Source organism: Allobosea vaviloviae, from assembly GCF_001298265.1.
GTDB classification, from domain to species: domain Bacteria; phylum Pseudomonadota; class Alphaproteobacteria; order Rhizobiales; family Beijerinckiaceae; genus Allobosea; species Allobosea vaviloviae_B.
On record NZ_LGSZ01000025.1, the window covers coordinates 57458 to 114887 of the forward strand.

Annotated in this window: 48 protein-coding genes, 1 tRNA gene and 1 pseudogene (2 of these 50 cut by a window edge); 16 read left to right on the plus strand and 34 right to left on the minus strand. The window is 66.6% G+C overall.

The annotated features are described in order from the left end of the window. Positions 1 to 344 carry the final stretch of a citrate synthase family protein gene (locus AE618_RS05720; protein ID WP_054208089.1) on the plus strand. 811 nt of this gene lie to the left of the window's left edge, so only the last 344 of its 1155 coding nucleotides appear in the window; the start codon falls outside the window, past its left edge; its stop codon occupies positions 342 to 344. A gap of 51 nt (positions 345 to 395) precedes the next feature. Here AE618_RS05720 and AE618_RS05725 read toward each other — a convergent pair whose 3' ends face one another. The 3 genes from AE618_RS05725 to AE618_RS05735 all read right to left on the minus strand — a co-directional run bounded on the left by AE618_RS05725 (position 396) and on the right by AE618_RS05735 (position 3104). Continuing rightward, positions 396 to 1175 (minus strand): ABC transporter ATP-binding protein, encoded by a 780-nt coding sequence (locus AE618_RS05725; protein WP_054208090.1) that lies wholly within the window; start codon positions 1173 to 1175, stop codon positions 396 to 398. A 12-nt stretch (positions 1176 to 1187) separates the two neighbouring features. Continuing rightward, positions 1188 to 1961 (minus strand): ABC transporter permease, encoded by a 774-nt coding sequence (locus tag AE618_RS05730; protein WP_054208091.1) that lies wholly within the window; start codon positions 1959 to 1961, stop codon positions 1188 to 1190. Between the two features lie 177 nt (positions 1962 to 2138). Beyond that, a complete protein-coding gene (locus AE618_RS05735) occupies positions 2139 to 3104 on the minus strand; it encodes an ABC transporter substrate-binding protein (RefSeq protein ID WP_054208092.1) in 966 nt (321 codons plus the stop codon). A gap of 245 nt (positions 3105 to 3349) precedes the next feature. On the opposite strand from AE618_RS05735, the gene AE618_RS05740 reads away from it, so the two are divergent. Then, positions 3350 to 4903, plus strand: coding sequence for an acetolactate synthase large subunit (locus tag AE618_RS05740; RefSeq protein ID WP_054208093.1), 1554 nt, complete (start codon positions 3350 to 3352; stop codon positions 4901 to 4903). 129 nt (positions 4904 to 5032) lie between these two features. Here the strand turns inward: AE618_RS05740 and AE618_RS05745 are convergent, their stop codons facing one another. The 3 genes from AE618_RS05745 to AE618_RS05755 form a co-directional block, all read right to left on the minus strand. Continuing rightward, positions 5033 to 6079 (minus strand): histone deacetylase family protein, encoded by a 1047-nt coding sequence (locus AE618_RS05745; protein WP_054208094.1) that lies wholly within the window; start codon positions 6077 to 6079, stop codon positions 5033 to 5035. Between the two features lie 59 nt (positions 6080 to 6138). Continuing rightward, positions 6139 to 6798 carry a TetR/AcrR family transcriptional regulator gene (locus tag AE618_RS29030; protein WP_054208095.1) on the minus strand — a complete coding sequence of 220 codons (660 nt, stop codon included), beginning with the start codon at positions 6796 to 6798 and terminating at the stop codon, positions 6139 to 6141. Positions 6799 to 6918: 120 nt separating this feature from the next. Beyond that, positions 6919 to 8097 carry an acyl-CoA dehydrogenase family protein gene (locus tag AE618_RS05755; protein WP_054208096.1) on the minus strand — a complete coding sequence of 393 codons (1179 nt, stop codon included), beginning with the start codon at positions 8095 to 8097 and terminating at the stop codon, positions 6919 to 6921. Positions 8098 to 8319: 222 nt separating this feature from the next. Here AE618_RS05755 and AE618_RS05760 point away from each other — a divergent pair, with 222 nt between their 5' ends. After that, entirely contained in the window at positions 8320 to 9897 is a 1578-nt protein-coding gene (locus tag AE618_RS05760) for an acyl-CoA carboxylase subunit beta (protein ID WP_054208097.1), read from the plus strand. A gap of 202 nt (positions 9898 to 10099) precedes the next feature. Further along, positions 10100 to 12115 (plus strand): acetyl/propionyl/methylcrotonyl-CoA carboxylase subunit alpha, encoded by a 2016-nt coding sequence (locus tag AE618_RS05765; RefSeq protein WP_054208098.1) that lies wholly within the window; start codon positions 10100 to 10102, stop codon positions 12113 to 12115. A 12-nt stretch (positions 12116 to 12127) separates the two neighbouring features. On the opposite strand, the gene AE618_RS05770 is transcribed toward AE618_RS05765, so the two are convergent. The 11 genes from AE618_RS05770 to AE618_RS05820 all read right to left on the minus strand — a co-directional run bounded on the left by AE618_RS05770 (position 12128) and on the right by AE618_RS05820 (position 24470). Then, positions 12128 to 12622: a peptidoglycan-binding domain-containing protein gene (locus tag AE618_RS05770; RefSeq protein ID WP_054208099.1), complete on the minus strand. Its 495-nt coding sequence runs from the start codon at positions 12620 to 12622 to the stop codon at positions 12128 to 12130. Positions 12623 to 12737: 115 nt separating this feature from the next. After that, positions 12738 to 14174, minus strand: a complete 1437-nt coding sequence (locus AE618_RS05775; protein ID WP_054208100.1) for an amidohydrolase family protein — start codon at positions 14172 to 14174, stop codon at positions 12738 to 12740. 113 nt (positions 14175 to 14287) lie between these two features. Next, entirely contained in the window at positions 14288 to 15877 is a 1590-nt protein-coding gene (locus tag AE618_RS05780; protein ID WP_197280683.1) for an ABC transporter substrate-binding protein, read from the minus strand. 202 nt (positions 15878 to 16079) lie between these two features. Continuing rightward, positions 16080 to 16967 carry an ABC transporter permease gene (locus AE618_RS05785; protein WP_054208101.1) on the minus strand — a complete coding sequence of 296 codons (888 nt, stop codon included), beginning with the start codon at positions 16965 to 16967 and terminating at the stop codon, positions 16080 to 16082. Then, positions 16960 to 17904 carry an ABC transporter permease gene (locus AE618_RS05790; protein WP_054208102.1) on the minus strand — a complete coding sequence of 315 codons (945 nt, stop codon included), beginning with the start codon at positions 17902 to 17904 and terminating at the stop codon, positions 16960 to 16962. Before AE618_RS05790 ends, AE618_RS05785 begins: the two co-directional genes overlap by 8 nt. 184 nt (positions 17905 to 18088) lie before the next feature. Continuing rightward, entirely contained in the window at positions 18089 to 19714 is a 1626-nt protein-coding gene (locus tag AE618_RS05795; protein ID WP_054208103.1) for an amidohydrolase, read from the minus strand. 309 nt (positions 19715 to 20023) lie between these two features. Continuing rightward, on the minus strand, positions 20024 to 20872 hold the full coding sequence (locus AE618_RS05800; protein ID WP_248310762.1) for a GIY-YIG nuclease family protein: 849 nt from the start codon (positions 20870 to 20872) through the stop codon (positions 20024 to 20026). Positions 20873 to 21186: 314 nt separating this feature from the next. Further along, positions 21187 to 21262, minus strand: a tRNA-Thr gene (locus AE618_RS05805). Between the two features lie 146 nt (positions 21263 to 21408). Beyond that, positions 21409 to 22359 carry a prephenate/arogenate dehydrogenase family protein gene (locus AE618_RS05810; RefSeq protein WP_248310763.1) on the minus strand — a complete coding sequence of 317 codons (951 nt, stop codon included), beginning with the start codon at positions 22357 to 22359 and terminating at the stop codon, positions 21409 to 21411. Beyond that, on the minus strand, positions 22356 to 23456 hold the full coding sequence (gene hisC, locus AE618_RS05815; RefSeq protein ID WP_054208105.1) for a histidinol-phosphate transaminase: 1101 nt from the start codon (positions 23454 to 23456) through the stop codon (positions 22356 to 22358). Before hisC ends, AE618_RS05810 begins: the two co-directional genes overlap by 4 nt. 159 nt (positions 23457 to 23615) lie before the next feature. Beyond that, a complete protein-coding gene (locus AE618_RS05820) occupies positions 23616 to 24470 on the minus strand; it encodes a chorismate mutase (RefSeq protein ID WP_054208106.1) in 855 nt (284 codons plus the stop codon). Positions 24471 to 24659: 189 nt separating this feature from the next. Here AE618_RS05820 and metX point away from each other — a divergent pair, with 189 nt between their 5' ends. Both metX and metW read left to right on the plus strand, forming a co-directional pair. Next, on the plus strand, positions 24660 to 25829 hold the full coding sequence (gene metX / locus AE618_RS05825; protein WP_054208107.1) for a homoserine O-acetyltransferase MetX: 1170 nt from the start codon (positions 24660 to 24662) through the stop codon (positions 25827 to 25829). A 163-nt stretch (positions 25830 to 25992) separates the two neighbouring features. Continuing rightward, positions 25993 to 26616 (plus strand): methionine biosynthesis protein MetW, encoded by a 624-nt coding sequence (gene metW / locus AE618_RS05830; RefSeq protein WP_282568490.1) that lies wholly within the window; start codon positions 25993 to 25995, stop codon positions 26614 to 26616. Between the two features lie 111 nt (positions 26617 to 26727). Here metW and clpB read toward each other — a convergent pair whose 3' ends face one another. Beyond that, the gene (gene clpB, locus AE618_RS05835; protein WP_054208108.1) at positions 26728 to 29346 is read right to left on the minus strand and encodes an ATP-dependent chaperone ClpB; all 2619 of its coding nucleotides are present in this window, start codon (positions 29344 to 29346) and stop codon (positions 26728 to 26730) included. 148 nt (positions 29347 to 29494) lie between these two features. Between clpB and AE618_RS05840 the strand changes: the two genes are divergently transcribed. After that, positions 29495 to 29875, plus strand: coding sequence for a DUF2293 domain-containing protein (locus tag AE618_RS05840; RefSeq protein WP_349236424.1), 381 nt, complete (start codon positions 29495 to 29497; stop codon positions 29873 to 29875). 82 nt (positions 29876 to 29957) lie between these two features. Next, entirely contained in the window at positions 29958 to 30743 is a 786-nt protein-coding gene (locus AE618_RS05845) for an MOSC domain-containing protein (protein ID WP_054208109.1), read from the plus strand. Between the two features lie 94 nt (positions 30744 to 30837). On the opposite strand, the gene AE618_RS28410 is transcribed toward AE618_RS05845, so the two are convergent. The 7 genes and pseudogenes from AE618_RS28410 to AE618_RS05870 all read right to left on the minus strand — a co-directional run bounded on the left by AE618_RS28410 (position 30838) and on the right by AE618_RS05870 (position 38694). After that, a complete protein-coding gene (locus AE618_RS28410) occupies positions 30838 to 31185 on the minus strand; it encodes a hypothetical protein (RefSeq protein ID WP_197280690.1) in 348 nt (115 codons plus the stop codon). A gap of 492 nt (positions 31186 to 31677) precedes the next feature. After that, positions 31678 to 31899 (minus strand): annotated as a pseudogene (locus tag AE618_RS27830) (DUF4167 domain-containing protein); the annotation flags it as partial. Between the two features lie 358 nt (positions 31900 to 32257). Further along, positions 32258 to 33160, minus strand: coding sequence for a peptide chain release factor N(5)-glutamine methyltransferase (gene prmC / locus AE618_RS05855; RefSeq protein WP_349236425.1), 903 nt, complete (start codon positions 33158 to 33160; stop codon positions 32258 to 32260). Next, on the minus strand, positions 33130 to 33408 hold the full coding sequence (locus AE618_RS28770; RefSeq protein ID WP_248310765.1) for a hypothetical protein: 279 nt from the start codon (positions 33406 to 33408) through the stop codon (positions 33130 to 33132). The genes prmC and AE618_RS28770 overlap by 31 nt, the downstream gene beginning before the upstream one ends. Positions 33409 to 33476: 68 nt before the next feature. Beyond that, complete coding sequence (gene prfA / locus AE618_RS05860) at positions 33477 to 34562, minus strand: peptide chain release factor 1 (protein WP_054208111.1); 1086 nt, start codon at positions 34560 to 34562, stop codon at positions 33477 to 33479. 54 nt (positions 34563 to 34616) lie between these two features. Next, positions 34617 to 36884: a phosphoenolpyruvate--protein phosphotransferase gene (gene ptsP / locus AE618_RS05865; protein ID WP_054208112.1), complete on the minus strand. Its 2268-nt coding sequence runs from the start codon at positions 36882 to 36884 to the stop codon at positions 34617 to 34619. Positions 36885 to 37125: 241 nt separating this feature from the next. Then, on the minus strand, positions 37126 to 38694 hold the full coding sequence (locus AE618_RS05870) for an alpha,alpha-trehalose-phosphate synthase (UDP-forming) (RefSeq protein ID WP_054208113.1): 1569 nt from the start codon (positions 38692 to 38694) through the stop codon (positions 37126 to 37128). A gap of 314 nt (positions 38695 to 39008) precedes the next feature. Here AE618_RS05870 and otsB point away from each other — a divergent pair, with 314 nt between their 5' ends. Next, positions 39009 to 39821 carry a trehalose-phosphatase gene (otsB, locus tag AE618_RS05875; RefSeq protein WP_248310766.1) on the plus strand — a complete coding sequence of 271 codons (813 nt, stop codon included), beginning with the start codon at positions 39009 to 39011 and terminating at the stop codon, positions 39819 to 39821. A 2-nt stretch (positions 39822 to 39823) separates the two neighbouring features. Continuing rightward, positions 39824 to 41665 carry a glycoside hydrolase family 15 protein gene (locus AE618_RS05880; protein WP_054208115.1) on the plus strand — a complete coding sequence of 614 codons (1842 nt, stop codon included), beginning with the start codon at positions 39824 to 39826 and terminating at the stop codon, positions 41663 to 41665. Positions 41666 to 41778: 113 nt separating this feature from the next. On the opposite strand, the gene AE618_RS05885 is transcribed toward AE618_RS05880, so the two are convergent. Next, positions 41779 to 42978: a M20 family metallopeptidase gene (locus AE618_RS05885; protein WP_054208214.1), complete on the minus strand. Its 1200-nt coding sequence runs from the start codon at positions 42976 to 42978 to the stop codon at positions 41779 to 41781. A gap of 153 nt (positions 42979 to 43131) precedes the next feature. Next, positions 43132 to 44637 carry a catalase gene (locus AE618_RS05890; RefSeq protein WP_054208215.1) on the minus strand — a complete coding sequence of 502 codons (1506 nt, stop codon included), beginning with the start codon at positions 44635 to 44637 and terminating at the stop codon, positions 43132 to 43134. Between the two features lie 130 nt (positions 44638 to 44767). On the opposite strand from AE618_RS05890, the gene AE618_RS05895 reads away from it, so the two are divergent. Next, positions 44768 to 45721, plus strand: a complete 954-nt coding sequence (locus AE618_RS05895) for a hydrogen peroxide-inducible genes activator (RefSeq protein ID WP_054208116.1) — start codon at positions 44768 to 44770, stop codon at positions 45719 to 45721. A 6-nt stretch (positions 45722 to 45727) separates the two neighbouring features. Here AE618_RS05895 and AE618_RS05900 read toward each other — a convergent pair whose 3' ends face one another. The 3 genes from AE618_RS05900 to AE618_RS05910 are packed head-to-tail and all read right to left on the minus strand — an operon-like array spanning position 45728 to position 47483. Further along, complete coding sequence (locus AE618_RS05900; RefSeq protein WP_054208117.1) at positions 45728 to 46267, minus strand: chromate transporter; 540 nt, start codon at positions 46265 to 46267, stop codon at positions 45728 to 45730. Beyond that, entirely contained in the window at positions 46267 to 46836 is a 570-nt protein-coding gene (locus tag AE618_RS05905; protein ID WP_054208118.1) for a chromate transporter, read from the minus strand. Before AE618_RS05905 ends, AE618_RS05900 begins: the two co-directional genes overlap by 1 nt. 14 nt (positions 46837 to 46850) lie before the next feature. Next, entirely contained in the window at positions 46851 to 47483 is a 633-nt protein-coding gene (locus AE618_RS05910; protein WP_054208119.1) for a LysE family translocator, read from the minus strand. 166 nt (positions 47484 to 47649) lie between these two features. Between AE618_RS05910 and AE618_RS05915 the strand changes: the two genes are divergently transcribed. Further along, the gene (locus tag AE618_RS05915; protein WP_054208120.1) at positions 47650 to 48183 is read left to right on the plus strand and encodes a hypothetical protein; all 534 of its coding nucleotides are present in this window, start codon (positions 47650 to 47652) and stop codon (positions 48181 to 48183) included. A 20-nt stretch (positions 48184 to 48203) separates the two neighbouring features. Here the strand turns inward: AE618_RS05915 and AE618_RS05920 are convergent, their stop codons facing one another. From AE618_RS05920 to gcvA, 3 genes are all read right to left on the minus strand, one after another. Continuing rightward, on the minus strand, positions 48204 to 48710 hold the full coding sequence (locus AE618_RS05920) for a DinB family protein (RefSeq protein WP_054208121.1): 507 nt from the start codon (positions 48708 to 48710) through the stop codon (positions 48204 to 48206). A gap of 12 nt (positions 48711 to 48722) precedes the next feature. Next, on the minus strand, positions 48723 to 49946 hold the full coding sequence (locus tag AE618_RS05925) for an NAD(P)/FAD-dependent oxidoreductase (RefSeq protein ID WP_054208122.1): 1224 nt from the start codon (positions 49944 to 49946) through the stop codon (positions 48723 to 48725). Positions 49947 to 50036: 90 nt separating this feature from the next. Next, positions 50037 to 50951 carry a transcriptional regulator GcvA gene (gcvA, locus tag AE618_RS05930; protein WP_054208123.1) on the minus strand — a complete coding sequence of 305 codons (915 nt, stop codon included), beginning with the start codon at positions 50949 to 50951 and terminating at the stop codon, positions 50037 to 50039. 252 nt (positions 50952 to 51203) lie between these two features. On the opposite strand from gcvA, the gene amaB reads away from it, so the two are divergent. The 4 genes from amaB to AE618_RS05950 all read left to right on the plus strand — a co-directional run bounded on the left by amaB (position 51204) and on the right by AE618_RS05950 (position 57065). Next, positions 51204 to 52724 (plus strand): L-piperidine-6-carboxylate dehydrogenase, encoded by a 1521-nt coding sequence (gene amaB, locus AE618_RS05935; protein ID WP_054208216.1) that lies wholly within the window; start codon positions 51204 to 51206, stop codon positions 52722 to 52724. A gap of 127 nt (positions 52725 to 52851) precedes the next feature. Next, entirely contained in the window at positions 52852 to 54069 is a 1218-nt protein-coding gene (locus tag AE618_RS05940; RefSeq protein ID WP_248310768.1) for an acyl-CoA dehydrogenase, read from the plus strand. Positions 54070 to 54211: 142 nt separating this feature from the next. Then, positions 54212 to 55402 carry a CaiB/BaiF CoA transferase family protein gene (locus tag AE618_RS05945; protein WP_054208124.1) on the plus strand — a complete coding sequence of 397 codons (1191 nt, stop codon included), beginning with the start codon at positions 54212 to 54214 and terminating at the stop codon, positions 55400 to 55402. After that, on the plus strand, positions 55395 to 57065 hold the full coding sequence (locus AE618_RS05950) for a thiamine pyrophosphate-binding protein (protein ID WP_054208125.1): 1671 nt from the start codon (positions 55395 to 55397) through the stop codon (positions 57063 to 57065). The genes AE618_RS05945 and AE618_RS05950 overlap by 8 nt, the downstream gene beginning before the upstream one ends. On the opposite strand, the gene AE618_RS05955 is transcribed toward AE618_RS05950, so the two are convergent. After that, a protein-coding gene (locus AE618_RS05955; protein ID WP_054208126.1) for a cytochrome b crosses the window boundary here: on the minus strand, positions 57034 to 57430 show its 3' portion. Its footprint extends 218 nt past the window's final position; 397 of the gene's 615 nt are visible here — the last part of the coding sequence; its start codon lies beyond the right edge, outside the window; it ends in the stop codon at positions 57034 to 57036. The genes AE618_RS05950 and AE618_RS05955 overlap by 32 nt on opposite strands.

Genomic DNA, 57430 nt, shown 5'->3' on the forward strand with positions numbered 1-57430 from the left:
GTCTCGCGGCCGGCACGGCGGTGCCAGGCTTCGGGCACCCGCTCTATCCCGATGGCGATCCGCGCGCGGCGGCGCTGCTCAGGGCATTCCAGCCGCCTCCCCTTTATGCGCAGCTACGCTCCGCAGTCTCGGCGCTCACGGGAGAGGAGCCGAATATCGACTTCGCCCTGACCGCCATGGCGGCGCGACTGCGCCTCACCGAGGAGGCTCCGTTTCTGATCTTCGCAGCGGCGCGCTGCGCGGGGTGGATCGCCCACGCCCTGGAGCAGAACGAGACCGGCAGGCTGATCCGCCCCCGCGCTCGCTACACCGGACCGGAGCCGGGCTCGGCCCCTTTCCCTTGAAGATCGCTGGCGAGACGGAAAGGCCGAGACGTCCAGCGCTGCCTGCGCCTTTCAATGATCGGCCGCCATCACCTCGGCGCGGATCTCCTCGACCAGCCGCTCCTTCAGCGCGACGAATTCCGGGCTCGTCTTGATGGTGTAGGGGCGGGGATGGGGAAGGTCGACGGCGATGTCGGCCTTGATGCGGCCGGGCCGCGCGCTCATCACCACGACGCGCGAGCCGACGAAGATCGCCTCCTCGATGTCATGGGTGACGAAGAGCACGGTCTTGCGCTCGCGCTCCCAGATGCCGAGCAGCATCTCCTGCATCAGAGCGCGGGTCTGGTTATCGAGCGCGCCGAAGGGCTCGTCGAGCAGCAGGATCTTGGGGTCGTTGGCGAGCGCTCGCGCGATCGCGGTGCGCTGCTGCATGCCGCCGGAGAGCTGCTTGGGAAAGTGATCGACGAAGCTCGACAGCCCGACGCGATCGGCCCATTGCCGGGCGATGTCGATGCGCTCGCGCTCCGCGACGCCCTTCTCGCGCAGGCCGAAGGCGATGTTCTGGGCGACCGTCAGCCAAGGGAACAGCGTGTAGCTCTGGAAGACGAAGCCGCGATCGGCGCCCGGCCCGGAGACCGGCACGCCGTCGAGGATGATCTTGCCTTCGCTGGCCGTCTCCAACCCGCCGATGATGCGCAGCAAGGTCGACTTGCCGCAGCCGGAGGGCCCGAGGATGGCGATGAAATCATTATCGCCCACCTTCAGCGAGGTGGGCATCAGGGCGCGGGTCGGCTGACCGCCGCGCTGGGCCGGGAACACTTTCCCGACATTCTCGACGAGGAGCTTGCTCATCTTTGCGACCGACTACCTCTGCGCCCACGGAAACAGGCGCTGGTTGACCGCCTTGAACAGGAAATCCGAGACCAGCCCGATCAGGCCGATGACGATGATGCCGAAGATGATCTGCCCGGTGTTCAGCAGCGCTTGGCTGTCGGTGATCATGTGGCCGATGCCCGAGGACGAGCCGATCAGCTCGGCGACGATGACATAGGTCCAGGCCCAGCCGAGCACGAGCCGGAAGATCTCGGCGATCTCGGGCGCGGCATTGGGCAGGAGCACGCGGCGCACGACGGAGGTGTCGGTCGCGCCCAGCGTATAGGCGGCATCGACCAGATCGCGCCGGATCGAGCCGACGGACACCGCGATCATTAGGATGAGCTGGAAGACCGAGCCGATGAAGATGACGAGCAGTTTCTGCGCCTCGCCGATGCCGGCCCAGAGGATCAGGAGGGGAATGAAGGCCGAGGCCGGCAGGTAGCGGGCAAACGAGACGAACGGCTCCAGGAAGGCCTCGACCGGCTTGTAGGCACCCATCATGATGCCGAGCGGCAGCGCCACGATCACCGCCAGCACGAAGCCGCCGACGACGCGCCAGATCGTCATGCCGATATCGAAGGCGAAGCCATACTGGACCAGGAGGTTATAGCCCTCGCGCACCATCGTGATGGGGTCGGCGAGAAACAGCCTCTGGACATAGCCGCCGAAGGTCGCGACCGACCAGAGCGCCACGAACAGCGCGAAAAAGGCGATGCCGTAGCCGACACGGGCGGGCGCGGAGACCGGCTGGAGGGGTTTCATCAGACGAAAATCCGCAGCGTCATCCCGGGCGACCGAAGGGAGACCCGGGATCCATGCCTGAACGGTTCAGGCATGGATCCCGGATCGGCGCCGCTGACGCGGCTTGTCCGGGATGACGTGGAGTGGTGGGGGACAACATGCCCGGGTCAAGCCCGGGCATGACGCGTGGGAATCAGATCACTTGCCGACGACGTATTTCGTCTCGACGAGAGACGCCAGATCCGGCTTGGCCTTGATCAGGCCGATCTCCAGCAGCAGGTCGGCGGCCTTGGCCGAGAAGGCCTGCCACTCGCCCGAGAAGAAGGCCTTGTTGCCGGCGGCGTCCGACCATTTCAGGAAGGCGGCCGACTTGCCGAACTGCTCGCCCGACTGCTTGACGTCGGCGCCCATGATGCCGAAGGCCTTGTCCTTCTCCTTGGCGATCATCTCGAGCGCCTCGAAGTAGCTCTTGGTCAGAGCGGCGGCCGCCGTGTCGTTGGCGGCGAGAAAGGCCGGCGTGCAGCCGAAGGTGTCCATCACCATCGGGTAGTCGAGCGTGGTGGCGATGATCTTGCCGGCCTCGGGCTTGTCGCGAACGGCGGAGAGGTAAGGCTCATAGGTCAGCGCGGCGTCGTTCTGGCCGGCGATGAAGGCCTGCGCGGCCGGACCGGGCTCCATGTTGACGACGGTCACGTCCTTCACCGACATGCCGTTTTCCTTGAGCATCCAGGCGAGCGCGAAATAAGGCGAGGTGCCGGGCGCGGAAGCCGCGACGGTCTTGCCCTTCAGATCCTTGATCGAGGCGGTGGCGTTGCGCGTGACCATGCCGTCAGCGCCATAGCTCTTGTCGAGCTGGAAGATCTGCTTGGTCTTCACGCCCGCGCCGTCCCAGACGATCCAGGTCTCGACGGTGGTCGCCGCGCACTGGATGTCGCCGGACGCCATGGCGAGGTGGCGGTCCTTCTGCGGAATCTTCTTGACGGTGACGTCGAGGCCGTTCCTGGCGAAGATGCCCGCCTCCTTGGCCAGCACGAGCGGCGCGAAGCCGGTCCAGCCGGAAATGCCGATGGAGACCTTGGTCTGCGCCTGGGCGCTGCCAGCCACCGCACATGCCGCAGCCAGGCCAAGGCCTGCCACCACTCCGAAACGCTTCAAACCTGTCATGTCGGGCCCTTCCCCTCACGTGATGTCCGGCTTCGTGCGAAGATCAAAATCCATCGCATCGCATGGCGAGGCGAGATGCAACCTTCGTTCCAGCAGACGTTAAATGCATATGCAAATCCGTCAAGCAGCCGATCACCATCATTGGGGACGTCCATGACATTCTCTGGTTTGACAGGCGCGGGGACATCCCTTCCCCTGAGCCCTGCTCGCACGACCTGTTTTTGCTTTGCTCAGGACACATCAGAATGAACGGTGCCGACCGCCTCTGCGACACGCTGCTCGTCAACGGCGTGGATGTCTGCTTCGCCAATCCCGGCACCTCCGAGATGCATTTCGTCGCGGCGCTCGACCGCAAGCCGCAGATGCGCTGCGTGCTGGGGCTGTTCGAGGGCGTGGTGACGGGCGCGGCCGACGGCTATGCCCGCATGGCCGACAAGCCGGCGGCGACGCTGCTGCATTGTGGGCCGGGCATGGCGAATGCGCTCGCCAACATGCACAATGCCAGGCGCGCCTGGACGCCGATGCTCAACGTCGTCGGCGACCATGCGACCTATCATCTCCAGCACGACGCGCCGCTGACCAGCGACATCGAGAGCCTGGCCAGGCCGATGTCGCATTATGTCCACCGGATCGCGACGCCGGAGGATGTCGGCCCGGCGATCGGCGAGGCCTATGCCGCCGCGATGTCTCTGCCGGGCGTCGCAACGGTGATCCTGCCGGGCGATTGCGCCTGGGGTAGTGTCGAGCCGGCCGAGGTGACCGCGACCCCCGTGCCGTCGTTCAAGGCCGTGGCGCCCGAGACCATCAGCGAGGTTGCGGCCTTGCTGCGCAAACATGGCGGCCGGGCGGCGCTGATGATGACAGGCTCGTCGCTGCGCGAGGGGCCGCTCGAAACCGCAGCGCGGATCTGCGCCGCGACCGGCTGCAAGATGTATGGGCAGATGTCGAACGGACGGATCGAGCGCGGCGTGGGCCGCGTCGCCATCCCCAAGGTGTTCTACCCCGTCGACATGGCGCTGGAGCAGTTGAAGGACATCGACCTGCTGGTGCTGGTCGGCGCGCAGATTCCGGTCGGCTTCTTCGCCTATCCCGGCAAGCCCGGCCGGCTGATCCATGACGGCTGCATCGTCGCCACGCTCGGCGTCATGGGCGACGATCTCAATGGGGCGCTCGCGGCGCTGGCCGAGGAGACCGGTGCGACCAAGGTCGAGCCCGCCTTCATCGCCCGGGCGCAGACCGAGACGGCGCTGCCATCAGGCGATCTCGACGCCGACAAGGTCTGCACCATCGTGGCGCGGCTTTTGCCGGAGAACGCCATCATCTGCGATGAGTCGGTGTCGTCTGGCCGCGTCTTCTACCAGCAGTGCCACAACGCGCCGCAGCACGACTATCTGCAGCTCACCGGCGGCGCCATCGGCGAGGGCATCCCGATGTGCGTCGGCGCGGCGGTGGCCTGCCCGGACCGCAAGGTCATCGGCATGCAAGCGGACGGCTCGGGCATGTACACCGTGCAGGGGCTGTGGACGCAAGCGCGCGAGAACCTCGACATCGTCACGGTGATCTTCGCCAACCGGACCTATGCGATCCTGCATGGCGAGATGCGCGCCGTCGGCGTCAATGATTTCGGCCGCAACGCCACGCTGATGCTCAACCTCGACGAGCCTGCGCTCGACTGGGTCTCGATGGCGCGGGGCATGGGCGTGGAAGCGGCGCGTGCGACGACAGCCGAGGAGTTCACCAAGCTGTTCAAGGGTGCGCTCGGCCGGAAAGGGCCGTTCCTGATCGAGGCGGTGATCTGAGAAGGCGCGTCATTCTCGGGCGCTCGCAGAGCGACCCGAGAATCTCTTGCCGAATGAGGTCTTCAAAATAAACGGCGGCCATCGGTCACGAGATGGTCGGGTCAAGCCCGACCATGACGCGCGTTGTGGCTACCCCTTAAACCCACCAATGAACGCGTCGAGGCACTCCCCAATCGCCTCGATCGCGTAGCCGCCCTCCTGGACCACCAGCGTCGGCAGGCCAAAGCCCTTCACCTTTTCGGCAATCATGCCGAAATCGGTGGCGTCGAGCTTCAGAACGCCGATGGGATCGTCCTTATGGGCGTCGTAGCCGAGCGCGACGATGACGACATCGGCGCCGAACTCGCGGATCGCGCGCCCGGCCCGGTCGACGGCCGCAGCCATTTCGGCGCCGCCGGCACCGTGGGGCAGCGGCAGGTTGAGGTTGAAGCCCTCGCCCGGGCCATTCCCACGTTCATCCTCATAGCCGGTGTAGAACGGATAGTAGTTCGAGGGATCGGCATGGACCGAAATCGTCAGCACATCGTCGCGGCGGTAGAAGATCTGCTGCGTGCCGTCGCCGTGATGGGCGTCGACATCCAGGATCGCGACCTTGGCGTATTTCGAGCGCAGGCGCTGGGCTGCGATGGCCGTGTTGTTGAGGTAGCAGAAGCCCGTGGCGCGATCAGCGCGGGCATGGTGGCCGGAGGGGCGGCAGAGCGAATAGACGGCGCGCTCGCCGGCGATGATCGCATCGGCGGCCGTGACCGCCGTCTCGGCAGAGAGCAGCGTCGAGTGCCAGCAATGCTCGCCGATCGGCACCGACATATCGCCGAGATACCAGCCGAGTTGGCCGATGAAGCCGGTCGGGCGGCAGGGCGGGCGGACATCCTCGTCGGGACGCCCGCTCCAATAGGGGAAGGTGCTGGGCCAGACCTCGGGGCCGCGCTCGGCAGGCAGGTCCTGCCATTTCGCCCAAGCGGTTTCGAGGAACTTCACGAAGCCGGCATCGTGGATCGCAAGGATCGGCGCGGTGCCGTGCGAGGCCGGCAGCTCAGGCTTGATGCCGTGCTTCTCGAGCGCGCCGAGCAAGCGCGCCGTGCGCTCCGGCAGGTCCTTGGGCGCGACGACGGCGCCGAAGCGCAGATACTGCTTGGGATCGTGAAGCGACTGATCGGGATGATAGAAAGCGCGCATGCCAGCCTGGTGTCCTCTGATCGCGGAGGCGCGCCCATGCGCATCCGCCTGACGACAGGCTAGCGGCTCGCGACCGACGCGTCAGCGCCGAAGAACGCCGCAGCGCCCTGTTCTGCATGCGCGATCAGGGCGGTGAACTCAGCCGCCAGTGCCGCGACGTCGAAGCGGCCGGGGCGATACCAGTCGATCGAACCGTTGAGCGCGCCGAGCAGGAACAGGCGCAACGCATCGGGCGAACGCTCCAGCGACAAGGCGCCGTTGTGCTGCAGCTCCGCGATCAGTTCGCGCCAGACATCCTCATAGGCGCGCCGGACGCCACGCACGCTCTCGGGCGTCGGCGTCTGGCCGAAGGTGAAGACCTTGATGCTGGCCGAGGTATAGTCGCTGTTGCCGTGCAGCGCGGTGAGATGGGCGCCGATCGCTGCCTCCAGCCGCTGCCGTGGCGGCGCGTTCCGCGTGGCGGCAAGGGCGGCGACCACCGCCTCATGGACGAAGCGCACGCCGTCATTGACCACCGCCTCGACGATCTCCTCCTTCGAGGCGAAATGGTAGTAGAGGCTCGCCTTGCGGATGCCGACCGCCTCGGCGATCTCGCGCAGCGTCGTCTGGTGGTATCCGCCCGAGCGCAGGAGGCGGGCGGCGGTGTCAAGGATCAGGCGGCGGGAGCCGGTTTCCGGGTCCTTGCCGACCCGCGCGGCCGCGACCGTCACCGCACGCACCCGGCGTCATTCTCGGGCGAAGCGAAGCGCAGACCCGAGAATCTCATGACCAGCTCCTACTGGTTTCCGAGATGCTCGGGTCAAGCCCGAGCATGACGGAGGAGAGGTGCGCCGGACCGCTCACAGCCGCTTCGCGACCTCTTCCAGCATGACCTCGGTCGCGCCGCCGCCGATGGCCTGGACGCGGGCGTCGCGGGTCATGCGCTCGATCGTGCTTTCGCGCATGTAGCCCATGCCGCCATGGAACTGCAGGCAGGCATACATGACCTCGTTGACCAGTTCGCCGCAATAGGCCTTGACCATCGAGACCTCGCGGGTGGCGTCGAGCCCTTGCGAATCCAGATAAGCCGCATGGTAGACGAGCTGCCGCCCGGCCTCGACCTTCGCCGCCAGCATGGCGAGCTTCTGGCGGATCGCCTGCTTGTCCCAGAGCGGCGCCCCGAAGGCCTTGCGGGTCTTCACATAGTCCAGCGTCAGGTCGATGGCGGCCTGGGCCTCGCCGATCGCCATAGCGCCGATGACGGTGCGCTCGTTCTGGAAATTGCTCATGATGGCGTAGAAGCCGCGCCCCTCCTGCCCGAGCAGGTTTTCGGCCGGGATGCGGCAATCCTCGAAGACGAGTTCCGCCGTGTCCGACGAGCGCCAGCCATGCTTGTCGAGCGCGCGCGAGACGGTGAAGCCGGGCGTGCCCTTCTCGACCAGAAAGATCGAGACCGATTGCGAGGGCTTGGCCGAGAGGTCGGTCTTGGCGGCGACGCAGTAGAGATCGGCATGAACGCCGTTGGTGATGAACATCTTGGCGCCGTTCAGCACGTAGGAATCGCCCTCGCGCCGCGCCGTGGTGCGGATACCCTTCACATCCGAGCCGGCATCGGGCTCGGTGACGGCGACCGCGACGATCTTTTCGCCGGCGATGATGGCGGGCATCAGCGCATCGCGCTGCGCCTGGCTGCCGGCATTGGCGATATGGACCGAGGCCATGTCGGTGTGGACCAGTGCCGTGATCGCCACGCCCGAGAAGGTCGAGCGTCCCAGCTCCTCGGCGAGCACCACGGTCGCCATCGTATCCATTTCGGAACCGCCATACTCGGCGGGGTAACGGATGCCGAGGAAGCCGAGCGCGCCCATCTTGCGGAGCACATCGCGCGGCACGAAGCCGGCCTCTTCCCAGGCCAGCGCATGCGGCTTGATCTCGGCCTCGACGAAACGGCGCACTTGCGTCCGCAGCGCCTCGTGCTCCTCGGTGAAATAAGGCGAGCGGCGAGCGCTTTCGCCCACGAGCTTTTCGACAGCCGACATGGCTTCCTCCCAGCTTGACCGCAGCGTGGCGATCTGACTACCTACCGGACGGTAGGTGAATGAAACATCGAGATCAAGGTGTGTCGCACCTCAACGAGGAAACGCGTCATCCCGAACAAGCCGCGAAGCGGCGCGGATCCGGGATCCATGCCGGAACGGGTCAGGCATGGATCCCGGGTCTACGCTGCGCTTCGCCCGGGATGACGGCAAGCGAGAGCGCACATGTCGGATATTGCGTTGTCACCAACCGCGCCCCCTCCCCCGCTGTCCGCGATGATCGAGACCCTGCGCGAGCGCCACGCCCTCGTCGCGGGGGGCGGCGGCGAGACGATGCGCGCGCGACACGAGGCGCGCGGCAAGATCATGGTCCGCGAGCGGATCGATTTGCTGCTCGATCCGCATGCACCCTTTCTCGAACTCTCGCCGCTCGCCGCCTGGGGGCTCTACGGCAACGAGGTGCCCGGGGCAGGCATCGTCACCGGCATCGGCATCGTCGCGGGCCGCGCCTGCATGCTGATCGCCAATGATGCGACAGTGAAAGGCGGCTCCTTCTTTGCCGAGACCGTGCGCAAGCATCTGCGCGCGCAGGAGATCGCTGGGGAGCATCGCCTGCCCTGTCTTTATCTCGTCGATTGCGGCGGCGCCTTTCTGCCGGAGCAGGACCGAGTCTTTCCCGACCGCGACCATTTCGGCGGCTCCTTCTACAACCAGTGCCGGATGTCGGCCGCTGGCATCCCGCAGATTTCGATCGTCTTCGGGGCCGCGACGGCCGGCGGCGCCTATATCCCGGCGCTCTCGGACGAAGCGATCATGGTCAAGGGCACCGGCCGCATCCATCTCGGCGGCCCGCCGATCGTCAAGGCGGCGATCCAGGAGATCGTCGATGGCGAGACGCTGGGCGGAGCCGAGATGCACACGCAGATCTCGGGCGTCGCCGACCATATCGTTCTCACCGAGATGGAGGGGCTGGCGAAGCTGCGCGAGATCGTCGGCTCGCTCGGCGACACCGGCATGCTGGCCGAACCACCGCATGCGCCGGTGCCACCCAGGCTCGATCCCTCCGAGCTCATCGACCTCGTCCCGACCGATCTGCGTCGGCCCTATGATGTGCGCGAGGTGATCGCCCGGATCGTCGATGACAGCGCCTTCAATGCCTTCAAACCGGACTATGGCGCGACGCTGGTGACGGGGTTCGCGCGCATCCACGGGCACCCGATCGGGATCATCGCCAATAACGGCGTGCTGTTTTCCGAGAGCGCCGTGAAGGGCGCGCATTTCATCGAACTCTGCGACCAGCGGCAGATTCCGCTGCTGTTCCTGCAGAACATCACCGGCTTCATGGTGGGCACGGAGGCCGAGCGCGGCGGCATCGCCAAGCACTCGGCCAAGCTCGTCTATGCCGTCTCGAATGCACGCGTGGCGAAATACACCGTGCTGATCGGCGGATCATACGGCGCCGGCAATTACGGGATGTGCGGGCGGGGCTTCCGGCCGCGCTTCCTGTTCTCCTGGCCCAATGCGCGCATCGCGACGATGAGCCCCGAGGTCGCGGCCAATGTCGTCACCGAACTGCGGCGGCAATCGCTCAAGGGCGCAGCCGACGAGGCTGCCCTCGCCGAACTCGACGCCAGGACGCGCGCCCAGTTCGAGGAGCAGAGCGACCCCTACTACGCCACCGCACGGCTTTGGGACGACGGCATCATCGAGCCCGGCCAGACCCGCGACGTGCTGGGGCTGTGCCTGGCGCTGGCGGCGGGCGAGCCGCGCGATACGAGCCCGCGGCCGGTGTACCGGATGTGATGGCGATGGCGGCGAACCTACGCTGTCATTCCGGGGCGGCCCGGAGGGTCGAACCCGGAACCCACGACGGGGTGAAACCTGTGACAAGCCAAATCTTCCACGCTCGCCCGGTCGTGGGTTCCGGGTTCTTCGCGGAGTTTATCCTTGGGCCGGCCAGAGGCCGGACCCGAGGGCGAAGCCCCGGAATGACAAGGTTGCTTTGATGTTCGACACCATCCTGATCGCCAATCGCGGCGAGATCGCCTGCCGCATCATTCGGACATGCCGGAGGCTCGGCATCCGCAGCGTCGCGGTCCATTCCGATGCCGACCGGGACGCGCTGCATGTTCGCCTCGCCGATACTGCCGTTCGCATCGGCCCCGCGCCGGCCCGTGACAGCTATCTCAGGGCCGACCGCATCATCGAAGCGGCGCTCGCCACCGGCGCGCAGGCAATCCATCCCGGCTACGGTTTCCTCTCAGAGCGGCTCGACCTGATCGCCGCCTGCGAGGCCAACGGCATCAGCTTCATCGGGCCATCGAGCGCGGCGATCGATGCGATGGGCGACAAGATCCGCTCCAAGCAGATCGCGCGGGACGCGGGCGTGCCCGGTGTCCCCGGCTATGACGGAGCCGACCAATCGCCCGAGGTGCTTCGCGCGGAGGCCTTGCGCATCGGCCTGCCGGTCATGGTCAAGGCCTCGGCGGGCGGTGGCGGCAAAGGCATCCGCAAGGTCGAGGATGAATCCGAACTCGACGGCGCCATTCTGGCCGCAGCGCGTGAGGCGCAAGCCGCCTTCGGCGACGGGCGCCTGCTGATCGAGAAGTTCGTGACGCGGCCGCGCCACGTCGAGGTGCAGGTCGCAGGCGATCGGCACGGCCATCTCGTGCATCTGTTCGAGCGCGATTGCTCGGTGCAGCGCGCCAACCAGAAGCTGATCGAGGAAGCGCCGGCGCCCAAAATGGAGCCCGAGACGCGCGCCGCGCTGCATGACTACGCGCTGCGGCTGTCGCGGGCGATCTCCTACGACAATCTCGGCACGGTCGAGTTCCTGGTCGATGCGGAGAGCGAGGCGGTGTTCTTCCTCGAGATGAACACTCGGCTTCAGGTCGAGCATCCCGTCACGGAGGCGATCACGGGGCTCGACCTCGTGGAATGGCAGATCCGCATCGCGGCGGGTGAGACGCTGCCGCTGCGCCAGGACCAGATCACCTGTTCCGGCCACGCCATCGAGGCGCGGCTGACGGCCGAACGCGCGGATGAAGGATTCCGGCCGGATACGGGCAGGATCGCGCTCTGGAGCGAGCCCGAGGGCCTGCGCGTCGACAGCGGCGTCGCGACCGGCAGCATCGTCTCGACGCATTACGATTCCCTGCTGGCCAAGGTCATCGCCCATGCGCCAGACCGCGAAGGGGCCCTGCGCGCACTCGGCGAAGGGCTGCGCCGCATGGTCGTGCTGGGCCTGGGTACGATCAGGCCCTTCCTGATCGACGCGCTGCGGCAGCCCGCCTTCGCAGCCGGGCGGGCGACGACGCTGTTCCTCAAGGAGACCTGGCCCGACGGATGGCAGCAGGCCGGTGCGGATGTCGCAGAGTTGCGCGCCGTCGCTGCTGCGCTGTGTCTCGCGACGGGCGACGGCTGCGGCGCGCCGGCTGCCGGGGCCGGGCCTTGGCGGGCGCTGGCGGGCTTCCGGCTGCTGTCGCCGGCGGGACGCCCTGCCACGACGCATCTGAGCGTCTCACTGGCCGGCGACACGGCGCGGCTTCGTGTCGAGAGTCGTGACGGCGTCCTGCGTGTGCTCGGCCCCGACGGGGCCTGCGACGTCACCGTGGCGCGTGCGCTGGACAACACGGACTGGGCCGTCCAGTGCGGCGGCGTCGGGTCAGCCGCCAAGGCTGTGCGCGACCGCGACGGTTTGCTGCTGCGCTATCGCGACTTCGAAGGGCCTGTCGGCATCGCGCTTGCGGTCGAGGCTGCAGCAGCGACGCGGACCAAGAGCTACGACAGCGGCGGCACCCTGCGGGCCGCGATGCCGGGCACGGTGGTTGCGATCCATGTCGCGGAAGGCGACAGCGTGGTGGAGGGGCAGGTGCTCGCCGTGCTGGAGTCGATGAAGCTGTTCATGGACCTGAAGAGCCCGGCCAGCGGCACGATCTCCCGGGTGGCGATCCGTGCTGGCGTCACCGTCGCAGCGGGCGAGGTCCTCATTGCGATCGAACCCGACGCGCACCAGCCCTGACCACGACGCGCGTCAGGCGCTCCGCGACCACTGCGCCCAGGCCGGCAGGAACCGATTGACGACCGGTAGGAGGCGCGACGGAAAGTCAGAGCGGAAGCGCAGCCACGTGATGTCTTCGTCTTCGAGGTAGAGCGCACAGGCGTAATTGTTCAATTCGAAGATGGTGTAGAGCTGCATGTCGGACCCTGCGACGACCACCTGCTCGTTGCGCAGCTTATCGACGCGCCCATCGCAGATGACGCGGGCATTGTCCGTGGCGCAGATCGCGTTCTGGAACGCCAGGATAGCGGCATTCGTCCTCGGCCCGATGATACCGTCGACGACCAGCTTGCGGCTGGCAGCGGTGCCGCCCAACTGGCGCACGCGGGCCTGGTTGGGATGTTGAAAGTAGAGGTTCAGCAGATACTGGACCAGCGTGACGTCGTCGCGGTTGTTCGCGCGACCCGGGCCGACGCCCATCTCCACCGTCAGCATCGTGCCGTCGCTCGTTTCAATGACCTTGGCCATGTCGCCCTCCCGCCCCGGAGCGGGCCCCGATGGCCCGCTGCTGGATACAGGGATAGGCTTGTGGCCGTGGCTGCGCTGTTCCTGACGGAACAGGCCGCGGCGGCGGTGAGGCCGGCTATCGCCCGGACGGGAAGGTCAGCGGCGAGATCTCGAGATGGTCACGGCCGGCCCAGTCGAGCCCCTTGACCTTCGGCTCGGCGCGGCGCTGTGCCTCCTCGAGTTCGGCAGCGGCGGCGGCGTAATCCATCGTCAGGACCTTGCCGTTGTCGACGACCGTGACGCCATCGACGATGACCGTCGTCACCGCACGCTCGCCCGCCGCGTAGATCAGGCTGCGGATGGGATCGCGCAAGGGGCGCATCATCGGATGCATTACGTCGACGATGACGATGTCGGCCTTGGCGCCCTTGGCGAGGCGGCCGATATCGTCGCGGCCGAGCGCCTTGGCGCTGCCGAGCGTCGCGGCGTTGAAGGCGTCCGAGGTTCTGAGATCGTAGACGTCCTCCGCCATCATGCGCGAGCCGATGCAGACCGCGCGCAACTCCTCCAGCATGTGGTGCGGATAGGTGTCGGTTCCGATGCCGACATTGACGCCGGCGGCGACATATTGCCCGAAGCTCTGCATCGCGATGCCGCGGCGCTGGAACACGATCGGGCAATGGGCGACGTTAGTGCCGGTCTCGACGAGGCAGCCGAGATCGTCCGTCGCCGGCCATTTCACCGAGGAATGATGGTCGAGGAAGATGCCGTGGCCGATGATCGAGAACGGCCCGAGCACATCGAGCGATTCCAGCCATTCGACAGGCGTCATGCCGTGGCGGCGGGTGATCTCGTGGAACTCGACCACGCTCTGGGCGGCGTGGATCTGGAAGGGAACTTTACGCGCCTCGGCCTCGGCATAGCTCGCCTGGATCAGTTCTGGCGTGCAGGTGTCGATCTGCGAGGGCGAGACCATGCCGGAAAGCCGGCCTGAATCATCGGCCGCGACCTGGTCGAGCAGCTTCATGGCGGCGGCCATCGCGGCCTCGCCGGCCTTGGCGTCCCACTCGTATTTCGCGAGATGGCCGTTGTCGGTGTACCAGCGCGCCGAGCGATACATCGGCGAGAAGACGCCGCGCAGGCCCGACGCCTTGAAGGTCTCGAGCCAGCCATCCCAGGCGACGGACATGTCGACGAGCGTGGTGACGCCCGACATCAAGAGCTCGGAATAGGTCACCTGCGCGCAGGATTTGATCCCTTCAGCGTCGCAGCGGAACAGCGGCATGAACTCGTACAGCGCCGTGCCGTACATCTTCGGCGAGCCGAGTTCGTCGTTCCAGCCCTTGGTCATCGCCTCGGAGGAGGGATGGGAATGGATGTTGACGAGGCCGGGCATGACCATCTTGCCGCGCCCGTCGATGGTTGCATCGGCCTTGCCCTTGTAGCTCCCGCCGACATGAACGATCCGGTTGCCGTCATAGGCGACATCGCCATCGCGCAGATAGACATGGCCCTTGGCCTTGGCGTCATAGGCGACGATCCAGCTGGCGTTGGCGATGAGGGTGATGGGCATGGCAGGCTCCGGCGTGGGGGCACAATGAGGGCGTCATGGTCGGCCCTGAGCCGACCATCTCTGGCAAGAGATTCTCGGGTCTGCGCCTCGCCTCGCCCGAGAATGACGAGGCATCAGCGCACGAACTTCAGGTCCAGCCCCTTGTAGAGCCCACAGCCATAGATGTTGTGGGCCTTGAACGGGGCGAGCCGCGCCGAGGCCGCGATCTTCATCGGCTCGTGATAGAGCGGCAGCCAGACGGCGGCCTCATGCACCTTCTTGAGCACCTCGCCATAGGCGGCGGCGCGATCGGCATCGTTCAGGGCCGTCATGCCCTTGCTCAGCAGCGCGTCGGTCTCGGCGTCCTTCCAGTTCATCCGGTTGGGCGTCGGCGCATTGGCCGAGGGGAAGTAGAGGTTCAGCGCGTCGCCGGCGGAGATGTAAGGGAAGCTCATCCCGAACATGTCGAATTCCTGCGTTGCCATCTTGCCCCAGGCGATCGTGGCATCGAAGAGCTGGACCCGCAGATCGACGCCGATCTTGCGCAGATCGCCCTGGATGGCTTCCATCAGCTTCTGCCAGGTCGAGCCGGTGAAGCCATAGACCACAGGCGAGAGCTTCTTGCCGTCCTTGGCGCGGAAACCGTCCGAGCCCTTCACCCAGCCGGCGGCGTCGAGGATTTTGTTGGCCTCGGCGACATTGGTCTTGATCGGGGTGACGGCCTTGTTCCAGTCCAGCGCCTCGCTCGAGATGTAGCTGTAGGCCGGCTCGACCTCGCCGAAATAGAGGTTCTCGGCGATTGCCTTCTGGTCCACCGCCATGACCATGGCCTTGCGCACGGCGGGATCGCTGACGCCCTCCTTGTCGATCTTGAAGCCGACGAAATAGGTCCAGAAGGCTTCCTTGGAGTCGACCAGCTTGAGATTCTTGTTGGCGCGGATCTGCGCCAGGCCGGAATAGGGCACGTATTGCGTGACCTGGCTCTGGCCGGTCATCACAGCGGCGAGGCGGGTGTTCTCCTCCGGCACGATGCGCCAGACAATCTCCTCGATCTGGGCGGCGCCTTTGTTCTCGTAGATCGGCGGGCCCCATTTGTAGGCGGCGTGCTTCTTCAGGCGGAACTCGTTGCGCGGCTTCCAGTCACCCCAGCAATAAGGGCCGGTGCCGTTGAAACCCTTGACGCCGAAATCGGCGCCCAGTGCCTCTACATTGGCCTTGTCCATGATGACGGCGAAGCTCTGGGTGAGCTGGTAGAGCAATTCCGAGAAGGGCGCGGTCAGCTTGTACTCGACGGTCGTGTCGTCGATGGCGACGATGTCGTCGACCTTGCCGGCGCGCCAGCGCACGGGCGAGCGCGTCGCCGGGTCGATCCAGCGTTTCATCGAATAGACGACGTCCTGCGCGGTCAGCTTCTTGCCGTCGCAGAAGGAGACGTCGTTGCGCAGCTTGAAGGTGTAGGTCTTGCCGTCCGGCGACATCGACCAGGAGGTGGCGATGCCGGGCTTGATCGTCGCCATGTCGTGGTCGAGCGAGACCAGCGTGTCGGCCATCATGAAGATGACCTCGGAAGCCGCGCGCGCGGTCGAACGGTGCGGGTCGTAGCGGTCGCTGTCGACCTCGCGGACGATGGTGAGGCTGTTGTTCGAGCCTTGGGCCGCGACCGGCCCGGCAAGCGCCGCCAGCCCCAGCAGGGCGCCGGTGGCGATGGATGTCAGATGCTTCACGATCGTTCTCCCCTTTTTGTGTCACGTACCGTCAGATTTGGATCGACCTCGCTCCATTCGCGCCGTCATCCCGGACAAGCGGCAACGCCGCGCCGATCCGGGATCCATTCCGGAACCTCTCCGGCTGGCGCTCCGGAATGGATCCCGGGTCTTCGCTTCGCTGCGCCCGGGATGACCGCGTGAAATGGGGCGCTTTGCTCATTCACTGGTTGCGCATCCGCGGATCAAGCAGGTCGCGCAGGGCGTCGCCCAGCAGATTGACGCAGAGCACGATGGCGATGATCACAAGGCTTGGCAAAAGCGAGATATGCGGCGCGAAGAACAGCGCGTCGCGGCCGAGCGAAGCCATCATGCCGAGTTCCGCCTCCGGCGGACGCACGCCGAGCCCGAGGAAGGAGAGCGCCGCGCCGATCAAGATGATCTGGCCGAAGCGCAGGGTCATGAAAACGAAGACCGGCGACAGGCAGTTCAGCGCGAGGTAGCGCCAGATCAGCGTCCGGTCCGGCAGGCCCATGGCGCGGCCAGCCTCCATGTAGTCCTGCCCCATGATGACGATGGCGGCGCTGCGGGTGATGCGCGCAACATCGGGGATGGTTGCGATCGAGAGCGCGATCACGATCGCCGTCAGGCCGGGGCCGACGACGGCGGCCAGCGCCAGGCCGAGCAGGATCGCCGGGAAGGACAAGAGGATGTCGGCGGCGCGCATGATGTAGGGGTCGAGCCGGCGGTAATAGACGCCAAGCAGCGCGACCAGAGCGCCCAAGCCCCCGCCGATGACGATCGAGGCCAGGCCCATCACCAGCGTCAGCCGCGTGCCGTAGAGCAGGCGCGAGAGCATGTCGCGGCCCTGCCCATCCGTCCCGAGCCAGTGCTGCGGCAGCGAGCCCGCGCTCCAGACCGGCGGGATGAAGGGGCGGCGGGTGGTGTTGTAGGGGTCGAAGGGGGCGAGCCAGGGAGCAAACAGCGCCGCCAGCACGATCAGCAGCAGCAGGACCGCCGCCAGCAAAGCGAGCTTGTCGCGCAGGATGCGGCGGCCGAAGGCGGCGAGCGGGCGGCTGGCGACGGGGGCGGTGACGGCGATGTCAGCCATGTTTGTCCACCCGCGGATCGAGCACGGCATAGAGCATGTCGACGATGAGATTGATGATGAGGAAGGCCAGCGCCAGCACCAGGATCGCGCCCTGCGCCAGCGGAAAATCACTCGCCAGGATCGCGCCCACGGCGAGCCGGCCGACACCGGGCCAAGAATAGATCGTCTCGGTGACGACGGCGCCGCCGAGGAGATAGCCGGCCTGAAGACCGATCAGCGTCACCACCGGGATCAGCGCGTTGCGCAGGACATGGCGCAGCACCACGGCGCGCTCCGAGAGCCCCTTGGCGCGGGCGGTGCGGACATGGTCGGCGCTCAGCACCTCCAGCGCGGCCGTGCGGGTCATCCGCGCGATCGGGCCGATGAAGACGAGGCCGAGCGTCAGTGCCGGCAGGGCGATGGCCGCGAGCCCCTCAACGCTCCAGAGCGGCCCGCCGCGGCCGATGAACGGCAGCAGCCCCCAGTGGTAGCCGATGTATTGCATCAGGATCAGGCCGATGAAGAACACGGGCGTCGAGACGCCGGCGACCGAGATCGCGATCACGACCCGGTCGAGCAGGCGGCCGCGATAGACCGCCGCGATGGTGCCGAGCGCGATGCCCAGCGGCACGGCCCAGATCAGGCAGGCAAACATCAGTTCGGCGGTGGGGCCGATTGCCTCGCCGAGTTCGGCGATGACACTGGTGTTGGAGATCAGCGAGACGCCGAGATCGCCCTGCAGCACGCGGGCGAGATAGATGCCGAACTGCACGAAGATCGGCCGGTCGAGGCCGAGATCCCGACGGATCTGCTCGACCAGTTCGGGGCTCGCGGTCGGCCCGGCGACGATGGCGGCAGGGTCGGCCGGCACCAGTTGCAGCAGCAGGAAGCCGAACAGCAGCACGCCGAGCAGCACCGGCACCGACATGGCGACGCGCTGGGCGATGTGGTTCAGCATGGGCGAGCGCCGCTCATCGCTTTGTCTCGGAAACGCATCGTCGTCCCGGACGCAGCGAAGCGGAGATCCGGGATCCATGCCTGAGCCGTTCCGGAATGGGTCCCGGATCGGCGCGGCTGCGCCGCTTGTCCGGGATGACGGGGAGGTTCCCTGCCAAACACCAACAACGCCGGGATCACACTCATCACGCTCCCGCCTCGTACACCACCTTGCCCGCGATGATCGTCATGTCGCAGCGGGTTTCGTGCAAGAGCTGTTCCGGCGTCGCCTGAGACAGGTCGCGCGAGAAGATCGCGACGTCGGCGGCCATTCCCGGCAGGAGGCGGCCGCGACTCTCTTCGCAGCGGTTCACATAGGCGCCGAACTCGGTGTAGGCGGAGATGACCTCGTCGATCGTCAGGGTCTGGTCCGGCGAAATCACCGTGCCGCGCGCGGTCTTGCGGGTCAGCATGGTGTAGATGTTGGGCCAGATATTCGCGTCGCAGACCGGCGCATCGGAGGAGGCGGCGGGCTTCAGCCCGGCTTCGATCCAATCCCGCATCGGATAGCAGGCGTCGACGCGCTCGGCCTCCAGCACCGAGAGATAGAGATCGCCGAAATCATAGATGAAGACCGGCTGCGGCACGGGCTCGATGCCGAGCCGGACCATGCGGGCGATCTGCTCCTTCGAGTTGAAGCCGCAATGCTCGATGCGGTGGCGGCGATCAGGATCGGGGTGATCGTTCAGCCCGTTTTCCATCGCGTTCAGCGTCTGCTCGATCGCGGCATCGCCGATGGCATGCACCGCGAGCTGATAGCCCTTGGCGTGGTAGTCGCGGGTCAGCGCGTCCATCTCGGCATCGGTCAGGCAGAAGATGCCCTTCGTCTCCGGCTCGCCGAGATAGGGCAGGCTCATCGCCGCAGTGCGCCCGCCGGCCGAGCCATCGGTAAAGATCTTGACCGGGCCGACGCTGAGCCAGTCGTCGCCTGCTCCCGTCACCAGCCCGTCGGCGAAGCACTGCTCGACGATGCCGTTATGTCCGCCGAGCAGGCACATATTGGTGCGCACCGGCAGGCGGCCCGTGCGCTGCGCCGTGCGGTAGGCCGCGACCTCGCGGTAGCGCGAGCGCATGCCCACTGCGGCATCCATGACCGAGGTGATGCCGAACGAGTTGCAATAGCGCCCTGCCCGCTCGATCGCCGCGACGAGCTCCTCGTCGCTCGGATCGGGGATGACCTGCTTGATCGCGTCGCGGCCGTTCTCGGCCATCAGCCCGGTGAGCACACCATTGACCTGCTCGATCGCGCCGCCGGCGGGAACGGGGGTCTTCTCGTCGACGCCGGCGAGCTTCAGCGCCAGCGAGTTGGCGACGGAGAGATGGCCGCAGGCGCGCACGATGTAGACGGGGTTGTTCGGCGCGGCGCGGTCGAGCTCCGTGCGATGCGGATGGCGCTTCACGTCGAGCTCGAAATGGTCGTAGCCGCGCGCCAGGATCCATTCGCCGGGTTTCGCCTTGGCCGCCGCCTGCGCGATCATCTCCAGCAGACCGTCGAGCGTGCGCACGAAGCGCGGCCGGATATCGAGCTCCTTCATCGTCAACCCGAGCGGCAGCAGATGCAGATGCGCCTCGTAGAGGCCAGGCGTCGCCATGCGGCCGGCAAGCTCGATCACCTTCGTGCCCGGGCCGATCAGCGGCGCCATATCGGCGGGTGTGCCCGTCGCCAGAACCTTGCCCGCCCAGAGCGCGACAGCCGAGGCGTAACCCTCCTTCAGCCCGAGATAGACTGGACCGTTCTGGAGAATAAGATCGGCATGCGGCAGGCTAGGCATGGAATTAGTTCCTCCGGGAACCAATTCATGGCATCAAAAAAATCCCCGGGCAATCGCAGGCGGGGCGCAAAACGCGGCAGGGTGGTGCTGAAGAGATGGGCAGCATCGCGCGTGCTCGCTCGCTGAGCAAGGCCGGCTCCGATGACGCTGCGAGAGATTGGGAATGGCGCCTATCGCATCCGTTTTGATAAAAGGCATGTAGTTTTCTGAATATGACCCTTCATTTTTTGGATTCTAAAACCCATTATCACAGAGAAAGGGGATCCGTTTTAGCCAAGACCCACGACGCGAGGCGATGAATATCTTATTCTATAGATCGAAAACTAGGCCTAGTTGCGCATCTTGCCATTCCTTGAGTGTCTGATTGGTCCGAACTAGACGCCAAGCTGTCCTGCCATTGGTATTGCGGTTGGTGATCACCGCCGCTGCCGCGCTCGCACTAGGGAATGCGACATCCTCGGCAAACTCTAGAAATTGGGGGTCAGCGCTCGGGACGATGCGATTGTCCTTGATGAGCTGCTGACGAAGCGGGCCATAACCATTCGATACAAAGTCACTCTTGGTCGTTGCTCGTGAACCGGCAAGGACCGTGAATTCACCATCAAGCTCGATTGCCCGAGCCTCGTAGCCGTGCTTGCTGCTCGCGAGCACTAGCTCCAGCGAAGATGCGGTCGCCGGAGCGCTCACGGGGATACTGTCGCTGAATGTAGGTTTGGCCTTAGGCCGCAGAAAGTCAAATCCAACAACAGGAAGAACGACTTGCACCTGCGAAATGAAGAACTCCATGTCAGCGATATCGCTCTCTGGTAAAGCCTTCGGGCTCGGCTCGTTGCCGTTGGCTACATTGGCGCGATCTGCCTGCTTCGTGAGATCGATGAACCGGTTCTCAAGGTAGCGAACGTGAGCCTTCGTCAGGTTCATGTCCTTGGAGGTCACCAAGCAAGCACGATTCCAGAAATCCTTGGCTGAGTCCTTGGCGTGCGACTTGATGCGATCGACAACGCTGTCTCCCTCACCAATGTAGACTCGAGACTTTGTGGGCTGCTCGGGATCGTCACCGACAAGGAAATATACGCCCGTCCTGCTTGCCTCATCACGTTGAAGAGCATCGCCTAGCCGGGACCGGGGCGCGACAAGCACATGACCGGTCCAGTTCATGATTTCTGCGGTTAGTACCCCAGTAGGCGAACCGTCAACGAGATATAGCCTCACGCTTAGACCAAGAACCGTCATTCCAGACCTCTGTGGCTCAAACCCGGCATTGCGACTTCGAACGACAGCGATGGACCTTTACCGGCCCTTTTGAAAGGCCGGCAGCAAAACTTGTAGGCCAAGCGCCCGGCAAGGATTGTTGAAGAGGAAGCCCGAGGGCGATGGTGATACTGGACATGCGGATGACCCCGAGCATAACCCAGGGCGTCGAATGTCAGGACCTAAAGACCTGACTTTGGGGCAAAATTTAAGAGAAGGAGTGGTGCCGCTTGAGGGATTCGAACCCCCGACCCCCTCATTACGAATGAGGTGCTCTACCAGCTGAGCTAAAGCGGCGACGCGGCAGCCTCTACCAGCCCGGCCGATTCTTGGCAAGGCGAGTTCTTGGCAAGGCGATGGCGCGGGCTCGCGCCGGAAACCCCGGCTTTTTCGTCCGCCCCCCTGCTTTCGTCCGTCCGCGCCGGCGTCAGTCCGCCCTTGTGTCAGTCCTTGCGCAGCTTCTCCGTCTCGGGCTTTTCCTGGCCGAGCGCGACGATGCCGCGGCGGATGGCGCGGGTGCGGGTGAAGTGCTTGTGCAGGGTGTCGCCGTCGCCGAAGCGGATGGCGCGGGTCAGCACCGCGAGATCCTCGCTGAAGCGGCCGAGCATCTCCAGCACTGCATCCTTGTTGTGCAGGAAGACGTCGCGCCACATCGTCGGGTCGGAGGCCGCGATGCGGGTGAAATCGCGGAAGCCGCCGGCCGAGAACTTGATCACCTCCGACTGCGTCACCGCCGCCAGATCCTCCGCCGTGCCGACGATGTTGTAGGCGATCAGATGCGGCAGATGGCTGGTGACGGCGAGCACCAGATCATGATGGCTCGCCGTCATGATCTCGACGATCGCGCCCATGCCCTCCCAGAACTGGCGGGTGCGGGCGATCGCCGTCTCGTGCGTGCCCTCGGGCGGCGTCAGGATGCACCAGCGGTTGAGGAACAGGCTCGGGAAACCGGCATCGGGGCCGGAGTTCTCGGTACCGGCGACGGGGTGGGCCGGGACGAAATGCACGCCCTCGGGCAGATGCGGCAGCACCGCCTCGACCACGGATTTCTTGACCGAACCGACATCCGACAGGATTGCGCCCGGCTTCAACGCCGAGGCGATCTCGGCCGCGACCGTGCCGCAGGCGCCCACCGGCACGCAGAGCACGATGTGGTCGGCGTCGCGCACGGCCTCGGCCGCCGTCTCCGCAACCTCATGGCCGAGGCCGAGTTCGCGGGCGCGCTGGCGCACGGCCTCGTCGCGGTCATAGAGGAGGACGCGCCCGGCGAGGTTCAGGTCCTTCGCCGCACGGGCGATCGACGAGCCGATCAGGCCGATGCCGATGATCGCGAGACGCCCGAACAGCGGCTCGTCACGGCGCGGGGCGAAGCTCTGCGGAACGGGCGCCATCATGCCGCCAGGAATTCGCCGAGCGCCGCGACGACGAGGCGGTTCTGCTCCTGCGTGCCGATGGTCATGCGCAGCGCGCCCGGCAGACCGTAGGAGCCGACGCCGCGCAGGATCAGGCCGCGCTGTGTCAGGAAGGCGTCCGCCTCCTTCGCCGTCTTGCCCGGCGTCGTCGGAAAATGGATCAGGAGGAAGTTGCCGACCGAAGGGGTGACGGTCAGGCCGAGCTTTTCCAGCTCGGCGGTGGTCCAGGCCAGCCATGTGTCGTTGTGCTCGATGGCGGCCGCGACATGGGCCTCGTCGGCGATGGCCGCAGCACCGGCCTCTATCGCCGCGCCGTTGACGTTGAACGGGCCGCGGATGCGCTCGAGCGCGTCGATGATGTGAGCGGGGCCGTACATCCAGCCGATGCGCAGATTGGCGAGGCCGTAGATCTTCGAGAAGGTGCGCGTCATCACGACGTTCTCGCTCTCGGCGACGAGTTCGAGGCCCGAGGCGTAGTCGTTGCGGCGGACATATTCGGCATAGGCCGCATCCAGCACCAGCAACACGTCGGCGGGCAGCCCGGCATGCAGGCGCTTGACCTCGTCGAAGGGCAGATAGGTGCCGGTCGGGTTGTTGGGATTGGCGAGGAAGACGATCTTCGTGCGCGGCGTCACCGCGGCGAGGATGGCATCGACATCGGCTGTGAAGTTCGTCTCGTCGACGACGACGGGCTTGCCGCCCGCCGCCAGGATGGCGATGCGGTAGACGAGGAAGCCGTGCTGCGTGAAGACGCCCTCGTCGCCATCGCCGAGATAGGCCTTGGTGATGAGTTGGAGCAATTCGTCCGAGCCGGTGCCGCAGAGGATGCGGCCGGCGTCGAGGCCGTAGCGGCTGGCAATCGCCTCGCGCAGCTTGGTCGAGGAGCCGTCCGGGTAGAGTTCGAGCTTGCCGGCGATCCTGCCATAGGCCTCGACCGCCTTGGGGCTCGGGCCGAGCGGGGTCTCGTTGGAGGAGAGCTTGTGCAGCTTGACGCCGGCGGGAGCGGCCGACTTGCCGGGAACATAGGCCTCGATGTCGAGGACGCCGGGACGGGGCATGGGGCGGGAGGCTGCGGACATGGTCTCGGCTTTCGGGTTCTATCCCCGCGCAGTCATCCCGGACGGAGCGAAGCGGAGATCCGGGATCCATGCCTGAACGGTTCCGGCATGGATCCCGGGTCTCCCTACGGTCGCCCGGGATGACGGCGTTGAGGATGGTCAGATCAGGAGCATGCGGACTTACGAACGGACGGGTTTGAAGGCGAAGCGGGCGGCGTGGCTGCCGATCTCGGCGAAGTCGCTCAGGCCAGCGGGCTCCAGCGAGCGGCGGATCGCGGCCTGATCGACCTCGCCGGACGCCGCGACCAGCAGCGAGAGATGCGAGCCGTCGGCTGCGGAGGCCGAGACCTCGGCCAGATGCTGGGCAAGCCCGGCCCGCAAGGTTTCCGACCAGCGCTCGACGCGGGCGGCATAAAGCACGATCTCGCGCACCGCCGCATCGGCCAGCGGCTTGGCGATGCAGTAGACCGGTGTTCCGGCCGGGTGGTCGGGCCGTTCGATGAAGGGCAGCCGCGCAATGATCTTCGGCGCGTCGGCACCGATCAGGTCGCGCCACCAGATGCCGGCGCTGGCGCCCTGGTCCATGCGAAAGATCCCGAGATCGCCAGCGGATTCCGCCACGGCGCGGATGACGGCGCGCGCATCCTCATGGGTGACGAAGGGCACGGTGAAGCCGAAATGGAAGCGGGCGGAATCGCGCATCGCCGCATCGCCGCCGGACACGTCGGCATGAACCGCATAGTTCGCCTGCACATAGGTGAAGGTGGCGATGATGATGCGCCAGATGCCCTCGATGGTGTCGAGCGGCAGCAGGCCCTTATGGCGCAGCGCCAGGCGCTTCATCATGTCGGCCTCGCGGCCGGGGCGGAAGGCCGAGCCCGAGGCCTGCGTCTTCTTGACCGAGATCAATGTCTCGATGATCGAGGAACGCTCCATCAGCAGCGCATGCATTTCCGCATCGATGCGATCGATCCCGGCGCGCAGATCGGCAAGAGTCGTCGGAGCGGCTTGGGTGGTGGGAGCAACCTGGGTCATGATGACAGCGCGATTGTGAGGAAAAGCCCGACGGATGTGGGCTAGGCTCTTAGCGCTCCCTTCGCCCCTTGGCAAAGCCGCAGGGCGCATCGCCGCGTTGACAGAACGCGCGCGTCGCGGCATCGCTAGAGTTCTATCTTTCAAACAAGCTGACCGGCAAGACAAACGATCCCGTCAAAGCGGACACGTATGAACGATTTTTCTGCAAGCCTGGCCGATCCGCTGAAGGAAGCGAACGAGCCCACCAGCGAGGTTGCACGCTTCGGCCCCGATACGCCGCTGCTGATGGATTGCGGCGTCGCGCTCGATCACTGGCAGATCGCCTACCAGACCTACGGGACATTGAACGCGGCGAAATCCAACGCCATCCTGGTCTGCCATGCCTTGACGGGCGACCAGCATGTCGCGAGCCGCAACCCGATCACCGGCAAGGGCGGCTGGTGGACGGCGATGGTCGGCCCGGGAAAGCCCGTCGATAGCGACCGCTTCTTCGTGATCTGCGCCAATGTCGTCGGCGGCTGCACCGGCACGACCGGCCCTGCCTCGACCCACCCGCAGACGGGCAAGCCCTGGGGCCTGGCCTTTCCGGTGGTGACGATCCGCGACATGGTGCGGGCACAGCGGCATCTCATCGACTCGCTCGGCATCGAGACGCTGTTTTGCGTCGCCGGCGGCTCTATGGGCGGCATGCAGGTGCTGCAATGGGCGGCGAGCTATCCCGAGCGGGTGTTCTCGGCGCTGCCGCTGGCGACGGCCGCCAAGCATTCGGCCCAGAACATCGCCTTCCACGAGGTCGGCCGCCAGGCGGTGATGGCCGATCCGGAATGGCGCGGCGGGCGCTATCTCGAAGAGGGCACGCGGCCCTCCAAGGGGCTCTCGGTCGCGCGGATGGGCGCGCATATCACCTATCTTTCGGAGCCCGCCCTGCATCGCAAGTTCGGCCGCAAGCTGCAGGACAGGGAAGCGCCGACCTTCTCCTTCGACGCGGATTTCCAGGTCGAGAGCTATCTGCGCTATCAGGGGCTCTCCTTCGTCGAGCGCTTCGACGCCAACTCCTATCTCTACGTCACGCGGGCGATGGATTATTTCGACCTCGCCGCCGACCATGACGGCATCCTGGCCAAGGCCTTCGCAGGGACCAAGACGCGCTTCTGCGTCGCGTCCTTCACCTCCGACTGGCTGTTCCCGACCAGCGATTCCCGCGCCATCGTGCATGCGCTGAACGCGGCCGGCGCCTCCGTTTCCTTCGTCGAACTCGAAAGCGACAAGGGCCACGACGCCTTCCTGCTGGAGGAGCCCAACCTGTTTGCCACGACGCGCGGCTTCATCGGCGCGGCGGCACGGGCGCGGGGGATTTGATGGCGAGCGCCAACCCTTGTCATTCCGGGGCTTCGCGCAGCGAAGAACCCGGAACCCACGACTGGGCTCCATGCGGCATCATCCTCGTTCGATCGGGCTCACCCGGTCGTGGGTTCCGGGTTCGGCCCTTCGGGCCGCCCCGGAATGACAGGTGGAGATCCGCTTGACGCCTCTCGACACCCAGACCAACCGCATCGACCTCAAACTCGTCGCCGAGATGGTGGCGCCGGGCTCGCGCGTGCTCGATGTCGGCTGCGGCGACGGACAATTGCTCGCCCTGCTGGCAGAAACGCGCGGCGTCGATGCGCGCGGGATCGAATTGTCGCGCGAGGGCGTGGCGGGCTGCGTCGCGCGCGGCCTCTCGGTGATCCAGGGCGACGCCGACACTGATCTTGCCGCCTACCCTGACGATTCCTTCGACTACGTGATCCTGTCCCAGACGATCCAAGCGACGCGTGATCCGCGCCTCGTGCTGGAGCAGATGCTGCGGATCGGCCGGCGCGCCATCATCTCCTTTCCGAATTTCGGACATTGGCGGATGCGCAGCCAGGTCTTCTTCCTCGGCCGCATGCCGGTAACGGATTCCCTGCCCTATTCCTGGTGGGATACGCCCAACATCCATTTCTGCACGATCCGCGATTTCGTGACGCTGTGCGACACGATCGGCGCGGTCAAGGAGCGCGCGGTCGCGCTCGACGCCGCCGGCGGCAAGGTCGGCGTCAGCGCGCCCTGGTGGTTCTGGAACCTGTTCGGCGCGCAGGCGGTGTTCTTGCTGAAGCGGGGGTGACCACGTCATGCTCGGGCGAAGACCCGAGCATCTCCTGCCGGAGATTGGTCCGGCCCGAGATCCCCGGGTCGGCGCTGCGCGCCGCCCGAGGATGACGAGGCCTCAGCCGCATCAATTCAGCGGCACGCCCGCCGGCCGCTTTTCCTTCACCGCCGCGATGTCGCCCAGCATCAGGCTCGCCGGCCCCACCGTGACCGGCACGGTCTGGCCGTCGACGATCTTTCCGGCCAGCAGCAGTTCGGCCAGCGGATCCTGAACCGACTTCTGGATCGCGCGCTTGAGCGGGCGGGCGCCATAGGCCGGATCGTAGCCCTTGTCGGCCAGCCACTGGCGGGCTTCGCTCGACAGCTCCAGCACGATCTTGCGGTCGGTCAGCAGCTTGGCGAGGCGGGTCATCTGGATATCGACGATCGCGCCCATATCCTCCCGCCGCAGCCGGTGGAACAGGATGATGTCGTCGATGCGGTTCAGGAACTCCGGCCGGAAGGCCTGCCTGACCACGCCCATGACCTCGTCGCGGACCTCCTCGCTGTCCTGCCCCTCGGGCTGGTTCACCAGATACTCGGAGCCCAGATTCGAGGTCATGATGATCAGGACGTTGCGGAAGTCGACCGTGCGGCCCTGGCCGTCGGTCAGGCGTCCGTCGTCGAGCACCTGGAGCAGGACGTTGAACACGTCCGGATGGGCCTTCTCGACCTCGTCGAACAGCACGACCTGATAGGGCCGGCGGCGCACGGCTTCGGTGAGCGCCCCGCCCTCTTCATAGCCAACATAGCCTGGAGGTGCGCCGATCAGCCGGGCGACCGAGTGCTTCTCCATGTATTCGGACATGTCGAGGCGCACCATGGCGGTGTCGTCGTCGAACAGGAACGACGCCAGCGCCTTGGTCAGCTCGGTCTTGCCGACGCCGGTGGGGCCGAGGAACATGAAGGAGCCGATCGGGCGGTTGGGGTCCTGCAAGCCGGCGCGCGCACGACGGACCGCCGTCGAAACGGCCTCGACCGCTTCGCGCTGCCCGACGACGCGGGCGGCCAGCACCTCTTCCATCCGCAGCAACTTCTCCTTCTCGCCCTGGAGCATCCGGTCGACCGGCACGCCGGTCCAGCGGCTGACGATCTGCGCGACGTGGTCGGATGTGACGGCTTCCTCGACCATGCCGGACCCGTCGCCGATGGCCTCGATCTCGGCCAGGGTCTTCTCGAGCTGCGGGATCTCGCCATAGGCGAGTTCGCCGGCGCGCTGGTATTCGCCCTTGCGCTGCGCCTGCGCCAGTTCGTTGCGGGCGGCGTCGAGCTTGGTCTTCAGTTCGGCTGCGGCGCCGAGCTTGTCCTTCTCGGCCTTCCACTTCGCGGTGATCGTATCAGAGCGCGATTGGAGATCGGCCAGCTCGGATTCGAGCCGCTTCAGCCTCTCCTTCGAGCCGGCGTCGTTCTCCTTCTTCAAGGCCTCCTGCTCGATCTTGAGGCGCACGATCTCGCGGTCGATCGAGTCGAGTTCCTCGGGCTTGGAGTCGACCTGCATGCGCAGCCGCGCCGAAGCCTCGTCGATCAGGTCGATCGCCTTGTCGGGCAGGAAGCGGTCGGTGATGTAGCGGTTCGACAGGGTCGCGGCCGAGACCAGCGCCGAATCCGTGATGCGGACGCGGTGGTGCTGCTCGTACTTCTCCTTGAGGCCGCGCAGGATCGAGACCGTATCCTCGATGCTTGGCTCATCGACGAAGACGGGCTGGAAGCGCCGGGCCAGGGCGGCGTCCTTCTCGACATATTTGCGATACTCGTCGAGCGTGGTCGCGCCGATGCAGTGCAGATCGCCGCGCGCCAAAGCGGGCTTGAGCAGGTTCGACGCGTCCATGGCGCCGTCGCTCTTGCCGGCGCCGACGAGCGTGTGCATCTCGTCGATGAACAGGATGACGCCGCCCTCGGCTGCGGAGACCTCGTTCAGCACCGCCTTGAGGCGCTCCTCGAACTCGCCGCGGTATTTTGCGCCCGCGATCAGCGAGCCCATGTCGAGCGACAGCAGCTCCTTGTCCTTGAGGCCTTCGGGCACGTCGCCATTGACGATGCGCAGCGCCAAGCCCTCGGCGATCGCGGTCTTGCCGACGCCGGGCTCGCCGATCAGGACGGGGTTGTTCTTCGTCCGGCGCGAGAGCACCTGAATGGTGCGGCGGATCTCCTCGTCGCGGCCGATGACCGGGTCGAGCTTGCCCTCGCGGGCGGCGGCGGTGAGATCGCGAGCATATTTCTTCAGCGCGTCGTAGGACTGCTCGGCCGATGCGGAATCGGCCGTGCGGCCCTTGCGGATCGCCTCGACGGCGGCGTTGAGATTTTGCGGCGTGATGCCGGCGCGCGCGAGCACCTTGCCCGCCTCGGTGTCCTTTTCGACTGCCAGCGCGAGCAGCAGCCGCTCGACCGTGACGAAGGAGTCGCCGGCCTTGTCGGCGGCCTTCTCGGCCGTGTCGAACACGCGGGCCAATGCCGGCGTCAGGTTGAGCCCACCCGATCCGCCGCTGACCTTGGGCAGCTTGGCGAGCGCCGCGTCGGTGAGTTGCAGCGCGAGCTTGGCATTGCCGCCGGAGCGGTCGATCAGCCCGGCCGCCATGCCTTCACTGTCGTCGAGCAGCGCCTTGAGCAGGTGCTCGGGCGTGAACTGCTGGTGGCCTTCGCGCAAGGCGATGGTCTGGGCCGCCTGGAGGAAGCCCTTGGCCCTGTCGGTGTATTTCTCGATGTTCATGTCTTTACGTCGCTCCGCCCACCGGCGCGCCCCGTGGCGACGCTGTCCGGTTGCCCATCTTCAGGATAGGACTCCCTCAGGGACGTCCTTCGCTCACAGAGATAGGTGTGGCATCTGCGCAACGTAAGGGGCGGCGGCTTGCAAAGCATTGACGCGCGTCAAATCGTCGGACCACTTTCTCGACATGGCCGGAACGCAACGACAGCAATCGATCCGCAAGGCGCTTCGGGCGCTGGCGCCGGGCATTCCGCTCGCCGACGCGCAGGCCGTGGTCGCCCTGGCGGAGCGCCGCCACATGAAGGATCTGCCGCCGACAACCGCCCTCTGGCTGGCGCTCGGCAGCCATGTCCGCCACGTCCATACCGATTACGAGCATCTGCTCGCCGACGGTTATGACCGCGAGGCGGCGCGTTTCTTCGTGGTCGACGACACCGACGCCGTGCTGGCCGGCTGGGGCTGCCAGCGCTCGGTCGCCGATCTGCCGGAGGTGGAAGAGGGCGCTGTCAGGACCCGTATTTCCCGCAGCTGATGACATCCATGCGAGGATTTGATCGATCCGTGAATCGCTCTCGCGCTATCCTGTCGGTCCGATCGAACTGCGGATCAACCCCATGCGCATCGCCTCCCTCTATCGCTACCCCGTCAAGGGCCTGTCGCCGGAACCCGTGACCTCCGCCATTCTCGAGGAGGGGGCGTATTTCCCCGGCGACCGCCTGTTTGCGATCGAGAACGGCCCGTCGGGCTTCGATCCGGCGGAGCCGGTGCACCAGCCGAAGATCAAGTACCTGATGCTGATGCGCAATGAGGTGCTTGCGACGCTGCGCACGCGCTATGATGACGCGACCGGCGACCTCGTCATCGCGGGGGCCGGAGGCGAGATGCTGCGGGCCAGCACGACGTCGCCGGAGGGTCGGGAGCGCATCACCGGCTTCTTCGAAGGCTTCATGCCCGGCGCGTTGCGCGGAACGCCCCGCCTGCTGCAGGCGCCCGAAGGCTACCGCTTCACGGATTCCCGATCCGGCTTCGTCTCGATCATCAACCTCGCCAGCGTCGCCGACCTCGAGGCGCGCATCGGTCTTCCCATCGACCCGCTGCGTTTCCGCGGCAATATCATGGTCGAGGGGCTCGATGCCTGGACTGAGCTCGATCTCGTCGGCCGGGAGCTGGAGACAGCGTCGGGCGTCAGGCTGCAGGTCCTCAAGCGGATCGAACGCTGCGCGGCGACCAATGTCGATCCGCAGACCGGAGCCCGCGACCTGCAACTGCCCAAGGCACTGTTGACCGCCTTTGGCCATGTCGATTGCGGCATCTACTGCCGGATTCTCAAAGGAGGCCGGCTGGCGGAGGGCGAGCAGTTCGACATCGAAGACGTGCCGGCCGCGCTCGGCATCTCCTGAGCGGGCGCCGTCCCCTCACCCGCGAATTGCCGCGCGCACGAAAAAGGGGCCCTCGCGGGCCCCTTGATCTGTCAATGTCAGCGTTTGCCGCGGATCACTCGGTGGTGCCGTCGCTCTCGGAGCCGAGCGCGTCCATGACCTCGCGCGGCGAACGGCGGCGGCGCGGCCGCTTGGGAGCGCCCTCGGTCGAAACCGCCTCGGGAGCATCCGGCGCAGCCGCCTCGACGGCGACCGGAGCGGGCTCCGCGACCGCCACCGGCACGCGCACCGGCGTCGTCAGGAAGGACGGCAGCGCGGCGACATCATCGCCCTGGTCGGCATCCGCCTCGACATCGCGATCACGGCGCGGACGCCGCTCGGGGCGCGGTCCACGCTCGGGACGCTCGAAGCGGCGCTCGGCCTGAGCCGGCTGCGGCACGGCCTCGGGCTGCTCGCCCTGCACCGGAATATCCGAGCGCGGCGCGTCGGGACGCGGGGCGTATCCGCCTTGGACGTTCTGCCCGCCCTCCTGGCGATCGAAACGAGGACGCTCGGGGCGATCGTTCCGGTCGAAGCGACGGTTGTTGTTGCGATCGTTGTTGTTTCGGTCGTTGTTGTTTCGGTCGCCTTGGGGGCGATCATTGTTGCGCGGCTGACGGTCGAAGCGCTGGCCATTGGCCTGGCCGTCGCCGCCATCGCCGTCCTGGCGCGGGGCGCTATTGCCGTTGCCGTTGTATCCGTTGCCGTTGCCGCCTTGCGGGGCGTTGCGCAGGTCAGGCTGCGGGCCGCCCTGCTGGAAGGTCTGGTTCTCGTCGTCGCCCTCTTCCTCGCCATCCTCGCCATCATCGTTGAAGGCGCGATTCGGCGGGAAGCTGTGGCCGAACTGCTGGGCCATCTGTTCCTGCGCAGCCAGCAGAATCCGATAATAATGCTCGGCATGCTGGAAGTAGTTCTCAGCCGCGACCGGGTCTCCCGACGACTGGGCATCGCGCGCCAGCTGCAGATACTTCTCGGCAACGTGCTGAGCCGTGCCGCGCACCTTCACATCGGGCCCGTTCGACTCGTAACTCCGCTGAAGCGGGTTCGGCGCCTTGCGGTTTCCACCGCCATTGTTGTTATTGTTGTTATTGTTATTGTTGTTACGGCCGCGCATGCGCCGGTTCTGACCTGGTCTCATTCGCGTGAATCTCGCGCTCTATGCTCAAGGCAACCGTGGGGTCATCGTGCACGTTCCGGTGCGCAGCGGGTTGCGGCGCTGCGCCGGATAAAAGTGACCTGAAGTGGCGTTACGCCGTTCCTGGTCTTCACGCGCTCTTTCCAAAAAGGGACCTTCAGTCCCATGAGCCGATTGGCGCCTCGACGCCTTCGGTATCCAATCTGGCTTGTCAGTTCCATCGATCCGCGGACATGTCCGGAGGAACGACCGGTCGCCAATGGCATGAACCACGGCTCCGTGCTGACGACACCAGCTTCGGCTAAATTGTGCATAGCGGCTTTTGCGCGCTGCGCCAAGCCAAATCGCACCATTGCCCGCACTATTTCAGGGCATAACCGAAGATCAGGGCGCGCGGGTGGCCACCGAGATCGCGGCGCGACCCGCGCCAGGCAAAGCCGCCCTGCGTCATCAGCGCGATCACATCCTGCTCCTGTCCTGCGCCGATCTCGAGCACGACAATCCCCTGAGGGGCCAGGACATCGGGCAGCGTCCTGGCGAAGATGCGGTAGGGAGCCAGGCCGTCGGCGCCGCCATCGAGCGCGAGCATGGGATCATGATCTCGCACGGACACGTCCAGCGTCGCGATCTCAGCGGTCGGGATATAGGGCGGATTGGACAGGATCAGATCGAAGCGCCGGTCGAGAGCTGTCGTCCAGGAACCCTGCACGAAGCTGACGCGCTCGGACACGCTGTTCACGACGGCGTTGTGCTGCGCGGTCTCGCAGGCATCAGGAGACAGATCGACGCCGAGGCCTGTCGCAGCGCGACATTCGCTGAGGACAGAGATCAGCAGGCAACCCGTGCCCGTTCCAAGGTCGAGAACCGAGAACGGCTCCTGCCGGCGGTCGCCGATGCAATCCAGAGCCGCCTCGACCAAGGTCTCGCTGTCGGGGCGCGGCTCCAGCGTCGCCTTCGACAAAGCGAAGGGCAGCCCCCAGAACTCACGCTCGCCGATGATCCGAAAAACCGGCTCGCCGGACAGACGGCGTGCCGCAAAGGCCTCCAGCCGGGCCGTGGCATCGGGATCGAGCCTGCCGAAAGGGTCCGGATCGCGCTCGCCGGCAACCGCCTCCATCAGCACGCGCGCTTCGAGGGCGGCGCTTTCGCTGCCGCCCTCGCGCAATCGCTCTGCAAGCTCGCGACGCGCCTGCGCTATCGTGGGCGCGTCAGGGGCCGGAACTGTCGACCGGATCAGTTGCCCTGCGTCTTCTGGATGACGCAGTTGCGCATCTTGATCCTGATCGAGGACCTGCTCTCGCGAGAGCCCCGCATCTCCGACTGGCAGGCACGACGCGCCTGGGACTGGGTCATCGCCTTGTTGAGCGCGGCAGGCTCGCCCGAGGTCGCGCGCTTCATGCCCCTTTCCAGCGATCGCTCGACCCGTTGTCCCGTGCTCTGGGCATAAGCCGGAACCGCCAGCACGCCCGCCATCAGACCGGCCATTGCGATCGTCGAGAAAATCTTGGTCATCGGAGGGTCCCCCCTGTTGTGTCATCGATGCCAAAACAACGCTGGAGGGGCTGAGAGGTTTCATGGCGTCAGGCGATTGTCGCGTCGGCCAGCAGCCGGGCCTGGTGCTCGGCGGTCAGGGCATCGATGATATCGTCCAGCACCAGCCCCTGCATCATTTCGTCGAGCTTGTAGAGCGTCAGATTGATGCGGTGGTCGGTGACGCGCCCTTGCGGGAAATTATAGGTGCGGATGCGCTCCGAGCGGTCGCCCGAACCGATCTGCGAGCGCCTGTCGGCGGAGCGCTCGGCATCGACCCGGCCGCGCTCGATATCATAGAGCTTCGCGCGCAGCAGATCATAGGCGCGCGCCTTGTTCTTGTGCTGCGAGCGCTCGTCCTGCACGACGACGGCGATGCCGGTCGGGATATGGGTCAGGCGGACGGCCGATTCTGTCTTGTTGACGTGCTGGCCACCCGCACCTCCGGCACGCATCGTGTCGATGCGGATCTCGCTGTCGTTGAGAACGATATCGACGTCGCCGGCCAGCGGCAGCATGGCGACGGTCGCAGCCGAGGTGTGGATGCGGCCGCTCGTTTCGGTATCGGGCACGCGCTGGACGCGGTGCACGCCGGATTCGTATTTCAGCCTGGCATAGACGCCCTTGCCCGCGATCTCGGCGATGACCTCCTTGAAGCCGCCGACCGTGCCCTCGCTCTCGGAGAGGATGTCGACGGACCAGCTCTTCTGGGCCGCATAGCGCTGGTACATGCGCAGCAGATCGCCGGCAAAGAGCGAGGCCTCGTCGCCGCCGGTGCCAGCCCTGATCTCGAGGATGACGCCGCGCTCGTCGGCGGCATCCTTCGGCAGCAGCGCGATCAGGATCTCACGGGCGCGGTCGTCGATCTCGATGCGGGCGGCGTCGCGCTCCTCATAGGCGAGTTCGCGGAAATCGGCGTCGGTCGCAGGATCGTCGATCAGGGCCTCGGCCTCGGCCAGGCTGGTCTGTGCCTGCCGCCAGGTCGCGATGGCGGAGACCACTGGATCGAGTTCGGACAGCTCCTTGGCGAGCTCGACGGTGCGCGCGGCTTCCGCGGCAGTGTTGATCTCGGCCGAGGCGGCAGCGTGGCGCGCCACGATGGCGTCGAGACGATCCTGCGGAAGCTGAAGGGACATGCAAAAACTCGAAAACAGGGACAGCGGGAGGCTCGGGCGGGCTCGAAAGCGTCGCTAGACCGGAACCTTGAACTCGGTGGCGAAGGCGGCGAGCTGCGGGCGCAGGTTGGTCGAACCCTCACCCGCCGCCAGCATCCAGTCGAGCCGCTCGGCGAGCTTGCCGGCATCGAGCGCGCGCAGCATGGCCTTGACCGGACCGATCGAGGCCGCCGACATCGAGAAGGCGCGGTACCCCAGCCCGATCAGCACCATCGTCTCCAGCGGCTTGCCGCCCATCTCGCCGCAGACGGTGATCGGGCATTTCGCCTCCGCCGCGGCCTCGACGATGCTGCGCAGCGCCCGCAGCGCGCCGACGCCCAGCGGATCGAAGCGGTCGGCGACGCGCTTGTTCTCGCGATCGGCGGCGAAGAGGAACTGCATCAGGTCATTGGTGCCGATCGAGAGAAAATCGGCCTCGCGCACGATCTCCGGCAGCTCGAACAGCAGCGAGGGCACCTCGACCATCACGCCGAGCTGGAGGCTCAGCGGGGGGACATGGCCCTGCTTCTCCAGCATCGCCTGCTCGCGCCGGACGATGGTGCGTGCGCGCTGGAACTCGTCCACGGTCGCGATCATCGGCAGCATGATCTTCATGTCGCGGCCCGAGCCGGCGCGCAGCAGGGCCCGGACCTGCGCCCGCAGCAGGCGCGGCCTGTCCAGCCCGATGCGGATGGCGCGCCAGCCGAGCGCCGGGTTCTCCTCCTCGATGCGCTCCATATAGGGCAGCACCTTGTCGCCGCCGATGTCGAGCGTGCGGAAGGTCACCGGCCGCCCTTGCGCCTGCTCCAAAACGGCGGCGTAGAGCGCCTGCTGTTCGGCGGTCGTCGGCATGTGCTCGGCCACCATGAACTGCAGCTCGGTCCGGAACAGGCCGATGCCGGCCGCTGCCGTGGCGTCGAGATTGGGCAGATCGACCAGGAGACCCGCATTGATCTGGAGCACGATCGGCACGCCGTCCTTGGTGACCGCGGGCTGGCTCTTGAGCTTGCGGTACTGCTCCTGCTTGCGGGCACGCAGGCGCGCCTTGTCCTTGTAGGCGTTCTCGACGTCCGGCTGGGGGCGGATCTGGACCTCGCCGGCCTGCCCGTCGACGATGACGGCATCGCCCGACTGGATCAGCGCGGTGGCATTGACGATCTCGCCGACGGCGGGGATGCCGAGCGCGCGCGCCACGATGGCGATGTGGCTGGTCGGGCCGCCCTCCTCCAGCACGAGGCCGCGCAGATGAGCACGGTCGTAGTCCAGCAGCGCGGCCGGCCCCATGGAGCGGGCGATCAGGATGGCGTTCTCGGGCAACTCCTCGCGGGCGACGCCATTGGCCTTGCCGACCAGCGTTCGCAGCAGCCGGTTGGCGAGGTCGTCGAGATCATGCAGGCGTTCGCGCAGATAGGGGTCCGTCTGGCGCAGCATCTTGGCGCGGGTGTCGGACTGGACGCGCTCGACCGCGGCCTCGGCGGTCAGGCCGGTCAGCACGACCTCGCGCATGCGCCGCAGCCAGCCCTGATCATGGGCGAACATGCGGAAGGTCTCGAGCACGTCGCGATGCTCGCCGATATGGGCGACGTCGCCGCGCTCGATCAACTCGTCGATCGAGGCGCGCATCTGGGCGATCGCGGCCTCGAGCCTCTGGACTTCGGCTGCTGGATTCTCGGCGATCAGGTTGGTGATCGCCACGCGCGGCTCGTGCAGCACGGCATGGCCGAGGCCGACACCGTCGGCCAGCGAGACGCCGATGCCATGGATCGGACGGTCGAGCCCGATCGAGGCTCCCGGCGCCGCCAGCGACTTCAACCCGCCGGCCGCGATCATCTCCGCCATGATCATGGCGGTGGTCTGCAGCGTCTCGATCTCCTCCTCGCTGTAGAGGCGCGAGGCACGGTTCTGGATGACGAGCACGCCCATGACCGCGCCGCCTCGCAGGATCGGCACGCCGAGGAAGGAGCGGTAGATTTCCTCGCCCGTCTCGGGCCGGTAGGAGAAGGCCGGATGGTTCTGCGCATCCGAGAGCGCGAGCGGCTCGGCCTCGCGCGCGATCAGACCCACGAGGCCTTCGCCTGCCCGCATCGTGGTGAGATGGACCGCCTCGCGGTTGAGGCCTTCGGTGGCATAGAGTTCGAGCGAGCCGTCCTCGCGCAGGACGTAGACGGAGCAAACCTCGGCGACGAGATTGCCCGCGATCAGGACGACGAGCCGGTCCAGCCGCTCCTGCGGACTGATCGACGCCGCCATCACCTCGCGGAGGCGGCGCAGCAGAACGCCCGATCCTCCGTGAGCGCCTCGCATCGATCTGACGTCCTCCGCCTGCCGCCCCCGGCCGTCGCGACCGGCAGCCATCGCAGACCCTGACACCTGTCGCGGCCGAGTCGCAAGCGGTGCCGCCCTGTCGCCGCCTTCTAGCGAGGCAAACCCGGGTTCGGCAAGCCCGGCTGCGCAAAGGGGAGGGATGTCGCGCGATCGACCGGGTCAGGCGGATAATCTTCTCCGGGACCGAGACCGTCGAGACCGGCGCCATGTAGGCCGGACATCAGGATGGCGCCACGGTGCTCGCTAGCGCGGTCTTGGTCGCCACGCGGCGGGCCGGCGTCTTGCCGGCGGATCCAGCCTTGGCAGAGTTTGCTTTGGACGATTTGGCTTTGGCCGGTTTGGCCTGAGCGGACTTGCGCTTGCGCGCAACCGCAGCCGGCTCGGGTTTCGCGGGCGGCGCGATCTCGGCCGGCATCGCGTCTCGGCCTGATAGCGCATCGAGGTAGCGCTGCGTCCACCAGCCGATATCGGTCTGGTCGATCGTGGCGTAGAGGCGCTCGAAGCGGCGGATGCGCTCGGATTTCGGCATGGCGAGCGCGGTCCGGATCGCCTCCGCGACCTCGTGGGTGTCGTAGGGGTTGACGATCAGCGCCTCGCCCATCTGCTGAGCCGCGCCGGCGAAACGCGACAGCACCAGCACGCCGGGATCGGCTGGATCCTGCGCCGCGATATATTCCTTGGCGACGAGGTTCATGCCATCGCGCATCGGCGTCACCAGCCCGACCTGGGCGCGCCTGTAGAAGCCCGCCAGGGCATTACGGGAATAGGTCTTCTTGACGACGCGGATCGGCGTCCAGTCGAATTCGCCGAGCGCCGCGTTCAGCCGCCCGGCAACCTCATCGGACTGCCGGTCGAGTTCGGCATATTCGGGCACGTCGGAGCGCGAGGGCGGCGCGATCTGGAGCATGCCGACGCGGCCGCGCTGCTCGGGATGGCTGCGCAGGAATTGCCCGAAGGCCTCCAGGCGCTGGACGATGCCCTTGGAGTAGTCGAGCCGATCGACGCCCACCACCAGCTTGCGCTCGCCGAGCGATTGCCGCGTCGTCTTCAGCGGGGTCGTGGCCGAGCGCACGGATGCGGCCGCGAGCTTGCGGAAGGCCTCGACGTCGATGCCAATCGGGAAGGCCTGCACCACCGTCTCGCGGCGGCCCACCCGGACATGCCGCCCGTCGCTCTTGGCTCCGCACATCGAGACGAGGCCGCCGATCAGATTGCCGACGTCGATTGCCGTCTGCATGCCGACGAGATCATAGGAGGCGAGCGTGTTGACGAGAGTGGCGGCGAAGGGCAGCGCGCCGAAGACCTCGGCCGGTGGCCAGGGGATGTGATGGAAATAGCCGATGCGGTTGGTGACGCCGCGGCGGCGCAGTTCGGCCGCCAGCGGGATCAGGTGGTAGTCGTGGATCCAGATGATGTCGTCGGGCTGCAGCAGCGCCATCAGTGCCTTGGCGAAACGCCGGTTCACGGCGAGGTAGCCTGCGTAGTCGGCCCGTGAAAACTCGGTCAGGCCGAGCCGGTAATGCATGATCGGCCACAGCGCGCGGTTGGAGAAGCCGAGATAATAGGTCTGTCGCTCGGCCTCCGTCAGGTCGGTGACGGCGTAGGTGACCTTGCCGCGCTGCACGACACGGGGCTCCCCCGCCGCCTCGCTGACCGCGCCGCTCCAGCCGAACCAGAGTCCACCCTGTTTTTCGAGCGCCTCCCGCAAGGCGACCGCCAGACCGCCCGCCGCGGCCTTTTCATGGCGGTCGGGAATGGTGACGCGGTTTGAGACGATCACGAGACGCATGGCGGGACTGTTCTCCTTGTCATCCTGGTGGCGTAATCGGGCAGGCGGACGATCTTTGGCGGCCCGATTTTCGCCACCTCGGCAGGAACAGAACGCTGCTGCGAACGTAATGTTTCCAAGAGCGCGCGCCGATCTCCGGCGACGCCATGTCGGCCTTGCGGTCAAACCAAGGCGACGGCGGCGGATCGAAGGCGAACGATGGCGTGGTCGAGAACAGGACCGATGCCCATGCCGGAAGCAGAGCAGACGAAAAGGATCGGCATCGGTCCGGCGCCCCTTTTCCGCCGGTTTCGGTGTCCAGACAGGCTAAAATGATGAGATCGATCGAACCCCAGGCCGTCAGCGACATCCGCGACGTGCCGACCTCCGCGCAGAAGATCGCCACCGCGCAGGAGATCGCGCTTTTTCTCGATTTCGACGGGACGCTGGTGGAGATCGCGCCCTCGCCCGACGAAGTCAGGCTCGACCGGCGCGTGCCGCCCGCCCTGGATGTCCTGCGCACGAGCCTCGGTGGGGCGCTCGCCCTGGTATCCGGTCGGCCGGTCTCCTTCCTCGATGCCGCGCTTGAGCCTTATCGCTTCGACACGGCGGCCCTGCATGGCGCCCAGATCAGACTGAACGGCGAAATCCGTTCGCAATCGGCCGTGCCCGAGGAGATGCGCGGTGCGCTGCGCGATCTGGTGAGGTTCGCCAACAGCCAGGTCGGGATCATCGTCGAGGACAAGCGCATCTCCGTTGCGTTGCACTGGCGGCTCGCGCCACAGCTCAAGGGCGAGGCGCTCGAGCTAATGCGCGCTGTCGCCATCCGCATGGGGCCGGGCATCCGGCTCCAGGAAGGCAAATCCGTCGCCGAACTGGTTCCCGCCGAAGCCAGCAAGGGCTCTGCCATCGCCCAGTTGATGCAGATCGCGCCCTATGCCGGGCGCCTTCCCGTCTTCATCGGCGACGACATCACCGACGAGCACGGCTTCGAGGCGGTCAACGCGCTTGGTGGGCTGACGATCCGCATCGGAGACGGCGAGACGCAGGCAAAGCTCCGGATTGCCTCGCCGACCTCGCTGCGTGCCATTCTGCTTGATGCCGCCGAACGTGGCAGCCTGACCGCCTCCAGCTTTTCACAAGAGTGACGATGACAGTTTCGACGACGGATGCGGGGCCGATTTCGGCCTCGCTCGACCTCGGCGTGATCGGCAATTGCTCGATCGCGGCACTCATCGACCGGCGCGCGCGCATTGTCTGGGGCTGCTTTCCGCGCTTCGATCGCGACCCGGTCTTCTGCGCGCTGATTGACAACCAGATCGCGGACGGCGACGCGATGCCGCGCAAGGGCGTCTTCACCATCGAGCTCGTCGGCATGACGCTGTGCGAGCAGACCTATCTCGACAACACGGCGATCCTCTCCTCGGTTCTGTCAGACGACCAGGGAAATGCCATCGAAATCCTCGATTTCGCGCCCCGTTTCGTCCGCTACGAGCGCTTCTTCCGCCCGCCCCAGCTGGTGCGCCGGGTCCGGCGCATCTCGGGCCGGCCGCGCATCCGGGTCGTCATCAAGCCGTGCCTGGGTCTCGGCCAGGAACCCGACGAGATCACGCGCGGCTCAAACCATGTCCGCTTCGTCGGTGCCGTCCAGACCATCCGGCTGACGACGGACGCGCCGATCTCCTATGTCGTCGATGGCGTGCCCTTCGCGGTAGACCGGCCGTTCTCGTTCTTCATCGGCTCCGACGAGGCGTTGCGCGCCGAGATCGAGGAGACCTCGCGCGAGTTCCTCGACAAGACCACGGATTACTGGCGCGGCTGGGTCCGCTCGCTCTCGCTGCCCTTCGAGTATCAGCGCGAGGTCATTCGCGCCGCGATCACGCTGAAGCTGTGCGCCTTCGAGGAAACCGGCGCGATCGTCGCCGCGCTGACCACATCGATCCCCGAGGCGCCGGGCACGCAACGCAACTGGGACTACCGTTTCTGCTGGCTGCGCGACGCCTATTTCGTCGTCCACGCCCTGAACCGGCTGGGGACGACGCGGACGATGGAGGACTATCTCGGTTTCATCAGCAACATCGTCGACAGCTTCACGGAAAGCGGCGCCGAGCATCTGCCGCCGCTCTATCCGATCACGCGCGGCGGCACGCTCGACGAGTTCGAGGCGCCCCATCTGTCAGGCTATCGCGGCCATCAGCCGGTGCGCTTCGGCAATGGCGCAGCGACGCAGATCCAGAACGACGGCTATGGCGCGGTCGTGCTGGCGGCGACGCATTCCTTCTTCGACCAGCGCCTGATCCAGCCGGGCAAGGAAGCCCTGTTCGGCCAGCTCGAACGCATGGGTGAACTCGCCATCACTTGTTTCGACAAGCCCGATGCCGGCCCCTGGGAGCTGCGCGAAAAGGAGGCCGTGCATTCCTTCTCGAGCGTGATGTGCTGGGCGGCCTGCGACCGGCTCGCGCGGATCGCGGGAACGCTGGGCCGCGCCGACCGCAAGGCGTACTGGAAGGGCGAGGCGAAGCGGCTCAAGGCCGTGATCCTCGATCAGATCTGGAACGAGGAGAAGGGCCATCTCGTCTCGACCTTCGGCGGGGCCGATCTTGATGCGACCCTGCTGCTCATCGCCGAACTGGGGTTCCTCAAGGCGGACGATCCGCGCTTCGTCGCCACCGTCGAGGCGATCGGGCGCGACCTGACACGCGGCGATCTCCTGCTGCGCTATGCGACCCAGGATGATTTCGGGTTCATGCACACCGGCTTCCTGATCTGCGCCTTCTGGTATGTCGATGCGCTGCATGCGATCGGTCGGCGCGAGGAGGCCAAGGCGCTGTTCGGCCGCATCCTGAAGCGGCGCAACAGCTTCGGCCTGCTGTCGGAGGATGCCGACCTGCAAAGCGGCGAACTCTGGGGCAATTTCCCCCAGACCTACTCCCATGTCGGGATGATCAATTCGGCGATGCGGCTCAGCCGCAACTGGGAAGAGGCGTTCTGAATAACGGGAACGTCATGGTCGGGCTCGACCCGACCATCTCGTGAAGGAGGCCCTCCGGCTGGAGATGCTCTGGTCGCCGCTCCGCGTCGCCCGAGCATGACGTCTCTGGCGCCTCACTCCATCAGCTTGGCCGCCCGCATCACCGCCAGCGCCAGTATCTGCGCGGCAGGTACGATGCTCTCGACCTCCAGGAACTCTTCGGGCGTATGGGCCATCCCGCCGATCGGGCCGACGCTGCACAAAGTCGGCGTCCCTTGCGCGGCCGTGAAGCCGGAATCGGCGCAGCCGCCGGTGAACTCGGCGATCGTGGCGATGCCGAAGCCGGCCGAAGCGTCGCGGTAGGTCTCGAACAGCTTGCGTGATTCGGGGGTGCCTTCGAGCGGCAGGAACTCACCCTTGATCGAGAGCGCCGCGCTGGTGCCTTCCACGACCGGCGTCTCGACGATGGCGCGGATCGCGGCGACGAGTTCGCCGCGCTGGTCGGCCGTGACATAGCGCAGGTCGATCTCGCACCAGGCGCTGGGCGCGATGGTGTTGACCGTCTGGCCGCAGCCGATCAGCCCGACATTGACGGTGATGCCCCTGGCGAGGTCGGTCAGGCCCTGGAGCTTCGGGATCTTGTGGCCGAGATCGACGATCGCCGAGGCGCCCTTTTCATAGTTGGCGCCGGAATGGGCCGGCTTACCGATGAACTCGGCACGCATGAAGACGCCGCCCTTGCGGCCGCTGGTGACCGACTGGCGCTGGTCGCGGGCGAACTCCGTGCCGCTGGGGAGCCGGCTCGGCTCGGCATTGAAGACGCAGCGCGACTCGCGCGCGGCGGCCTCGATGACGGGGCGCGAGGATGGCGAGCCGATCTCCTCGTCGCTGGTCGTCAGCATCGTCAGCGGCGCCGACAACCCGCCGCATTGCGCGAAGGCAGCCGCCACGAAAGCCTCGATGACGAGGCCGGCCTTCATGTCGGCGACGCCCGGCCCATAGGCGCGGCCGTCCTTGATGGTGAAGGGTCGGCGGCTCGGTTCTCCCTGAGGAAAGACCGTGTCGCGATGGCCCAGCAACAGCACCGGGCGCTGGTCGTTGGCGGTGGGATTGGGCAGGCGCGCCTTGACCGCATCGCCAAAGCGCAGATCGGGGATGATCTCGACCGAGAGCCCGTTGCCCTCATGGAAACGCGCCAGCATCTGCCCGGCCCGGTCGACGCCGGCCTTGTCGTAGGAGCCGGAATCCGTGTCGACCATCTCGCGCAGCAGCGCGACCATCGCTTCCTTGTGGTCGGCGAGCCAGGCCGTGATCTTGGCTTCCTCTGGTGTCATGGCGCTCATCGTCGGCTCGCATTCGTTCCAACTGGGACAATGAAGCGAGCTTAGCCAAAGGCATGGCCGCGCGGTAGCCGCCGCAGCGCATGAAAAAAGGGCCGTGCCTCGCGGCACGGCCCTCATGTCTGGCGGTGGGGAAAAGCGCCCCGTTTACTCGGCGGCCTGCTGCGGCGTGTTGGGCGTCACCGAGATGGCCGGACGTTCCGTGCCGTCGGCCTTCGACAGAGCGCGGCGGACGCCGTTGCCGTAGTCCGGGTGGACCTTGTCGAAATGCGCGAGCTGGCGCTCCTCGATCTCGCGCGGGATGCCGCCCATCGCGGCGGCGATGTTGGAGAACAGCCGCTCTTTCTGGCCGGCATCGAACAGGTTGAAGAGCGCGCGCGGCTGCGAATAGTCGTCATTGCCGATGCGGTGGTTGTAGCGGGCGGCGTCGCCCGAAATCCGCAGCGGCGGCTCCTTGGCAGACGGCGCCTCGACCGGCCCGCCGAAGGAGTTGGGCTCGTAATAGGCGTCGGGGTGACCGGTGCGGATACCGCCATAGGTGTTCATCTGGCCATCGCGATGATAATGCGCGATCGGGATCTTCGGCTGGTTGACCGGAATGTTCTCGTAATGCGTGCCGAGCCGGTGGCGATGGGCATCGGCATAGGAGAAGATGCGCGCCTGCAGCATCTTGTCGGGCGAGAAGCCGATGCCGGGCACGATGTTGGACGGCGAATAGGCCGCGTTCTCGATCTCGGCGAAGTAGTTGTCGGCGTTGCGGTTGAGTTCGAAGACGCCGATGTCGATCATCGGGTACTCGCTGTGCGGCCAGACCTTGGTGAGGTCGAAGGGGTTGTAGGAGGTCTTCTCCGCGTCGAGCTCCGGCATGATCTGGACCTGCATCTTCCAGCGCGGGAACTCGCCCTTCTCGATCGCATTGAAGAGGTCTTCCTGCGTCGATTCACGGGTCTTGCCGATGACCTTCTCGGCCTCTTCATTGGTCCAGTGCTTGTGGCCCTGCAGGGTCTTGAAGTGGAACTTCACCCAGTAGCGCTCGCCGGCATCGTTCCAGAGCGAGAAGGTGTGCGAGCCATAGCCGTTGATGTGGCGCACATCGGTCGGCAGGCCGCGATCCGACATCAGGATCGTCACCTGATGCAGGCTCTCAGGCGAGAGCGACCAGAAATCCCACATCGCGGTGGGCGAGCGCATATTGGTCTTGGGGTGGCGCTTCTGGGTGTGGATGAAGTCGGGGAACTTCACGGGATCACGCACGAAGAAGACCGGCGTGTTGTTGCCGACCAGATCCCAGTTACCTTCTTCGGTGTAGAACTTCAGCGAAAAGCCGCGCACGTCGCGCTCGGCATCGGCTGCGCCCATTTCGCCGGCCACGGTGGAAAAGCGCGCGATCATCGGCGTCTTCGCACCGGGCTGCAGCACCTTGGCCTTGGTGAATTTCGAGATGTCGCCGGTGATGGTCAGCGTGCCATGCGCTCCCCAGCCCTTGGCGTGGACGGCGCGCTCGGGGATGCGCTCGCGGTTCTGATGGGCGAGCTTCTCGAGGAGCTGGTAGTCCTGCAGCAGGACCGGACCACGCTCGCCAGCGGTGATCGAATTCTGGTTGTCGGGAATCGGCGCGCCGGCCGTCGTCGTCATGGTCGGGTTCTTCGACATGCAGTCCTCCATCATTCGCTCGGGCGGCGTCCGCCCTTGCCCAATTTCGAATTGGTCGAACTAACAGCGCTTTGTGACGATGATGTCCAATACTGTTTACGGGCATCGACGATAAGTTTATCAAATCGTCATGATCACCTTGAAGCAGCTTCGCTATTTCGCCGCCGTGGCGCGCCACCGGCATTTCGGCCGGGCGGCGCAGGAGTGCCATGTCAGCCAGCCGGCGCTCTCGCTGCAGATCCAGGAACTCGAAGCGCAGCTCGGCTGCCAGCTCGTCGAGCGCCAGCGCGGTGCGATTGCGCTGACCGAGACGGGGCGCGAGATCGCGGAACGGGCGCGCCGCATCCTGCTGGAAGCCAGCGACCTCGTCGATCATGCCCGGCACCGACCCAATCTGCTGAGCGGCGAGCTCGACCTCGGCGTCATCCCCTCGATCGCGCCCTATCTGCTGCCCGCCGCGCTGCCGATGCTGCAGCGGCGCCATCCCGCACTTGGCCTGCGCCTGCGGGAATCGCAGACCAACACGCTGCTCGACGAGTTGGTCGACGGCCAGCTCGACGTCGCGCTGATGTCGCTGCCGATCGACCGCAGCGGGATCGAGACCCTGCCGTTGTTCGACGATCCCTTCCTGCTGGTGATGCCCTCGGATGCGGGGCCGAAGGGTGCCGGCTTCACCCCGGAACAGGCGCTGTCGGGCGATCATCTGCTCCTGCTCGAGGAAGGCCATTGCCTGCGCGACCAGGCGCTGTCCTTCTGCGGCCCGACGCGCAGCGGCTCGCGCCGGCAATATGGCGCGTCGAGCCTCTCGACGATCATGCAGATGGTCGCCAACGGGTTCGGCACGACGCTGATGCCGGCGATGGCGCTGCCGATCGAACTCAGGCCGGAGATGCCGGTGACGCTGTTTGCCTTCGCCGCTCCCGGCCCCAGGCGCTCAATAGGCCTGGTCTGGCGGCGCAGCTCGCCGCGGCGGCAGGATTTCGAGGCGCTGGGCGCCGTGCTCGCCGAGATCGGCCAGAGCGGCGGCACACTCTCCGCTGCCGCGGCCCGCGCCGAGATCATCTCCCTGCCGACGCCACGGTAGATCGCGCTAGACGAAGCCGAGCAGCCAAGCCGTCAGATAGACCAGCGTTCCCGCCAGCATCGAAACCAGCGGATTGAGGCTGGTGCGCAGTGTCACGAGCATCGTGGCGGCGGTGATGGCGAAGCCGAGCAGGCCGGCGGCAGCCGCGAGCGTCGCCACCAGACCGCTGGCCAGCATCAACCCGAGCGCGATCGGCACCAGAGCCACGGTCATGACCTTGACGGCCGAGCGGTCCGAGAAGCGCGCGAGCCCGCGGCTGCAGGCAAAGGCGATCAGCGAAGAGGGCAGCAGGATCGCGACGGTCGCCGCGACCAGGCCGGGCCAGCCCGCGACATGCCAGCCGATGATGCTGGCGAGCATGACATTGGGCCCCGGCGCCGTCTGGACGATCGCGAACAGCCGCGCGAAGGTCGCGTCGTTCATCCAGCCCATGACTCCGACGGCCTGGCGATGGAAGTCGGGCACGAGCACATTGGCGCCTCCGATCGCGATCAACGACAGGGTGCCGAACAGCAGGATGATCTGGCCGAGAACGCCGCGTTCCATCAGCGCCGCCTCGCGGTCAGAATCGCGGCGGCGACAGCGACCGGGATCAGCACGAGCAGCGTCGTCAGCAGCGGCTGCCGGAAGACGCCGACCGACAGGAATGCCGCGCCGGCCACAACCCAGCCCCAGATCGCCAGTTCGGCACGCGTCAGCAGCCGCGCGGCCGTGCCGGTGATCAGGCCAGCGGCGCTGGCAGCGGCACCCGTGAGCGCCACCTGCGCCCAGGCCTTATCGGCGACCGCATCGTAGAGCGTGGCGAGTGCGACGAGGCAGAGCAGCGGCGCAGCCATCAGGGCGACAACGCAGGTCAAGGCGCCGGCCGCGCCCCGGTAGCGATCGCCGATCATGACGGCGGCATTGACGGTGTTGGCGCCGGGCAAGGCCTGGCAGACGCCGAGCAACCGCGCATAGTCGCGGTCGTCGAGCCAGCGGCGCTCGGTGACGATGACGTAGCGGGCGATCGGCCCGACCCCACCGAAACCCATCAGGCCGATCTTGAGGAAGCCGGTGAACAGCTCGGCCAAGCCCGGCGCCGGGGCGACGCCGTCAGGCGCTTCAGGCTGTGCCATCGCCTGCGGCCGGCCTAGCGCTGCGCCTCGGTCGCCATCTTGACCGCGAAGCCGCCGAGCATGGTGCCCATCAGCCAGCGCTGCGCCAGCGACCAGGCCGGGCGCTCGCGCAGGAACAGCGCGATCGATCCCGCCGCGCAGGCGATCATCGCGTTGACGCTCAGGCTGATCACGATCTGGATCGAGCCCAGCGCCAGCGATTGCCCGAGCACGCTGCCGGCCGCCGGATCGATGAATTGCGGCAGCAGCGCCAGATAGAGCATCGCGATCTTGGGGTTCAGCAGGCTGGTGACGAAGCCCATGACGAAGAGCTTGCGCGGCCGATCGGAGGGAAGCTCACGGACATGGAAGGGCGAACTGCCGCCCGGCCGCACCGCCTGCCAGGCCAGCCAGAACAGATAGAGCGCGCCGCCGATGCGCAGCGCGTCATAAGCGTAAGGCACCGCGAAGAGCAGCGCCGTGATGCCAAACGCGGCGCTGAGCATGTAGACGACGAAGCCGAGCGCGACGCCGCCGAGCGAGATCAAACCGGCGATGCGCCCCTGCGCGATCGACCGCGAGATCAAATAGATCATGTTGGGGCCGGGCGTGATCACCATGCCCAGGCAGATCAGGGCGAAGGGGGCGAGATGCGCGGTGTCGGGCATGGCGGGCTCCTGGATTCAGCAGGCTTCGCAGATGGCCTAACCGCGCACAATCGCCGCGGCGGCATGGCGGCTCTCCCGACAACGCCTGCGCGGCTCCGCAAGGGAACCCCGCAGCGGCGCGAGGGTTATCCGGGTTGGCCCGGGATTGCGGGATTGGGGGACGTCGATGCTTCTGTTCAGCCGCATTCTCTATACGGTGATCGCGTTTTCGCTGATGGCGGCGGCGGTCCTGCTGATCGGCGTCGCGGTCTGGCGTACCGCAACGGGATACTGGACCGGCGAGAACGCGCTGGACACGATGCTGGACGGGATCGGCCTGATCATCATCGCGGTCGCCGTGGCCGATGTCGGCAAGTTCCTGTTCGAGGAGGAGGTTCTCGCCGACCGCGAATTGCGTCGCCCGGCCGAGGCGCGGGGATCGCTGACCAAGTTCATGACGATCATGATCGTGGCGCTGAGCCTGGAATCGCTCGTGCTGATCGCCAAGACCTCGCGCGAGACGATGGGGAACATCGTCTATCCCGGCCTGCTGGTCTTCCTCGCGGTCACGGCGCTGGTCGGGCTCGGCCTGTTCCAGAAGCTCAGCCAGAACGCGACCGCCGCCGTTCCGGCAGATCATGGGGACGTGGAGGAGGACGAAGCGGCGCCCGCTCAGCCCCCCGGCCGTTCGCGGCGCTCGAACCGGCAGCCGGCGCCCTAGACCTGACAGCCAGCGGGGGCTCAGCCCGCCACATCGACCAGCATCAGGTCGGTGTCCTCCGGCTTTGCGCCGGCCGCGGTCAGCATGGCGTGGACCTGCCCGCGATGATGGGTCTGGTGGTTGAACATATGCGTCACCAGCAGCCCGATGGGCTTGCTCATCTCGCGCTGCGTCGCCCCCGAGAACCAGGTCAGATCTCCCGACAACCAGTCCTGCGACAGCGTGTCGGCCCAATCGGTGAGCGTCGCGTCGAAGGCCTGCCGCTCGACCACGAGATCGTCCCAGCCCGTCACCAGGCCGGCGGATTCGTGGATGCGGACCGCAGGCTTCGGCGTGCCGGCAAAGCGCGAAAGCCACATCCGGTCGGCCCAGAGCAGATGGCAGAGCGTGCCCTGGATCGACTGGAAGAAGGCGCCGCGATCCTGCCGCCTCGCAGCGTCGTCGAGCGTCGCGGCCGCCGTGTAGAGGCTCTGGTTCTGCCAGGCGTTGTAGCGCGCCATGGTGCGGACATAGGCCGTCCCGATCATCGCGGCGCCCTGTCAGATGATGTTGGTTTCCAGCAGCGGCCTGCCCTCGACGATACGCTCATGGCCGAGATCGGACAGATCGAGGCTGCGATAGCCGCCATGCAATATCTGCTCGGCGAGCCCGCGCCCGACGGCGGGGCATTGCTGCAGACCATGGCCGGAGAAGCCATTGGCGAGATAGAGCCCCTTCACGCCGATGGCGGGGCCGATGATCGCGTTATGGTCGATCTCGTTCATGTCGTAGGGACCGGCCCAGGCCCGGCCCGGCTTGATCTGCTCGAAGGCGGGGATGCGGTGCGCGAGCGCCGGCCAGACCGTCTCCTCGAAGAAATCCCACTGGACGTCCTCGACCGACGGATCGGTCTCGACCCATTCCTCGTCCTGCTCGGCGGTGAGCGGCGAGCAGCTGCCGATGAAGAGCTGGCCGTCGCTGCCGCGCTTGCCCTCCGGCCGGCACCAGGAGCCCGAGCGGTCGATCAGCAGCGGGCAGTTCTCGATCTCTCCCTTGCAGAGGAACGAGAAGACATAGCGCTTCATCGACCGCACGGGGATGTCGACGCCCGCCGTGGCCGCAAGCCTGGCGCCATGGGTGCCCGAGGCATTGACCGCCGCGCCGCAAGCGATGCGGCTGCCATCGGTCAGCTCGACGCCGGTGACGCGGCCGGCCTCGACGACATAACGAGCGACCTCGCCCTGGCGATACTCGACGCCGAGCGCGCGCGCCTTCTTGCGAAAGGCTTGCAACACCGCCCAGCCGTCGAACCAGCCTTCGCCGCTGACGCCAAAGGTGCCGCAGGCGATATCCTCGACGTTCATCCAGGGAAATTTGCTGCGCAACATGGGTGCAGCATAAAGTGCAATATCGGCGCCCTCGGCAGCCTGCAAAGCCTGGTTCGCGGCCAGCACCGGCGCGCCTTCGTCACCGGCGAGATAGAGATATCCGCCCTCGTGCAGATCGATGACCGGAGCCTCGCCATCGACGGCGAGATGGCTGCCGATGTTGCGCAGGAAGTCGATGCCATGCAGCGAGATGCGGATGTTCACGGCGCTGGAATACTGCTGGCGGATCGACGCCGCCGACAGCGCCGAGGCGGCATAGCGATAGGTCGGGTCCTTCTCGACCACCACGACCTTGCCCTTGAAGCCTGGATCGTTCGCCAGATGATAGGCGACCGAGGAGCCGATCGCGCCGCCTCCACAAATAACGACATCGGCGGTCTCGGAGGAAGACGACATGGCGGGTCCCGGGGGATGAGCCGGGTGCGCTCGGCGACCCCGGTTAGTGAACTGCGCACATGATTGGCGCGCCTTAACGGACTTGTCGAGTCAGTTTGCCGCAACGCACTCGCCGAGCAGCCAGTCGCGGAAGGCGATCACCGCGGGAAGCTCGGCGCGGGTTTCCGGATAGACCAGATAATAGCCCTCGGAGCCTGTGACCGGCCGGTCGAAGGGGATGATCAACGAGCCGGAGCGCAGTTCCTCCTCGATCAGGAATCGCGGCACGATGGCGAGGCCGAGACCGGCGACGGCAGCCTGCGAGACCATGGCGAACTGCTCGAAGCGCGGCCCCATCAACGCGCGCTGCGGCGGCAGGCCCTGCTGTTCCAGCCAGTTCGCCCAGGCGCGCGGCCGGGTCGACTGCTGGAGGAGGGAGCCCCGCAGCATGTCGGCGGGCTCCTTCAGCCCGAGCCGCGCCACCAGCGAGGGCGCCGCAACGGGCACGATCTCCTCGCCCATCAAACGGTGCAGCCGCGCGCCGGGCCAGACGGGGTCGCCGAAGTGGATCGCGGCGTCGAGCTGCTCCCGGCCGAAGTCGAAGGGGACGAGCTTCGTGGCGAAATTGATGGTGATGCCGGGATGCGCCTCGGTGAAGCGCGGCAGGCGCGGGATCAGCCAGCGCGTCCCGAAGGTTGGCAGAATGGCGAGATTCAGCACACCGCCCGCGCCGCGAAACGCCATGGCCGAGACGGTCGCCGCCGCCAGCCGTGACAACCCGTCACGGATTTCCGCCGCATAGGCGCTGCCAGCCGGCGTCAGGCTGACACGCTGGCGGACGCGCTGGAACAGCCCGACGCCCAGCACCTTCTCGAGATGGGCGATCTGCCGGCTGATCGCCCCTTGGGTCAGGTTGAGCTCCTCGGCCGCGCGCGTGAAGCTGCCATGGCGCGCCGCAGCCTCGAAGGCCGCCAGCGCCGACAGTGACGGGACCGAAAGACGGCCGGGGACGATCTCGAAATCCATGATTTATTCTCATCAAGTGGTGAGAACATATCGGTTGCCGGAACAGGGCGGAAGGGGGCATTGTTGCGGTCATTCGGATGGGGTCTCATCCATCCGAGCCCTCATCCTGAGGAGCAAGGCTTTTGGGCCTTGCGTCTCGAAGGATGCTCCAGATGGCCCAAAGCCTCCTGAAGCATCCTTCGAGACGCGATCCGTTGGATCGCTCCTCAGGATGAGGGCTTTCAGCGGCCCATAGAACGTCAGGCTTTGAATATGACCTCTCCCCTGCCACAAGATGCGCTCGCGCTTCTCAAGCGCCTCGGCGTCAGCGATGCCGTCTTCGCTTCGACCGGCCTTTCTGCACACTCGCCGATCACGGGCGAGACGGTCGCGACGTTGAAGGAGACCAGCGCCGCCGAGGCCGAGGCCGCGATCGGCCGGGCGCAGTCGGCGTTCCTGCTCTGGCGCAAGGTTCCGGCGCCACGCCGCGGCGAGTTCGTGCGCCTGCTCGGCGAGGAGCTGCGCGCCGCCAAGGACGATCTCGGCCTTCTGGTGACACTGGAAGCCGGCAAGGTCACCTCCGAGGGCCTCGGCGAGGTCCAGGAGATGATCGACATCTGCGACTTTGCGGTCGGCCTGTCGCGCCAGCTCTACGGCCTGACCATCGCGACCGAGCGCCCCAAGCACCGCATGATGGAAACCTGGCATCCGCTCGGCGTCTGCGGCGTGATCTCGGCTTTCAACTTCCCGGTCGCGGTCTGGTCGTGGAATGCGGCGCTCGCCTTCGTCTGCGGCGACAGCGTCGTCTGGAAACCTTCCGAGAAGACGCCGCTGACCGGCATCGCCGTGCAAGCCATCGTCGAAAAGACGATGAAGCGCTTTGGCCCCGAGGCCCCTGCGGGTCTGTCGGAGATCCTGATCGGCGGCCGCGAGATCGGCGACATCCTCGTCAGCGATCATCGCGTCCCGGTTGTCTCGGCCACCGGCTCGACGCGGATGGGCAAGGAGGTCGGCCAGAAGCTCGCCAGCCGCTTCGCCCGCGCCATCCTCGAACTCGGCGGCAACAATGCCGCGATCGTGGCACCGTCCGCCGATCTCGACGTCGCCCTGCGCGGCATCGCCTTCGCGGCGATGGGCACGGCCGGCCAGCGCTGCACGACGCTGCGCCGTCTGATCGTGCATGAGAGCGTCTATGACGCGCTGATCCCCAAGCTCATCAAGGTCTATGCTAGCGTGAAGATCGGCGATCCGCGCGAAGCGGGCGTGCTGGTCGGCCCGCTGGTCGATGAAGCCGCCTATAAGGGCATGCAGGCGGCGCTGTCGGAGGCGAAGGCTGCCGGCGGCACCGTCCATGGCGGCGAGCGCGTCACGGTCGGAACCGGCGGCTTCTATGTCCGCCCCGCGATCGTCGAGATGCCCGCGCAGACCGGCCCGGTCGCACGCGAGACCTTCGCGCCGATCCTCTACGTCATGAAATACACGTCGCTGGACCAGGCCATCGCCATCCAGAACGATGTCGGCGCCGGCCTGTCATCCTCGATCTTCACGCTCGACATGCGCGAGGCCGAGAGCTTCATTTCGGCCGAAGGTTCCGACTGCGGCATCGCCAACGTCAATATCGGCCCGTCGGGTGCCGAAATCGGCGGGGCCTTTGGCGGCGAGAAGGAAACCGGCGGCGGTCGCGAGGCCGGCTCGGATGCGTGGAAGGCCTATATGCGCCGCGCCACGAATACGCTCAACTACGGCACGACATTGCCGCTGGCGCAGGGCGTCAGCTTCGATGTGGATGCGTGATCCAATAGCGCGTCATTCTCGGGCGAAGCGCAGCGCAGACCCGAGAATCTCTTGGACCAGATAGCTGGTTTCCGAGATGGTCGGGTCAAGCCCGACCATGACGGCAGAACGACAAGGGAGAAACCAGATGGCCGAAGCCGCCCGCAGCCACAGCACCAGCCACAAGCTGGCCGAATTCACCTGGGACGACGCGTTCCTGCTCGACGACCAGCTCTCGGAAGACGAGCGCCTGATCCGCGACACCGCGCGCGATTTTGCGCAGGAGAAGCTGCAGCCGCGGATCTCGGAAGCCTATCTCGACGAGAAGACGGACCGCTCGATCTTCAACGAGATGGGCGAGCTCGGCCTGCTGGGCGTCACCGTCCCGGAAGAATATGGCTGCGCCGGCGCCAATTACGTCTCCTACGGGCTGGTCGCGCGTGAGGTCGAGCGCGTCGATTCCGGCTATCGCTCGATGATGTCGGTCCAGTCCTCGCTGGTGATGTATCCGATCTACGCCTATGGCGACGAGAGCCAGCGCAAGAAGTACCTGCCCAAGCTCGGCTCGGGTGAATGGGTCGGCTGCTTCGGCCTGACCGAGCCCGATGCCGGCTCCGACCCGGCGGGCATGAAGACCCGCGCCGAGAAGGTCGCCGACGGCTACAGGCTGACCGGTTCGAAGATGTGGATATCGAACTCGCCGATCGCCGACGTCTTCGTCGTCTGGGCGAAGTCGGCCGCGCATGACAACCAGATCCGCGGCTTCATCCTCGAGAAGGGCATGAAGGGGCTGTCGGCCCCGAAGATCGGCGGCAAGCTCAGCTTACGCGCCTCGATCACCGGCGAGATCGTCATGGATGGCGTGATCGTTCCCGAGGAGAACCTGCTGCCCAACGTCTCAGGCCTGAAGGGTCCGTTCGGCTGCCTCAACCGCGCCCGCTACGGCATTTCCTGGGGCGTGATGGGCGCGGCGGAAGACTGCTTCCACCGGGCGCGCCAGTACGGGCTCGACCGCAAGCAGTTCAACAAGCCGCTCGCCCAGACGCAGCTCTTCCAGAAGAAGCTCGCGGACATGCTCACCGAGATCTCGCTCGGCCTGCAGGGCTCACTTCGCGTCGGCCGGCTGATGGACGAGGGCAGGATGGCCCCGGAGATGATCTCGCTCGTCAAGCGCAACAATTGCGGCAAGGCGCTCGACATCGCCCGCCAGGCCCGCGACATGCATGGCGGCAACGGCATCTCGATCGAGTACCACGTCATGCGCCACGCCGCGAACCTCGAGACGGTGAACACCTATGAGGGCACGCATGACGTCCATGCGCTGATCCTCGGCCGGGCGATCACCGGGCTGCAGGCGTTCTTCTGAGCCCTTCCGTCACCCTCCGCGTCATCCCGGGCGACCGCAGGTCGACCCGGGATCCATGCCAGAACATCGCCGATCAGCGTTCAGGCATGGATCCCGGCTCTCCGCTTCGCTCCGGCCGGGATGACGGCGCGGATCGATTTCAATGACTTCAGCCCCTCCCCTCGCCGGCCTGCGCGTCCTCGAACTCGCGCGCATCCTCGCTGGGCCCTGGATCGGCCAAGTGCTGGCCGATCTCGGCGCCGACGTCGTCAAGGTGGAGGCGCCCGAGGGCGACGACACCCGCACTTGGGGACCGCCCTTCGTCGAAAGCGAGGACGGCGAGAACCTGTCGGCCGCCTATTTCCACTCGGCCAATCGCGGCAAGCGCTCGATCACCGCTGATTTCCGGACGCCGGAGGGCCAGGCGCTGGTGCGCCGGCTCGCCGCCCATGCCGATATCGTGGTCGAGAATTTCAAGGTCGGTGGCCTCACGAAATACGGGCTCGATGCCGCCTCGCTGCGGGCGGAGTTCCCCCGTCTTATCTATTGTTCCGTCACCGGCTTCGGCCAGACCGGACCTTATGCGCCCCGCGCCGGCTACGACTTCCTGGTTCAGGGCATGGGCGGGGTGATGTCGCTGACGGGCGAGCCCGACGGGGCCCCGATGAAGGCCGCCTATGCGACCGCCGACATCTATACGGGGCTTTACGCCACGATCGGCGTCCTCTCGGCGCTGCGCCGGCGGGACGCGACCGGCGAGGGTGCTGCGCTCGACATGGCTCTGCTCGACAGCCAGATCGCCGTGCTCGGCAACCAGGCGCTGAACTATCTCGTCTCCGGCCGATTGCCGCAGCGTCTTGGCAACGCCCACCCCAACATCGTGCCCTACGATGTGTTTCCGGTCGCGGACGGCCACATCATCATCGCCACCGGCAATGACGGGCAGTGGCGCAAGCTCTGCGAGGTCCTGGGCGAGCCGATGCTGGCCGACGAGCCCGGCTACATCGACAACCGCTCGCGGGTGAAGAACCGCGTGGCGTTGACCGAGCACCTGCACACGCTCACCCAGCGCCATCTCAAGGCCGATCTGCTGGCGGCGCTGGAAAAGCTCGGCGTTCCCGCCGGCCCGATCAACGGCGTCGACGAGGTCTTCGCCGACCGCCAAGTTCTGGCGCGCGGCGTCCGCGTCGATCTGGCGAGCGACGTCGCGAAGGGCGGGAGTATCCCGACCGTCGCCTCGCCCATCGTCATGGACGGCGTGAGGCAGGTCTCGCCGCGCCCGAGCCCGCAACTCGGCGAACACGCCGCTGAGATCCTGAACGATCCGGCCTGGGGAGGGCCGCAACATGGCTAATCGCACCGGCGGGCAGATCCTCGTCGACCAACTCCTGATCCATGGCGCGACCGACGCCTTCTGCGTGCCGGGCGAGAGCTATCTCGCCGTGCTCGACGCGCTGCATGATGCTTCGTTGAAGGTCACCATCTGCCGGGCCGAGGGCGGCGCCTGCATGATGGCGGAAGCCGCCGGCAAGCTGACCGGCAAGCCGGGCATCTGTTTCGTCACGCGCGGGCCCGGCGCCACCAACGCCTCACCCGGCATCCATATCGCCGATCAGGATTCGACACCGCTGATCCTGTTCGTGGGCCAGATCGAGCGCGGCATGCGCGAGCGCGAGGCCTTCCAGGAGCTCGACTACCGCGCCGTCTTCGGCACCATGACGAAATGGGCCACCGAGATCGACGATGCCGAGCGCATCCCCGAGATCATCAGCCGCGCCTTCCATGTCGCCACCTCCGGCCGGCCCGGCCCGGTCGTGATCGCGCTGCCCGAGGATGTGCTGACCGACCTCGCCGATGTGGCCGATGCGCAGCCCTATCAGGTCACCGAAACGCACCCCTCGCTGCTACAGACCATCGACCTGCAGAAGCGCCTCTGGGCGGCGAAGTCGCCCGTCGCGATCCTGGGCGGCTCGCGCTGGGATCCGCAGGCGATCGCGCGCTTCCAGCGCTTCGCGGAGCGCTTCGACCTGCCGGTCGCGGTCTCGTTCCGGCGGCAGATGCTGTTTCCGGCCGACCATCCGAACTTCGCCGGCGATCTCGGCATCGGCCCCAATCCGAAGCTGCTGAAGCGCATCCAGGACAGCGATCTCGTCCTGCTCGTCGGCGGGCGGCTGTCGGAGATGCCGAGCCAGTCCTACACGCTGTTCGGAATCCCCAATCCGGGCCGGCCGCTGGTGCATGTCCATCCCGATGCCGAAGAGCTCGGCAGGGTCTACCGTCCGTCGCTGGCGATCAACGCCTCCCCGACCGCGTTTTGCGCCGCGCTCGAGACCGTGCATCCGCCGCAGGAGATTCCGTGGGCCGGCGCCGCCGCCGAGGCGCATGAGAGCTATCTCGGCTGGAGCGGCCAGCCCGCGCCGGTCGCCGGCACTTTCCATCCCGGCGAGATGGTGACCTGGCTGCGCCGGCAGCTGCCCGACGACGCCATCATGTGCAACGGCGCCGGCAACTACGCGACCTGGGTGCATCGCTTCCACCGATTCAACAAGTTCGCGACGCAGCTCGCGCCGACATCGGGGTCGATGGGCTATGGCGTGCCGGCCGCGATCGGTGCGAAGCGCTTGTTTCCCGAGCGCACCGTGATCGCCTTTGCCGGCGATGGCTGCTTCCTGATGAACGGGCAGGATTTCGCCACCGCCGTGCAATATGACCTCGCGGTCATCGTCATCGTCGTCGACAACGGCATGTACGGCACGATCCGCATGCACCAGGAGCGGCACTACCCCGGCCGCGTCTCGGCGACCACGCTGAAGAACCCCGATTTCGCGGCCTATGCGAAGGCCTTCGGCGGCCATGGCGAACGTGTCGAGACCACCGCCGAATTCGGCCCGGCCTTCGAACGCGCGGTGGCATCGGGCAAGCCTTCGATCATCCACTGCCTGCTCGATCCGGAGGCGATCACGCCGGCGAAATCGCTGTCGACGATCAGGGCGGAGGCACTTGCGGCACAGGGCTAGGCCGGGTGAGCCTTGCGCCGCGCGACGTGCCAAACCACATCCGGTGCAGCAGGCCATCGCGCCAGACCAGGACATGGACGAGCGCCGCCGCGAAGTGAGCTGCGCCGAGCGCGATCAGCAGGTCGCCCGCCCAGCCATGGAAGCGCAGCATCAGCTCGTAGGCAGCCTTGTCCGGGCTCATGGCATGGGGAATCGCGAACCAGCCGAAATAGAATGTCGGGATCTGGATCGGGGCCGACGACACCATCAGGAAACCGGTCAGGGGCAGCGCGATCACGCAGAGATAGAGGCCGGCATGGACCGCGCCTGCCCCACCCCGCAACCAAGGGCCGGCATGCTCCGGCGCCGGCACCGGCGCGCGCAGA

Coding starts and splice junctions, on each gene's coding strand:
- AE618_RS28770 (WP_248310765.1), bottom strand. CDS start 33,408: ATGACCAAGATTTTCTCGACGATCGCAATGGCCGGTCTGATGGCGGGC.
- AE618_RS05775 (WP_054208100.1), bottom strand. CDS start 14,174: ATGCCCATCACCCTCATCGCCAACGCCAGCTGGATCGTCGCCTATGAC.
- AE618_RS05795 (WP_054208103.1), bottom strand. CDS start 19,714: ATGCCTAGCCTGCCGCATGCCGATCTTATTCTCCAGAACGGTCCAGTC.
- AE618_RS05740 (WP_054208093.1), top strand. CDS start 3,350: ATGAACGGTGCCGACCGCCTCTGCGACACGCTGCTCGTCAACGGCGTG.
- AE618_RS05945 (WP_054208124.1), top strand. CDS start 54,212: ATGACTTCAGCCCCTCCCCTCGCCGGCCTGCGCGTCCTCGAACTCGCG.
- AE618_RS05940 (WP_248310768.1), top strand. CDS start 52,852: ATGGCCGAAGCCGCCCGCAGCCACAGCACCAGCCACAAGCTGGCCGAA.
- AE618_RS05730 (WP_054208091.1), bottom strand. CDS start 1,961: ATGAAACCCCTCCAGCCGGTCTCCGCGCCCGCCCGTGTCGGCTACGGC.
- AE618_RS05920 (WP_054208121.1), bottom strand. CDS start 48,710: ATGATCGGGACGGCCTATGTCCGCACCATGGCGCGCTACAACGCCTGG.
- AE618_RS05880 (WP_054208115.1), top strand. CDS start 39,824: ATGACAGTTTCGACGACGGATGCGGGGCCGATTTCGGCCTCGCTCGAC.
- AE618_RS05765 (WP_054208098.1), top strand. CDS start 10,100: ATGTTCGACACCATCCTGATCGCCAATCGCGGCGAGATCGCCTGCCGC.
- otsB (WP_248310766.1), top strand. CDS start 39,009: ATGAGATCGATCGAACCCCAGGCCGTCAGCGACATCCGCGACGTGCCG.
- AE618_RS05745 (WP_054208094.1), bottom strand. CDS start 6,079: ATGCGCGCTTTCTATCATCCCGATCAGTCGCTTCACGATCCCAAGCAG.
- ptsP (WP_054208112.1), bottom strand. CDS start 36,884: ATGCGAGGCGCTCACGGAGGATCGGGCGTTCTGCTGCGCCGCCTCCGC.
- clpB (WP_054208108.1), bottom strand. CDS start 29,346: ATGAACATCGAGAAATACACCGACAGGGCCAAGGGCTTCCTCCAGGCG.
- AE618_RS05800 (WP_248310762.1), bottom strand. CDS start 20,872: ATGAACTGGACCGGTCATGTGCTTGTCGCGCCCCGGTCCCGGCTAGGC.
- metX (WP_054208107.1), top strand. CDS start 24,660: ATGAACGATTTTTCTGCAAGCCTGGCCGATCCGCTGAAGGAAGCGAAC.
- AE618_RS05950 (WP_054208125.1), top strand. CDS start 55,395: ATGGCTAATCGCACCGGCGGGCAGATCCTCGTCGACCAACTCCTGATC.
- AE618_RS05895 (WP_054208116.1), top strand. CDS start 44,768: ATGATCACCTTGAAGCAGCTTCGCTATTTCGCCGCCGTGGCGCGCCAC.
- AE618_RS05790 (WP_054208102.1), bottom strand. CDS start 17,904: ATGCTGAACCACATCGCCCAGCGCGTCGCCATGTCGGTGCCGGTGCTG.
- AE618_RS05845 (WP_054208109.1), top strand. CDS start 29,958: ATGCGCATCGCCTCCCTCTATCGCTACCCCGTCAAGGGCCTGTCGCCG.
- AE618_RS05900 (WP_054208117.1), bottom strand. CDS start 46,267: ATGGAACGCGGCGTTCTCGGCCAGATCATCCTGCTGTTCGGCACCCTG.
- AE618_RS05925 (WP_054208122.1), bottom strand. CDS start 49,946: ATGTCGTCTTCCTCCGAGACCGCCGATGTCGTTATTTGTGGAGGCGGC.
- AE618_RS05810 (WP_248310763.1), bottom strand. CDS start 22,359: ATGATGGCGCCCGTTCCGCAGAGCTTCGCCCCGCGCCGTGACGAGCCG.
- AE618_RS05785 (WP_054208101.1), bottom strand. CDS start 16,967: ATGGCTGACATCGCCGTCACCGCCCCCGTCGCCAGCCGCCCGCTCGCC.
- AE618_RS05915 (WP_054208120.1), top strand. CDS start 47,650: ATGCTTCTGTTCAGCCGCATTCTCTATACGGTGATCGCGTTTTCGCTG.
- AE618_RS05760 (WP_054208097.1), top strand. CDS start 8,320: ATGTCGGATATTGCGTTGTCACCAACCGCGCCCCCTCCCCCGCTGTCC.
- gcvA (WP_054208123.1), bottom strand. CDS start 50,951: ATGGATTTCGAGATCGTCCCCGGCCGTCTTTCGGTCCCGTCACTGTCG.
- AE618_RS05890 (WP_054208215.1), bottom strand. CDS start 44,637: ATGTCGAAGAACCCGACCATGACGACGACGGCCGGCGCGCCGATTCCC.
- AE618_RS05755 (WP_054208096.1), bottom strand. CDS start 8,097: ATGTCGGCTGTCGAAAAGCTCGTGGGCGAAAGCGCTCGCCGCTCGCCT.
- AE618_RS05870 (WP_054208113.1), bottom strand. CDS start 38,694: ATGCGTCTCGTGATCGTCTCAAACCGCGTCACCATTCCCGACCGCCAT.
- amaB (WP_054208216.1), top strand. CDS start 51,204: ATGACCTCTCCCCTGCCACAAGATGCGCTCGCGCTTCTCAAGCGCCTC.
- AE618_RS05905 (WP_054208118.1), bottom strand. CDS start 46,836: ATGGCACAGCCTGAAGCGCCTGACGGCGTCGCCCCGGCGCCGGGCTTG.
- AE618_RS05725 (WP_054208090.1), bottom strand. CDS start 1,175: ATGAGCAAGCTCCTCGTCGAGAATGTCGGGAAAGTGTTCCCGGCCCAG.
- AE618_RS05820 (WP_054208106.1), bottom strand. CDS start 24,470: ATGACCCAGGTTGCTCCCACCACCCAAGCCGCTCCGACGACTCTTGCC.
- hisC (WP_054208105.1), bottom strand. CDS start 23,456: ATGTCCGCAGCCTCCCGCCCCATGCCCCGTCCCGGCGTCCTCGACATC.
- AE618_RS05770 (WP_054208099.1), bottom strand. CDS start 12,622: ATGGCCAAGGTCATTGAAACGAGCGACGGCACGATGCTGACGGTGGAG.
- AE618_RS05735 (WP_054208092.1), bottom strand. CDS start 3,104: ATGACAGGTTTGAAGCGTTTCGGAGTGGTGGCAGGCCTTGGCCTGGCT.
- AE618_RS05885 (WP_054208214.1), bottom strand. CDS start 42,978: ATGACACCAGAGGAAGCCAAGATCACGGCCTGGCTCGCCGACCACAAG.
- prfA (WP_054208111.1), bottom strand. CDS start 34,562: ATGTCCCTTCAGCTTCCGCAGGATCGTCTCGACGCCATCGTGGCGCGC.
- AE618_RS05910 (WP_054208119.1), bottom strand. CDS start 47,483: ATGCCCGACACCGCGCATCTCGCCCCCTTCGCCCTGATCTGCCTGGGC.